Annotated in this window: 49 protein-coding genes (1 of these 49 only partly in view); 28 read left to right on the top strand and 21 right to left on the bottom strand. The window is 70.8% G+C overall.

Features of this window, described 5'->3' with window-relative positions; all coding sequences use genetic code 11:
* A protein-coding gene (gene allB, locus ACFWXQ_RS44715) for an allantoinase AllB (protein ID WP_383952913.1) crosses the window boundary here: on the bottom strand, positions 1-202 show its 5' end (the start). 1,148 nt of this gene lie to the left of the window's left edge; 202 of the gene's 1,350 nt are visible here — the first part of the coding sequence; it begins with the start codon at positions 200-202; its stop codon lies off the left edge, out of view.
* Positions 203-497: 295 nt separating this feature from the next.
* Here allB and ACFWXQ_RS44710 point away from each other — a divergent pair, with 295 nt between their 5' ends.
* Positions 498-1,298 carry an IclR family transcriptional regulator gene (locus ACFWXQ_RS44710; protein WP_383952915.1) on the top strand — a complete coding sequence of 267 codons (801 nt, stop codon included), beginning with the start codon at positions 498-500 and terminating at the stop codon, positions 1,296-1,298.
* Between the two features lie 108 nt (positions 1,299-1,406).
* On the opposite strand, the gene ACFWXQ_RS44705 is transcribed toward ACFWXQ_RS44710, so the two are convergent.
* Positions 1,407-1,694: a DUF5955 family protein gene (locus ACFWXQ_RS44705; RefSeq protein WP_260695619.1), complete on the bottom strand. Its 288-nt coding sequence runs from the start codon at positions 1,692-1,694 to the stop codon at positions 1,407-1,409.
* 250 nt (positions 1,695-1,944) lie between these two features.
* Between ACFWXQ_RS44705 and ACFWXQ_RS44700 the strand changes: the two genes are divergently transcribed.
* Together ACFWXQ_RS44700 and aceB are read left to right on the top strand one after the other, a co-directional pair.
* Positions 1,945-2,544: an NTP transferase domain-containing protein gene (locus ACFWXQ_RS44700; protein ID WP_383952917.1), complete on the top strand. Its 600-nt coding sequence runs from the start codon at positions 1,945-1,947 to the stop codon at positions 2,542-2,544.
* Positions 2,545-2,746: 202 nt separating this feature from the next.
* Positions 2,747-4,381: a malate synthase A gene (aceB, locus tag ACFWXQ_RS44695; protein WP_386270339.1), complete on the top strand. Its 1,635-nt coding sequence runs from the start codon at positions 2,747-2,749 to the stop codon at positions 4,379-4,381.
* Between the two features lie 21 nt (positions 4,382-4,402).
* Here aceB and ACFWXQ_RS44690 read toward each other — a convergent pair whose 3' ends face one another.
* Both ACFWXQ_RS44690 and ACFWXQ_RS44685 read right to left on the bottom strand, forming a co-directional pair.
* Positions 4,403-4,684: a SelT/SelW/SelH family protein gene (locus ACFWXQ_RS44690; protein ID WP_234048151.1), complete on the bottom strand. Its 282-nt coding sequence runs from the start codon at positions 4,682-4,684 to the stop codon at positions 4,403-4,405.
* A 17-nt stretch (positions 4,685-4,701) separates the two neighbouring features.
* Positions 4,702-5,616 (bottom strand): HipA family kinase, encoded by a 915-nt coding sequence (locus ACFWXQ_RS44685; RefSeq protein ID WP_383952921.1) that lies wholly within the window; start codon positions 5,614-5,616, stop codon positions 4,702-4,704.
* A gap of 247 nt (positions 5,617-5,863) precedes the next feature.
* On the opposite strand from ACFWXQ_RS44685, the gene ACFWXQ_RS44680 reads away from it, so the two are divergent.
* On the top strand, positions 5,864-6,697 hold the full coding sequence (locus ACFWXQ_RS44680; protein ID WP_383952923.1) for a calcium-binding protein: 834 nt from the start codon (positions 5,864-5,866) through the stop codon (positions 6,695-6,697).
* A 143-nt stretch (positions 6,698-6,840) separates the two neighbouring features.
* Here the strand turns inward: ACFWXQ_RS44680 and ACFWXQ_RS44675 are convergent, their stop codons facing one another.
* A complete protein-coding gene (locus ACFWXQ_RS44675; RefSeq protein ID WP_383952925.1) occupies positions 6,841-9,924 on the bottom strand; it encodes an AAA family ATPase in 3,084 nt (1,027 codons plus the stop codon).
* 286 nt (positions 9,925-10,210) lie between these two features.
* Between ACFWXQ_RS44675 and ACFWXQ_RS44670 the strand changes: the two genes are divergently transcribed.
* Positions 10,211-10,882, top strand: coding sequence for a hypothetical protein (locus ACFWXQ_RS44670; protein ID WP_383952927.1), 672 nt, complete (start codon positions 10,211-10,213; stop codon positions 10,880-10,882).
* Positions 10,883-10,952: 70 nt separating this feature from the next.
* Entirely contained in the window at positions 10,953-11,714 is a 762-nt protein-coding gene (locus ACFWXQ_RS44665) for a dienelactone hydrolase family protein (RefSeq protein WP_383952929.1), read from the top strand.
* 1 nt (position 11,715) lies between these two features.
* Here the strand turns inward: ACFWXQ_RS44665 and ACFWXQ_RS44660 are convergent, their stop codons facing one another.
* On the bottom strand, positions 11,716-13,233 hold the full coding sequence (locus ACFWXQ_RS44660; RefSeq protein ID WP_386270338.1) for an IucA/IucC family protein: 1,518 nt from the start codon (positions 13,231-13,233) through the stop codon (positions 11,716-11,718).
* Positions 13,234-13,343: 110 nt separating this feature from the next.
* On the opposite strand from ACFWXQ_RS44660, the gene ACFWXQ_RS44655 reads away from it, so the two are divergent.
* The 3 genes from ACFWXQ_RS44655 to ACFWXQ_RS44645 are packed head-to-tail and all read left to right on the top strand — an operon-like array spanning position 13,344 to position 17,094.
* The gene (locus tag ACFWXQ_RS44655; protein ID WP_383954499.1) at positions 13,344-14,864 is read left to right on the top strand and encodes an IucA/IucC family protein; all 1,521 of its coding nucleotides are present in this window, start codon (positions 13,344-13,346) and stop codon (positions 14,862-14,864) included.
* 59 nt (positions 14,865-14,923) lie between these two features.
* Positions 14,924-16,201: a VWA domain-containing protein gene (locus ACFWXQ_RS44650; protein ID WP_362087722.1), complete on the top strand. Its 1,278-nt coding sequence runs from the start codon at positions 14,924-14,926 to the stop codon at positions 16,199-16,201.
* Positions 16,201-17,094, top strand: a complete 894-nt coding sequence (locus ACFWXQ_RS44645; protein ID WP_383954501.1) for a hypothetical protein — start codon at positions 16,201-16,203, stop codon at positions 17,092-17,094. The genes ACFWXQ_RS44650 and ACFWXQ_RS44645 overlap by 1 nt, the downstream gene beginning before the upstream one ends.
* 84 nt (positions 17,095-17,178) lie before the next feature.
* On the opposite strand, the gene ACFWXQ_RS44640 is transcribed toward ACFWXQ_RS44645, so the two are convergent.
* Complete coding sequence (locus tag ACFWXQ_RS44640; protein WP_383954503.1) at positions 17,179-17,811, bottom strand: winged helix-turn-helix transcriptional regulator; 633 nt, start codon at positions 17,809-17,811, stop codon at positions 17,179-17,181.
* A gap of 87 nt (positions 17,812-17,898) precedes the next feature.
* Between ACFWXQ_RS44640 and ACFWXQ_RS44635 the strand changes: the two genes are divergently transcribed.
* The 3 genes from ACFWXQ_RS44635 to ACFWXQ_RS44625 all read left to right on the top strand — a co-directional run bounded on the left by ACFWXQ_RS44635 (position 17,899) and on the right by ACFWXQ_RS44625 (position 20,468).
* Positions 17,899-19,107, top strand: a complete 1,209-nt coding sequence (locus ACFWXQ_RS44635) for a pyridoxal phosphate-dependent aminotransferase (protein ID WP_200395075.1) — start codon at positions 17,899-17,901, stop codon at positions 19,105-19,107.
* A 156-nt stretch (positions 19,108-19,263) separates the two neighbouring features.
* Positions 19,264-19,914 carry a hypothetical protein gene (locus ACFWXQ_RS44630; RefSeq protein WP_383954505.1) on the top strand — a complete coding sequence of 217 codons (651 nt, stop codon included), beginning with the start codon at positions 19,264-19,266 and terminating at the stop codon, positions 19,912-19,914.
* Between the two features lie 131 nt (positions 19,915-20,045).
* The gene (locus ACFWXQ_RS44625; RefSeq protein WP_383954507.1) at positions 20,046-20,468 is read left to right on the top strand and encodes an acyl-CoA thioesterase; all 423 of its coding nucleotides are present in this window, start codon (positions 20,046-20,048) and stop codon (positions 20,466-20,468) included.
* A gap of 90 nt (positions 20,469-20,558) precedes the next feature.
* On the opposite strand, the gene ACFWXQ_RS44620 is transcribed toward ACFWXQ_RS44625, so the two are convergent.
* Positions 20,559-20,963, bottom strand: a complete 405-nt coding sequence (locus ACFWXQ_RS44620) for a winged helix-turn-helix transcriptional regulator (RefSeq protein ID WP_383954509.1) — start codon at positions 20,961-20,963, stop codon at positions 20,559-20,561.
* Positions 20,964-21,183: 220 nt separating this feature from the next.
* On the opposite strand from ACFWXQ_RS44620, the gene ACFWXQ_RS44615 reads away from it, so the two are divergent.
* Positions 21,184-22,572, top strand: coding sequence for an MFS transporter (locus tag ACFWXQ_RS44615; protein ID WP_386270337.1), 1,389 nt, complete (start codon positions 21,184-21,186; stop codon positions 22,570-22,572).
* Between the two features lie 73 nt (positions 22,573-22,645).
* Here ACFWXQ_RS44615 and ACFWXQ_RS44610 read toward each other — a convergent pair whose 3' ends face one another.
* Positions 22,646-23,542 carry an SDR family oxidoreductase gene (locus ACFWXQ_RS44610; RefSeq protein WP_383957401.1) on the bottom strand — a complete coding sequence of 299 codons (897 nt, stop codon included), beginning with the start codon at positions 23,540-23,542 and terminating at the stop codon, positions 22,646-22,648.
* A 96-nt stretch (positions 23,543-23,638) separates the two neighbouring features.
* On the opposite strand from ACFWXQ_RS44610, the gene ACFWXQ_RS44605 reads away from it, so the two are divergent.
* The 3 genes from ACFWXQ_RS44605 (at position 23,639) to ACFWXQ_RS44595 (ending at position 27,960) form a co-directional block, all read left to right on the top strand.
* Positions 23,639-24,451, top strand: a complete 813-nt coding sequence (locus tag ACFWXQ_RS44605) for a helix-turn-helix domain-containing protein (RefSeq protein ID WP_383957403.1) — start codon at positions 23,639-23,641, stop codon at positions 24,449-24,451.
* A 324-nt stretch (positions 24,452-24,775) separates the two neighbouring features.
* Positions 24,776-26,995 (top strand): alpha-N-acetylglucosaminidase, encoded by a 2,220-nt coding sequence (locus ACFWXQ_RS44600; RefSeq protein ID WP_383956555.1) that lies wholly within the window; start codon positions 24,776-24,778, stop codon positions 26,993-26,995.
* Positions 26,996-27,144: 149 nt separating this feature from the next.
* Positions 27,145-27,960 carry a chitosanase gene (locus ACFWXQ_RS44595; protein WP_383956552.1) on the top strand — a complete coding sequence of 272 codons (816 nt, stop codon included), beginning with the start codon at positions 27,145-27,147 and terminating at the stop codon, positions 27,958-27,960.
* A gap of 72 nt (positions 27,961-28,032) precedes the next feature.
* Here ACFWXQ_RS44595 and ACFWXQ_RS44590 read toward each other — a convergent pair whose 3' ends face one another.
* The 7 genes from ACFWXQ_RS44590 to ACFWXQ_RS44560 form a co-directional block, all read right to left on the bottom strand.
* The gene (locus tag ACFWXQ_RS44590; protein ID WP_383956557.1) at positions 28,033-29,355 is read right to left on the bottom strand and encodes a nucleobase:cation symporter-2 family protein; all 1,323 of its coding nucleotides are present in this window, start codon (positions 29,353-29,355) and stop codon (positions 28,033-28,035) included.
* Between the two features lie 349 nt (positions 29,356-29,704).
* Positions 29,705-31,084 (bottom strand): 8-oxoguanine deaminase, encoded by a 1,380-nt coding sequence (locus ACFWXQ_RS44585; RefSeq protein WP_383956537.1) that lies wholly within the window; start codon positions 31,082-31,084, stop codon positions 29,705-29,707.
* 37 nt (positions 31,085-31,121) lie between these two features.
* The gene (gene pucL, locus ACFWXQ_RS44580; RefSeq protein ID WP_383956534.1) at positions 31,122-32,045 is read right to left on the bottom strand and encodes a factor-independent urate hydroxylase; all 924 of its coding nucleotides are present in this window, start codon (positions 32,043-32,045) and stop codon (positions 31,122-31,124) included.
* A 2-nt stretch (positions 32,046-32,047) separates the two neighbouring features.
* Positions 32,048-32,455: a hydroxyisourate hydrolase gene (uraH, locus tag ACFWXQ_RS44575; RefSeq protein ID WP_383956531.1), complete on the bottom strand. Its 408-nt coding sequence runs from the start codon at positions 32,453-32,455 to the stop codon at positions 32,048-32,050.
* Entirely contained in the window at positions 32,452-32,970 is a 519-nt protein-coding gene (uraD, locus tag ACFWXQ_RS44570; protein ID WP_383956528.1) for a 2-oxo-4-hydroxy-4-carboxy-5-ureidoimidazoline decarboxylase, read from the bottom strand. Before uraD ends, uraH begins: the two co-directional genes overlap by 4 nt.
* Positions 32,971-33,703: 733 nt before the next feature.
* Complete coding sequence (locus ACFWXQ_RS44565) at positions 33,704-34,072, bottom strand: helix-turn-helix domain-containing protein (protein ID WP_143641961.1); 369 nt, start codon at positions 34,070-34,072, stop codon at positions 33,704-33,706.
* Positions 34,069-34,320: a hypothetical protein gene (locus ACFWXQ_RS44560; RefSeq protein WP_383956525.1), complete on the bottom strand. Its 252-nt coding sequence runs from the start codon at positions 34,318-34,320 to the stop codon at positions 34,069-34,071. The genes ACFWXQ_RS44565 and ACFWXQ_RS44560 overlap by 4 nt, the downstream gene beginning before the upstream one ends.
* A 291-nt stretch (positions 34,321-34,611) precedes the next feature.
* Between ACFWXQ_RS44560 and ACFWXQ_RS44555 the strand changes: the two genes are divergently transcribed.
* The 4 genes from ACFWXQ_RS44555 to ACFWXQ_RS44540 all read left to right on the top strand — a co-directional run bounded on the left by ACFWXQ_RS44555 (position 34,612) and on the right by ACFWXQ_RS44540 (position 38,604).
* A complete protein-coding gene (locus tag ACFWXQ_RS44555) occupies positions 34,612-35,469 on the top strand; it encodes a TIM barrel protein (protein WP_386270336.1) in 858 nt (285 codons plus the stop codon).
* Positions 35,470-35,513: 44 nt separating this feature from the next.
* Positions 35,514-36,407, top strand: coding sequence for a 2-hydroxy-3-oxopropionate reductase (locus tag ACFWXQ_RS44550; protein WP_383957445.1), 894 nt, complete (start codon positions 35,514-35,516; stop codon positions 36,405-36,407).
* Between the two features lie 156 nt (positions 36,408-36,563).
* Positions 36,564-38,021 (top strand): catalase, encoded by a 1,458-nt coding sequence (locus tag ACFWXQ_RS44545; RefSeq protein ID WP_386270335.1) that lies wholly within the window; start codon positions 36,564-36,566, stop codon positions 38,019-38,021.
* Between the two features lie 355 nt (positions 38,022-38,376).
* Positions 38,377-38,604 carry a hypothetical protein gene (locus ACFWXQ_RS44540; RefSeq protein WP_383953686.1) on the top strand — a complete coding sequence of 76 codons (228 nt, stop codon included), beginning with the start codon at positions 38,377-38,379 and terminating at the stop codon, positions 38,602-38,604.
* 475 nt (positions 38,605-39,079) lie between these two features.
* On the opposite strand, the gene gcl is transcribed toward ACFWXQ_RS44540, so the two are convergent.
* On the bottom strand, positions 39,080-40,864 hold the full coding sequence (gcl, locus tag ACFWXQ_RS44535; protein ID WP_383953675.1) for a glyoxylate carboligase: 1,785 nt from the start codon (positions 40,862-40,864) through the stop codon (positions 39,080-39,082).
* Between the two features lie 310 nt (positions 40,865-41,174).
* Here gcl and ACFWXQ_RS44530 point away from each other — a divergent pair, with 310 nt between their 5' ends.
* A complete protein-coding gene (locus ACFWXQ_RS44530; protein ID WP_383953677.1) occupies positions 41,175-42,137 on the top strand; it encodes a hypothetical protein in 963 nt (320 codons plus the stop codon).
* Positions 42,138-42,171: 34 nt separating this feature from the next.
* Positions 42,172-42,711 (top strand): GNAT family N-acetyltransferase, encoded by a 540-nt coding sequence (locus tag ACFWXQ_RS44525; protein WP_383953679.1) that lies wholly within the window; start codon positions 42,172-42,174, stop codon positions 42,709-42,711.
* A 73-nt stretch (positions 42,712-42,784) separates the two neighbouring features.
* Here ACFWXQ_RS44525 and ACFWXQ_RS44520 read toward each other — a convergent pair whose 3' ends face one another.
* Positions 42,785-44,398, bottom strand: coding sequence for an AMP-binding protein (locus ACFWXQ_RS44520; RefSeq protein ID WP_383953688.1), 1,614 nt, complete (start codon positions 44,396-44,398; stop codon positions 42,785-42,787).
* A gap of 41 nt (positions 44,399-44,439) precedes the next feature.
* Complete coding sequence (locus ACFWXQ_RS44515) at positions 44,440-46,125, bottom strand: AMP-binding protein (protein WP_383953681.1); 1,686 nt, start codon at positions 46,123-46,125, stop codon at positions 44,440-44,442.
* 158 nt (positions 46,126-46,283) lie between these two features.
* On the opposite strand from ACFWXQ_RS44515, the gene ACFWXQ_RS44510 reads away from it, so the two are divergent.
* From ACFWXQ_RS44510 to ACFWXQ_RS44495, 4 genes are all read left to right on the top strand, one after another.
* Entirely contained in the window at positions 46,284-47,087 is an 804-nt protein-coding gene (locus tag ACFWXQ_RS44510) for a response regulator transcription factor (RefSeq protein WP_383953690.1), read from the top strand.
* A gap of 208 nt (positions 47,088-47,295) precedes the next feature.
* Positions 47,296-50,154 (top strand): AAA family ATPase, encoded by a 2,859-nt coding sequence (locus ACFWXQ_RS44505; protein WP_383953683.1) that lies wholly within the window; start codon positions 47,296-47,298, stop codon positions 50,152-50,154.
* Between the two features lie 463 nt (positions 50,155-50,617).
* Positions 50,618-51,409: a serine protease gene (locus tag ACFWXQ_RS44500; protein WP_359942325.1), complete on the top strand. Its 792-nt coding sequence runs from the start codon at positions 50,618-50,620 to the stop codon at positions 51,407-51,409.
* Between the two features lie 209 nt (positions 51,410-51,618).
* Positions 51,619-52,266 carry a LysE family translocator gene (locus ACFWXQ_RS44495; RefSeq protein WP_383949307.1) on the top strand — a complete coding sequence of 216 codons (648 nt, stop codon included), beginning with the start codon at positions 51,619-51,621 and terminating at the stop codon, positions 52,264-52,266.
* Between the two features lie 76 nt (positions 52,267-52,342).
* On the opposite strand, the gene ACFWXQ_RS44490 is transcribed toward ACFWXQ_RS44495, so the two are convergent.
* Positions 52,343-53,461 (bottom strand): winged helix DNA-binding domain-containing protein, encoded by a 1,119-nt coding sequence (locus ACFWXQ_RS44490; protein WP_383949305.1) that lies wholly within the window; start codon positions 53,459-53,461, stop codon positions 52,343-52,345.
* A 176-nt stretch (positions 53,462-53,637) separates the two neighbouring features.
* On the opposite strand from ACFWXQ_RS44490, the gene ACFWXQ_RS44485 reads away from it, so the two are divergent.
* Positions 53,638-54,807, top strand: a complete 1,170-nt coding sequence (locus tag ACFWXQ_RS44485) for a magnesium and cobalt transport protein CorA (protein WP_383949302.1) — start codon at positions 53,638-53,640, stop codon at positions 54,805-54,807.
* 317 nt (positions 54,808-55,124) lie between these two features.
* A complete protein-coding gene (locus ACFWXQ_RS44480) occupies positions 55,125-55,298 on the top strand; it encodes a hypothetical protein (protein WP_383949299.1) in 174 nt (57 codons plus the stop codon).
* A gap of 1,420 nt (positions 55,299-56,718) precedes the next feature.
* Here ACFWXQ_RS44480 and ACFWXQ_RS44475 read toward each other — a convergent pair.
* Positions 56,719-56,811: fasciclin domain-containing protein (locus ACFWXQ_RS44475; protein WP_386268782.1), on the bottom strand; the 93-nt coding region annotated here is incomplete at its 5' end.

Here is a 56,811-nt window from a genome sequence, read left to right as displayed (position 1 = left end):
GCACGTGGGTGTCGACGAGGCCGGGCAGCAGGACGTCGTCACCGAAGTCCTCCAGCCGGGCCCCGGCCGGCACCTCGGCGTCGTGCGCGAGCACGGCCGTGATCTTTCCCCCCGAGACGGCGACCGAGGCGGCCCGCGTCCCTTCGGGGGTGATCACGCGCGTCGAGCGCAGGATCAATTCGTCCCATCCGTCGTCGGACACCCGGACCCCTCTCCATGCCGCACGTCTCTACACGCCGCACATGTCTCTGTGCCGCCCGCCGCCTTCCGCCGTTTACTTCCACGTAACGGAATTCAACGTTCTGTTGAAGGAGTCTTCACTCCCGGCCCCACGTCGTCAAGAGTCGGCTTCCCGACCGACCGTCATGGCGAATTCCCTGGACGTTTCCACAAAGCGGAATTAGACTTCCACCACGCAGAACGTAACCACACCGAGCCGTGCAGTCAACCAACTGCCGGGTAGGCTGCCTCCCTGCCCGCCTGAAAGGACCGCGCCCGTGCCGACGTCCAGCGCCAGCACCACCGACGCCAAGCCAGCCGCCGCCTCCGGTGGCGTCCAGTCTCTTGAGCGCGCCTTCGACCTGCTGGAGCGGATGGCGGACGCGGGCGGCGAGGTCGGGCTGAGCGAGTTGTCCGTGAGCAGCGGGCTGCCGCTGCCCACCATCCACCGTCTCATGCGCACGCTCGTGGCCTGCGGATATGTACGCCAGCAGGCCAATCGGCGCTATGCGCTCGGCCCGCGTCTGATCCGGCTCGGCGAGTCCGCGTCCCGGCTGCTCGGCACCTGGGCCCGCCCCTATCTGGCGCGCCTGGTCGAGGAGACGGGCGAGACGGCGAACATGGCACTGCTCGACGGCGACGAGATCGTGTACGTCGCTCAGGTGCCGTCCAAGCACTCGATGCGGATGTTCACCGAGGTGGGCCGCCGGGTGCTGCCGCACTCCACGGGTGTCGGCAAGGCCCTGCTCGCGCACGTCCCGGCGGACGAGGTGCGCGCCCTCCTGTCCCGTACGGGCATGCCCGCGGCGACGGAGAAGACGATCACGACCCCGGACGAGTTCCTCAGCGCGCTCGAAGAGGTACGGACCGCCGGGTACGCGGTGGACGACAACGAGCAGGAGATCGGGGTCCGCTGCCTCGCCGTCTCCGTGCCCAACTCGCCCACCGCGGCGGCGATTTCGATCTCCGGTCCGGCCGGCCGTGTCACGGAGACGGCGACGGAGCGGATCGTGCCGGTGCTCCAGCAGGTGGCGGTGGAGCTGTCGGAGGCCCTGGCCAGTTCGGGATCGGCGACCTGAGCGTCGGTTCGGGGCCGGCCACCTGAGCGCCAGTTCCGGACCGGCTATCTGATGGCCGGTTCGAGATCGGCCACCTGAATGGGCAGAGGAGTCTCCGTACCGGCGCGCTCAGCGCCGCGGCGGCTCCCCGAAGAGTTCCACCGCGCTGCGTACGCCCGCGAGGCCGGCGGACAGTGCGCTCACCGAGCCGATGGAACCGGCGATCAGGAGCAGTGAGCGGCGCAGGCGGGGCACCTCCGGCATCCCGGTGACGGCCATCGCGGCGAGGGCCGCGAGTTCGTCCTCCGCGATACCGCGGTCCGGGAACTCGGCCGGATGCGCGGCGAGTTCGCGGCGCAGCCTGGACACCGCGGTCCGCAACTCCGCCACTCTCGGATCCTCGTCGCTGCCGGTCACTGGCCTCTATCCCAAGCTCCGCAACACAGCTCTCCCCCCTCGCACGTCTTTGTGCGCGATACGTCGTCCCTGTTCCGCGCTCACGCCGAAATACACCCCGCGGCGTTGGTCAGGCGCCCAGGGACGCGGGACAGTAAACGCCACCCGATGCGGTGGGCGCCACCACGAGGACCGAAATTCAGTCCCCGGACACCGCGGGGCCCGCAAGGGTTCCGGGGCACGTCCGCCCCGGGTCCGGTATGCAGGGGGAATGACGGAGAACAACGAGCAGGTCGCCGGGCTGCTGCTGGCCGCCGGCGGAGGGCGCCGCCTCGGCGGGCGCCCCAAGGCGCTCCTGACCCACCGGGGACACCCTCTCGTCGAACACGCGGTCGGAACACTGCGGGCGGGCGGCTGCACCCGGATCCATGTGGTGCTCGGCGCCGGTGCGGACGCCGTGCGCGAGCGGGCCCTGCTGCCCGGATGCGTACTCGTGGACAACCCCGAATGGGCGCAGGGCATGGGCTCCTCGCTGCGGGCCGGCCTGGACTCGCTGGCCGGTACGGGCGCCCGGGCCGTGCTGGTGTCACTGGTGGACCAGCCGGGGATCGGGCCGGAAGCCGTGGCCCGCGTACACGCCGCGTACACGTCCGACGAGACGCTCGCGGCGGCCGCGTACGGCGGGAAAAGAGGGCATCCGGTGCTGTTCGGCGCCCGGCACTGGGCGGGGATCGCCGCGACCGCGACCGGGGACCGGGGGGCGCGTGACTATCTGAAGGCACACGAGGACGAGATCGTGCTCGTCGAATGCGGGGACGTGGCGCAGCCCTACGACATCGACACGGAGGGCGACCTGGTCCACCTTGAGTGAACGGGGTGGCACCGAGCGCCACGTTCCCTCGAAGCGGAGAATCTCGACGTCAACAAATTATTGAACTTCCACCATGAGGAAACTACTATCCACTGTTCAGAAGCGTCCGGCTCTCCTCCGGGTCCCGTCGGTCGCTTCAGGTTCCGCAGGCACCCGGTGCCGCGGCGTACTCACGTCAGCTCGCTGAAGGAAGTGACAGTTCATGTCCGCACCAGCGCCGTCCCCGCTGGCCATCGTCGACGCCGAGCCCCTGCCCCGGCAGGAGGAGGTCCTCACCGACGCCGCCCTCGCCTTCGTGGCCGAGCTGCACCGGCGGTTCACGCCCCGGCGTGACGAGCTCCTCGCCCGCCGTGCCGAGCGCCGCGCCGAGATCGCCCGCACCTCCACCCTCGACTTCCTCCCGGAGACCGCCGCGATCCGCGCGGACGACTCCTGGCGGGTGGCCCCGTCGCCCGAGGCACTGAACGACCGCCGCGTCGAGATCACCGGCCCCACCGACCGCAAGATGACCATCAACGCCCTCAACTCAGGCGCCAGGGTGTGGCTCGCGGACTTCGAGGACGCCTCAGCGCCCACTTGGGAGAACGTGGTCACCGGCCAGGTGAACATGGCCGACGCGTACACCCGCAGCATCGACTTCACCGACGAGCGCACCGGCAAGTCGTACGCCCTGAAGGCCCCCGAGGAGCTGGCGACCGTCGTCATGCGCCCGCGCGGCTGGCATCTGAACGAGCGCCACCTCGTCGACGCCGAGGGCACCCCGGTCCCGGGCGCGCTCGTCGACTTCGGCCTGTACTTCTTCCACAACGCCCAGCGGCTGCTCGACCTCGGCAAGGGCCCGTACTTCTACCTCCCGAAGACGGAGTCGCACCTGGAGGCCCGCCTCTGGAACGACGTGTTCGTCTTCGCGCAGGACTACGTCGGCATCCCGCAGGGCACCGTCCGAGCGACCGTCCTGATCGAGACGATCACGGCCGCGTACGAGATGGAGGAGATCCTCTACGAACTCCGCGACCACGCCTCGGGGTTGAACGCGGGCCGCTGGGACTACCTCTTCTCCATCGTCAAGAACTTCCGTGACGGCGGCCAGAAGTTCGTCCTGCCGGACCGCAACGCGGTGACGATGACAGCCCCGTTCATGCGCGCGTACACCGAACTGCTCGTCCGCACCTGCCACAAGCGTGGCGCGCACGCGATCGGTGGCATGGCGGCGTTCATCCCCTCGCGGCGCGACGAGGAGGTCAACAAGGTCGCCTTCGAGAAGGTCAAGGCCGACAAGGACCGTGAGGCGGGCGACGGTTTCGACGGGTCGTGGGTGGCCCACCCGGACCTCGTGCCGATCGCGATGGCGTCCTTCGACGCGGTGCTCGGCGACCGGCCGAACCAGAAGGACCGGCTGCGCGAGGACGTCGACGTGAAGGCGGCCGACCTCATCGCCGTCGACTCCCTCGAAGCCAGGCCCACGTACGACGGGCTCGTCAACGCCGTGCAGGTCGGCATCCGTTACATCGAGGCCTGGCTGCGCGGTCTCGGTGCCGTCGCGATCTTCAACCTGATGGAGGACGCGGCGACGGCCGAGATCTCCCGCTCGCAGATCTGGCAGTGGATCAACGCGGGCGTCGAGTTCGAGCACGACGGGAACATGGTGAAGGCCAGTCCCGAGCTGGCCCGCGAGATCGCGGCCCGGGAACTGGCCGACATCCGCGCCGAGATCGGCGAGGAGGCCTTCGCGGCCGGCCGCTGGCAGCAGGCCCACGACCTGCTGCTGACAGTCGCGCTCGACGAGGACTACGCGGACTTCCTGACCCTGCCCGCCTACGAGCAGCTGACCGGCTGAACCGGCCGAACTGCACGCGTCTCACTTCTCCGAGTGGCCCAGGGACTTGTCCGGGGCCACTCGGTCGCGTACGAGGCGCTTGACGGCCGTCGGCTCGGGGAAGCCCTGCTCGCGGCGGTCCCAGATCACCTCGTCGTCGACCCGTACGACGAAGACGCCGCCGGTGCCGGGCTTGAGCGCGAGTTCCGTCAGCTCCTGCTCGAAGGTGGTGAGGAGTTCCTGGGCGAGCCAGGCGGCGCGGGGCAGCCAGCGGCACTGGGTGCAGTACTCGATCTGAACGCGGTGCGTGTTCTCAGTGGTCACGTCACCGTTCTCGGCGGTCATCCGAGGTGTACCGACCCGTCGTGTTCCACCGCCGGTTTGCCGTGCAGGTCGGGGACCTGCTGGAGCCACTTCGGCCGCCCCCGCCGGGTCTTCGCCGCGCGGTCCGCGTCCTCGGCGGCGAGCTGTTCGCGGGTGGGGAAGTCCGTGGGGAGCCAGGCCGCGGAGGCCCTGGCACGGGCCAGGAGGTAGCCGACGTACGCCTCGCGGGCCTCGTCCGGGGTCGCGAAACCGGGCTCGTCGGCGAGCCAGGCGTCGGGCACCTCCGCCGTGATCGCGCGCAGCAGCTCCTCGGTGACCTTGGGCGCGAGCTCGGCGTCCGCCGCGCGCGTGTCGGGGGTGTGGCCGCCGAGTGCGTGCCGCCGGAAGTCGTACGCCTTCTCCGGCTCGGAGGCGTCCCAGCGGTGGTGGAAGACCAGGGCCGCGCCGTGGTCGATCAGCCACAGCCGCGGGGGCGCGACGCCTAGCGTGGGCCAGATCATCAGGTTCGAACTGTGCGTCGTACGGTCCACGTTGACCGTGAGGGCGTCCAGCCAGATGATCCTGCCCGCCTCCAGAGGGTCGACGGGGAACGTCTCCGCGACCTCCGGAGTGAAGTCCTCGGCGCCGGAGAGGTAGTCCATGCCGAGATTCAGGCCCGCGCTGGCCCGGAGCAGGTCCTGGACCTCCTGGTGCGGCTCGTGCGCGCCGATCGCCGGGTCGAAGTGCACCAGCACCAGCTCGGGGAACCTCAGCCCGAGGGCGCGCGCCAGCTCCCCGACGATCACCTCGGCGACCAGCGCCTTGCGCCCCTGTGCCGAGCCCGTGAACTTCACGACGTAGGTGCCCATGTCGTCCGCCTCGACGACCCCGGGGACGGAGCCGCCTGCCCGGAGCGGTTCGATGTAGCGGGTCGCGCTGACTTTCCTCAGCATCTTCTCGGGCCACCTGCTTCTTCGACCTTGCAATCCACGGACGCCCTGGGAGCTGTCAAACAGCGGAAAGTGCCCGGCGTGAAGTGAGCATAGTAATCGAGGGCCAGTAAGTGGGGGGCGTTCCCCCATGTGCCTCCCGGGTCCCGCGGGCACTGTGAGCAGGTCGATTCACACAACCGAGAGGGATCCCATGGGGAGAAAAGCGTTACTCCGGGTCTTGGTGGTCGCGGCGATGGCAGGTTCCGCGGTGACCTTGACCGGAGGGCCTGCGAGCGCGGCCACCGGTGTGTTCAAGAGCGGAACCAACATCGTCGTGAACGCGGCGCAGGGCCGCGCCAACAACATCACGGTCAGTCTGTCCGGGAACTACGTCATCATCCAGGACACCGCCGACACCCTGACCGCCGGTCTCAACTGCACCCTTCTGGTCAACGGCACGGTGGCCTGCCCGGTGGCCGTGAGCAGCGACACGGTCGTGGTCAACGCCGGGGACGGCAACGACACCATCACCAAGACCGCCAACGTCCGCAGCGAACTGAAGGGCGAGTCGGGCCACGACGTCATCAACGGCGGCCCCAGCCCCGGCAGCAACAGCCTCAACGGCGGCACGGGCAACGACACCCTGAACGGCAGCGCCACCTTCGACCTCCTCATCGGCGGCACGGGTGCCGACCGGATCAGCGGCGGGGGCGGCACCAACGACGTCGTCAGCTATCTGGAGAGCGGCTCCGGCGTGGTCGTCGACATCGACAACGCCGCCGACGACGGCATCGGCGGGGAGGGCGACAACGTTCTCACCGACGTCGAGATCGTCTACGGCAGCCAGTTCGGCGACACGCTCACCGGGGGCACGGCGGGCGACATCCTGTCCGGCTTCGGGGGCAACGACCTCCTGGTGGGCGGCACGGGCAACGACATCCTGGTCGGCGGCGCCGGAAACGACACCCACAGCGGCGGTGCCGGCAACGACACCCTCGACGGCGTGGACAACGTGTTCGGCAACGACTCCCTCAACGGGGGCGCCAACACCGACACCTGCACCGCCGACACGAGCGACACGAAGAGCGCCTGCGAGGCCTGACCACCCGCAGCCGCCGATTCCGCAGCGCTGATTCCACAGTCACCGAATCCGTGGCCGCTGCCGCCTCGTCACTCTGGAGCGCCTGCCGCGAGCATCGGTTCCACCGCTCGTGCCAGGCGCTCCAGAGCCGCTCCGCGGCGCAGTCACTGCCCGTCCGCGTACCGGCGTGCCAGGGTGATCAGGGCGGCCCGGCCGTTCCGATCGGTACGGTTCCGGAGACTCGCGAGGTGCTTCTCGACGGTCCGTGGCGAGAGGAAGAGCTGCTCGGCGATCTCCTGGTTGCCGAGCCCCCGGCCGAGCAGGCGCAGCACCTCGTACTCCCGCGCGGTCACCCCCGCCCTCCGCAGCTCCTGCGGAATCGTGTCGTGGCCCTCGCGGCGGCGGGCCACGGGAGAGCCCGCCTCCCGCAGCGTGGCACGGCAGGCGGCCGACACCCGTGTCGTGCCCCGGTCGTGGAAGAACTGCTCGGCGGAGCGCAGCCACTCGACGGGACGTCCCCAGCCGTCGGCGAGCGCCGCGGAAGCGCCCAGGCGCAGACACAGATGGCGGGCCAGGGGGATGGTGTCGGTCCCGGCCAGTGCTTCCTCGGCCGCCTTGGCGGCCTCCGCGGCCCGGCCCTCGCGGCCCAGCAGCACGGCCCGGGACCAGCCCGCGAACGGCCGGTCCCAGTGGACCTGGGTGAGCCGGTCCGCGACGGCCCCGTCCAGCTCCGCCCAGCCGGCCGCGCCCCGTACGGTCCGCAGGAGCAGGTAGGGGCCCAGGAAGCCGGTGACCCCGCGCGTGCTGGGCAGTGCCCGCATGGCCCGGTCCGCCTCGGTGAACTCGGCCAGCGCGCGGTCGGGTTCCTCCCTCAGCAGGGAGCAGATGCCCTGGGCCCAGCCCCACACGGAGGTGTCGGCGTAGCCCCAGAGTGCGCCGGCGCTCCGTCCGGCCAGTGCGCTCTCCACGACGTGCAGCGCGGCCTGGAGCTTCTGCCGATCCCCACGTGAGGCGGCGATGATGGCGTCCATTCCGACGCTGATCAGCTGCACCTCGCGCAGCCGCAGCCGGTGGGCCGTCGACCGGAGCCGCCGGGCGGACTCCAGGGCACTGTCGTACTCGTCGCGCAGCAGATAGGCCTGTGCCAGATGCATGTCGGCCCAGGCCGTCATGAGGACCGCACCGGTCTCCTCGGCCGCCTTCCGTGCGGCCAGCAGCCGATCGGTTCCGGTGGTCCGGATCCGGTCGAGCACGCCGAGTTCCAGCAGGCCGCGTATCCGCCAGACCGGCAGCGCGTGGGCCTCGGCCGTGGCCACCAGGCGCTCGAAGACCTTTTCCGCCTCGGCCAGGTCCTGGGGCCGCAGGCAGTATCCGAGCATGTTCAGCGCCTTGCAGCTCACCTCCGGCAGGCCGACCTCCTCGGCGGTCGCCACGGCCCCTTCGGCCAGGGCTCTGGCGCTCTCCAGCCGGTCCGGGCGCTGCGAGTTGAGCACCAGGTGCGCGGCGACCGAGTCCAGGGCGGCGCGGGACGCCGGGTCGGGCTCGGCCCCGAGCAGCTCCCGTGCCCGCCGCACGGCGGCCAGGCCCTCCTCCCACTGCTGCGCGGTGGCGGCGGCTCTGGCCCGGGCCAGGAAACCCGCGGCGCGGCGGACGGGCGGCGCGCCCCACACGCTCAGGACACCGTCCAGCCGCTCGCCGAGCTCCGGCACCCGCTGTACGTCGCCCGTGAGGACGAGTGTCCCCAGTAACTCCTCCAGCAGCCCGGCCACCGCCTCGGGCGGTGCGTCCGCGGCGCCGGAGGTCAACTCCAGGCCCCGGTCGAGGAGTTCGACCGCGGTCAGCAGAGCGCCCCGCAGGACCGCCTGCCGGCCGGCCCGGGTGAGCAGCACGGCCGCCCGTGCCCGCTGCCCGCCGGCGACGCACAGCTCCGCGGCCAGGCGGTACAGGTCGTCCCCCGAGTCACCGCCGATCAGACCGTGCGGCTCTCCCGCCCGCCGGGGTTCCCCGACCCGCCGGGCTGGGAGGCCCGCGTCCCGCGGTTCCGGCCCTGTCGCGCCGACGGACTCGGTGACGTCAACGCGCTCGACCGTGTCGGCGGACTCGGTGGCGTTGGCGGACTCGATCGCGTCGGCCGCGGCGAGACAGAGCGCCGCCCGCTCGACGGGCAGCAGCCGGTGGGTGATGGCGTCGGCGGTCAGGGCGTGACGGAACGTGTGCCAGCCGGGCTCCTCCGCGGTGGCGCCGTCGGTGACCAGCTGGGCGCGTGCCGCATGGCGCAGCTGGCGCAGTGCCGTCGCCCTGTCGAGCCCGGCGACGCGGGCGGCGATGTCCACGGGGAAGCGCCTGCCCAGGACGGCCGCCGCTTCCAGGAGCGCCACACCGGGCGGTTCCAGGTGGTCCACTCGCTGAAGGACTGCGGCGGCGACCGTCGCGGGCACCTGGGCGTTCAGCGAGCCGGTCACCGTCCAGCCGTCGCCCTGCCGCTGAACGAGGTTGCCGCTGTCGACCATGGCGGTCAGCAGCTCCTCCACGACGAAGGGGACACCCTCGGAGACGGCGTGCAGACGGTCCAGCACCACCGCCGGTACGTGGCCCGCGTCGTCGTGGCCCAGACAGCGGGCGGCCAGCTCCGCGGTGTGGGCGGGGCCGAGGCGGGCGAGGCGCAGGGTGCGGGCCGTACGGCGGGACACGGCGGCCTCGGCGAGGTCGAGGGCCGGTCCGGGCCCACCGCGCAGGGTGGCCAGCAGGACGGCCCGCTGGCCGGGAAGGTTGTCCGTCAGGTAGTCGACGATGGTGAGCGTGTCGGCGTCCGCGTCGTGCAGGTCCTCCAGCACCAGGACACAGCCGCCGGTGCGTCCGAGGGTCCCCAGGAGCCGCAGTACCGCCTCGGCGTAGCCCACCAGCGGCGAACCGTCCTGCGGCGCCAGCCCGCACAACCGTGACAGCAGCGGCTCGTACGGGCCCAGGTCCCCGTCGGCGGGCGCCCCTTCGCCGCGCAGTCCGGAGAACACGGCCTCCGCCAGCGGGCGCAGCGGCACCGCGCGCCCGGCGGACGCGGCCCGCCCGCGCAGCACCCGTAACCCAGTGCGTACGGCGGCGTCCGCGGCCTCCTCGACGAGGCGTGACTTGCCGATGCCCGGCTCGCCCAGCACGAACACCGAGGAGCCCCGCCCCTCGCCCGCCGATCGGACGGCCGCGGTCAGAAGATCCCGCTCCGGTTCTCTGCCGACCAGTACCGATGACGACAACGACGACACTCAGGCCCCCCTGCGCCCACTTCCGGGATGCCCCCCACCGGCACCCGTCGAAAGCTCCTTCGAGTCCGCACAGCGTAGTACCCACGAGTCACAGGGACCGCACAACTACATGGGGGCACTTCCCCGATGTCCGCGGCGGCGGGCGGGCGGCACGCTCTTCTCCAGCAGGTCAGGGGGGAGCAGGGCATGGCCCGGGGGACATGCCCTGCTTGCTGTTCGTTCTTCTATGGGGGTCGTCAACATGTCTTCAACACCATCAACACCGTCAATGCCATCAATGCTGTCGAAGCCGCGTGTCCGCGTATGGATCACCGCAGGGCTTCTGAGCGTGGCCCTGTGCGGGTGCTCGTCGCTCACCGGAGGCACGGGCGGACGCACAGGCGGAGGCGCGGGAGGCGACACCGGCGGGGCGCCGTCGGTGAGTTCGGCGGCGGACGGCTCGGACGCACCGGAGGTACCGGCGACCGCGCTGGACCTGGAGCGGGTGTGCACGGACGGGCTCGGCTACTCGGGGATGCCCGCCTACGACCGTACGAAGAAGACCGTGCACCCGGCGATGCTCATGAACAAGCCCGGCGACGACTGGTCGCAGTTCGAGCCGCCCGCCGGTGACTTCCCCAAGGGCTGGATCCTCGGCTACTCGGACAAGCCGGCCGAGGCCGAGCTGGTCGTCTGTGTCGAGCGCACCAAGGAGAGCCCGACCGGCAAGAAGTGCGACATGGAGAGCGACGGCAAGCCGTTCACCGTCAGTACGTACAACACCTCGTACCGCCTGAAGGTCGTCGAGGCGCGCACGGGCAAGGAGTTGTACAAGTACACGGGTGAGGCCGAGTCCGACGAGTGCCCGATGTACATCTTCACCTCGGAGGGCGAGGACAAGGACAAGTACTACAACGAGGTGCGGCCGAAGGACTACCGCAAGCGCGTGCAGCCCTTCATCGCGCCCTAGTCTTCACCTCGGCCGTCCCGCCGTCGTCCGCACCTCGGCCGTCCCCGTCGCCTCTCCCCCGGAGGACACCATGCCCGGCACGACCACCACCACCGCCGTCGATCTCACCGAGTTCAGCGCTGCCCGCGGTGGCTCGCGTCGGCTCACGGGCCATCTCACCCGGCCCGCGGGGACGGGTCCCTGGCCCGGTGTGGTCGTGGTCCATGAGGCGCTGGGCGTCAACGATGTGATGCACCGTCAGACAGAACGGCTGGCGAAAGCCGGGTATCTCGTCGTCATGCCGGACCTGTTCACCGACGGAGGGACCGTCCGCTGCCTGGTGCCGACCTTCCGGGCCGCCCTGTCCGGACACGGCCGCGCCTTCCGCGACATCGAGGCGGCCCGCACCCGCCTCGCCCAGGATCCCGACTGCACCGGGCGGATCGGCATCATCGGCTTCTGCATGGGCGGTTCCTTCGCCCTTCTCGCCGGGAGCGACGGCGAGTTCGACGCCGCCTCCGTCAACTACGGCCGTCCGCCAAAGGATCTCGACGGGGCGCTCGACGGTTCCTGCCCCGTCGTCGCGAGTTACGGGGCCCGTGACCGTACGCTGCCGGGCGTGGCCCGCAAGCTGGAGGCGTCCCTCGACCGGCTCGGCATCGTCCACGACGTCAAGGAATACCCGGAGGCCGGGCACTCCTTCCTCAACGACGCCGAGATCGGGCCACGCGCGCTGCGTCCGCTGATGCGTGTCGCCGGAATCAAGCCCCACCCGGAGTCCGCCGTCGACGCCTGGCAGCGCATCGACGGATTCTTCGCCACGCACCTCAAGGCGGAGGGCCGAAAGGGCTGACTCATCCGAAGGGGTTCGGGACGGGCAGATAGCGGGCGTCGGCGCCGTCCGCGCCGGTCCAGCGCAGCAGCAGATTCGTCTTGCCGGGCAGGGTCGGAGCCCGGAGCAGCTCGGCCGCCTCGGGCAACTCCTCGCCGCACCGCGTCAGTTCCCGTCGTACGGCGTCCCAGAGCTCCATGCCCGGGTACCGCTCCCCCAGCGCCTCCGCCATCTCCAGGAGGTTGTTGACGACCAGGCAGTACACCAGCCGCTCCCAGCCGGCCGCGCGTGTCACCTCGGGCAGCAGTTTCACGCCCTCCGCGTCGCGGAACAGCGCCTGCACCGGCGTCCCGTCCACGTCCACGGCGACCACCGTGTTCTGCAGATGCGCTTCCAGTACGACCCCGTGCCGGGCGAACAACTCCAGTGCGGGCGGCACGACTTGACGCAGATACGCCGACCACCAGGCAGCGGGGTCGGCGAGGCCTTCGAGGGGGTTTCCTTCGAAGCTCTCCGTCAGCGCGGCCGCCAGGACCGGGGTCGCGCCGGGGGTCACATGCGGGCGCAGCCCGTCGCGTACGAGGACGGCGAGCTCCTCGAAGGCGAAGTCCGCGGTGCGGTAGCCGCGGTCGCTCAGCCAGGCCGCGGGGGCGCCCAGGGCCGTGAAGGCCGAGGTCACCGCCGCGTCCGTGCGGCGCAGCCGGAGGAGGTCGTGGCGCCAGAGGCGGCGGATGTCGTTGGTGATGCGGACGTCGAGGCTGAACTTCAGGAAGAGATCGGTGTCGGGGACGTACAGCGTGCGGATGGCCGCGGTCGGCCAGGCAGTCCACGAGGAGGGGCCCAGCCGTACGAGACGGCCGTCCTCGAAGGCCTCGCGGATCTCCGGGCGGGCGCCGACGAGGTCGAGCTGCCAGGGGTGGACGGGCAGCAGGCGATAGCCGGGCGGGGCCTCGCCCAGCGCGTCGAGCGCACCCGTGTCACCGTCCTCCACGCACACGTCCTCCCGCAGCCCCAGGAGCACCAGGGGGAAGCGGGTGTACGCCTCGGGGGCGTACGGAATCCAGCCGGTGACCGGGCCGCCGCCGCGCGCCTTGGGGGCGGGATGGTAGGGATGTCCGGTGATCAGGGACTGTTCGGAACGCCGGTACAGGTCGTCGGGCGGGGTCATCCCCTCCCGGGCGGTCAGGATCGCCGCCACCGCGTCCCGGCTGTCGATCATCTCGACGGGCAGTTCGGGGTTGGACAGGCCGGTGTGCCCGCGGAGGACCTCGGCGGTGAGTTTGACCAGCTCCGCGTGGCTCAGGCGCTGCCAGGCACCGGCGGCGTACACCTCCGGCTCGGCGGGGCGGCGTCCGGCGCGCACCCGCAGGAGCCGTCCCCCGGCCGGCAGCCGGTACACGCGCCGGTCCCCGGACTCCGCAGGCCCCGGCGCGGGCTCGCCGAGTTCCCGCAGCAGACAATTGAGCAGCGGCGCCGCCGCGTACGCATCGGCTGCTTCGCCGATGCCGTCCCCGGTGTTCCCGGGGTGCATGGGTGGCATGGGGTGCATGAGGTCCACGCGATCCGTTCGTTGCGTACGGTGCCCTGGCGCTCAGTATGTCCGGCGTTGTACCCGGCCGCGACGCCGTCCCCACACCCTAGGAGCCCTCTGTGCACCCTCCCCGCACCCCGGCCGAGACCGAGGCCGTTCTCGCCGCCGAGCTGCGCACGGTACGCCCCACCCTGCTGTCCCTCTACGCGGTCGAACTCCCCGGTGCCCGCGCGTCCGTGCTGACCCGGCTGTGGCGCGGGCTCGTCCATGAGCCGCTGCCGTGGGTCGCGCGCCGGGAGGCGGCGGGGCACGACGGGCTGGTGCTCCGGCTGGCCGACGGGCGTCGTCTGCACGGCCCGGCCTCGGACGCGTACGCGACGGCCGCCACCGTCAGGGAGGTCGAACTGGACGGCACGGCGTACCGCCACCCGGCCGCGCTCATGACGGCCCTCGGGCTGCCGCACGGGCACGCCTTCGCCGTCGAACTCGGCCACAGTGTCGCCTCGTTGGCCCTCTCCCGCGCCAACCAGCCCGCGACGAGCTCCCCTTTGACCTCCTGGGGATGGGAGCAGCGGGTCGTGGATGGGCATCCGTTCCACCCCAACTGCCGTTCGCGGCCCGGCTTCTCGGTGGCCGAGCAGCTGGCGTACGCGCCGGAGCACCGGGCGGAGGTCGAGCTGGGGTTGGTGGCCGTGCCGGAGGACGCCTGCCTGGTGGGCGGGGAGTGGCCGTACCGGGAGGCGGGGCGATTGCTGATCCCCGTACACCCGTGGCAGGCACGGCATGTGCTGAAGGACGAGAAGGCGGTCGGGGAAGGCGTCGCCGGGGAGGGCCTGGCCGCGCATCCCCTGATGTCCCTGCGCACGCTGGCCCTCCCGGACGGACCGCACGTCAAGACCGCGCTCAGCGCCCGGCTGACCTCCTCCGTGCGGGACATCTCGGTGTACTCGATCGAGTCGGCGGCGGCCGTCTCGGCGTTCATGGAGGCCATGGCCCGGCGGCTGGACGGGATGCTGCACATCACCCGGACCCTCGGCGCGGTCACCGCCAACACCCCTGATCTGGCAGCGGTGTTGCGCGAGTCACCGGACGTGTACGCGGGTGCGGGCGAGCGGGTCGTCCCGGTCGCCGCTCTCGCCTCGACCGTACTGCCCCAGTCCCCGGCCTGGCTGGCCGAGTTCAGCCGGCTCGCGCTCACCGTCGGGCTGCGTCTGCTCGACCTGGGCGTGGCCCTGGAGGCGCACGGCCAGAACCTGCTGGTGGTGCTCTCGCCCGCGGGCGCCCCGCTGCGGCTCGTCTACCGCGACCTGGCCGACATCCGGATCAGCCCGGCGCGGCTGGCCCGCCACGGCATTCCGGCCCCGGACCTGACAGGCCGTATCGTCACGGACGACGAGTCGGTCCTGCGCAGCAAGCTCGTCGGTTCGCTGGTCGCGGGCGCGCTGGCGGCGACGGCCGGTTCGACGTCGGCGCTGCGGGAGGCGCTGTCCGCGGCGGTACGGGATCTGCCGCGCACCCCGGATCTCGCCGCACTGCTCGAAGAGCCGCTGCCGGCCAAGGCGTTGACGACGATGCGGCTTTCGCCCGAGCGGCCGGGGGACATCTGGGCGCGGCTGCCGAACCCGCTTGTCGACCCGTAGATCATCCCGCCCCGCCCCTCGTTTTGATGCCTGACGCCATTGATCAATAGGATCCGGCGATGATCACAAGACAACGGCTGGCGGTGGGCGCCTGCGCCCTGCTCGCCGCCCTGACGGCCGGGATCGCCCTCCCGGCCGGAGCCGTCGCCGGCGAACCCACGGGTGACGCAGCACCCAAGGTCGACCTCGTCCTCGACGTCAGCGGTTCGATGCGCGCGCGGGACATCGACGGACAGACGCGGATGGCCGCGGCGAAGCAGGCCTTCAACGAGGTCCTCGACGCGACCCCCGAGGAGGTCCAGCTCGGCATACGGACACTCGGCGCCAACTACCCCGGCGACGACCGCAAGACGGGCTGCAAGGACACCGAACAGCTCTACCCCGTGGGGCCGTTGGACCGCACGGAGGCGAAGACCGCCGTCGCGACCCTCGCACCCACCGGCTGGACCCCGATCGGCCCGGCGCTCCTCAAGGCGGCCGACGACCTGGAGGGCGGCGAGGGATCCCGCCGTATCGTCCTCATCAGCGACGGCGAGGACACCTGCGCCCCGCTGGACCCGTGCGAGGTGGCGCGGGAGATCGCCGCCAAGGGGATCGGCCTCACCATCGACACGCTCGGTCTGGTGCCGAACACCAAACTGCGGCAGCAGCTGAGCTGTATCGCGGAGGCGACCGGCGGAACGTACACCTCGATCGAGCACACCGACGAACTCACCGACAAGGTCAACCAGTTGGTGGACCGGGCCGCCGACCCGGTGGTCACGCCGGTAGCCGTGGACGGCGCCGACGCGTGCGCGCAGGCGCCCACGCTCAAGTCAGGGCTCTACACCGACCGCGAGGAGTTCGGGCAGCACCGCTGGTACCGCGTGGACGTCCCGGCGGGCTTCGAGCTGCGCGCGTCGGTGAGCGTGGCGGCCGACCGTCAGGTCGACCGCGACTACGGGGTGTCACTGCGGGCGGTGACCGCGAGCGGGCGCGAGATCGTGCGCGGCGAGTCGACCGGCTCCGGCCGGACCGACGTCATGTCCGCCGGTCTGCGCTATCCCAAGGCGGAGAGCGAGGACGACGACTCCGACGACAAGCCCGCGGCCGAGGCCGTGTGCCTGCAGGTCGCCAACTCCTTCTCGGCGGCCTCCGGCGTCAAGACCACGCCCGGACTGCCGCTCGAACTGACCGTGGACGTCGTCGACGGTCCCGACACATCGAGCGACGTGGCCTCCTTCGGCCTCGGTCGCGGCTGGTGGCTGCTCGGCGCCCTGGTGCTCACCGGCTTCCTCGCGGGTGTGCTGTGGGGCTGGGTTTCGCGCTGGCGGGTCGCGGTCTGGAGGACCAACTGATGCGTATTTCTCGTGTGTTGAGCCCCCGTGTGTTGAGCCCCCGTGTGTCCAGTACTCGTGTGTCGGGTGCCGGCCGGGCGGGCCGTGTCGTTCGTGCGGTGGGGGCGGGTCTGCTGGTGCTGGGGGCCGTCGCGTCCCCCGCGGTCGCCGACTCCTCCCCCTCCGCGAGCCCGTCCGACGACAGCGCCGCGCCCACCTCGGCCGGTACGTCGTTCCGTACGGCGACCGAGGTCGACCAGGGGCAGCGGGCCACCGCCGGCGCGTCCATGGGCGACTACCTGTACTGGTCGTTCCCCGCCGACGCCGGGCAGCGGCCCACCGTGAAGGCGACGGTGAAGCTGCCCGACGCGCACGCCTCGGCGACCTGGCAGGTCGACGTGTACGACGGGCTGCGACGCCGCCAGGCGTGCCAGTACGGGGCGCAGACTCGTACAGCCGCCCAGGACGCGGCCTCGGTGGAGCTGTCCTGCACGCTGCGTACCGTCCGTGCCTGGTCCGAGCCGTGGGCCGACGACCCGTTGCCGGGCACGTACTACGTCCGGCTGACCACCGTCGGCCTCAAGGCGGCCGACCTCGGGCTGCCGGTGAGCGCCGAGGTGCGGGTCGACTCGAAGGATGTCGGCGGGGCCGCCGCGGTGGATGGCTCGTTGGCCGAGCCGCTCGTTCCCGGGGTCGCCGTGGCGGCTGAGGGCGGCGACAGCGACGAGGACTCCGAGGGTTCGGTCGCTGTGTTGTCCAGCATTGAGCCCGATGACGGCTGGGCCTCCGGCTGGTGGTCCGATCGTTGGGTGTGGACTGCGGTGGGGGGTGTGCTGGCGGCGCTTGCGGGGGTTGGTGGGTACACGTTGACCCGGGGAGTGGGGCGGCCTACTCGGGTTCCGCCGAGCGCCTGACCGCTGCGCTGCTTGTCAGTTCTGCGTCTGCGGACCGGCTGTGGCTGATCGCGCAGTTCCCCGCGCCCCTCAGGGGGCGCGGGGTCACGCCTCCCGGAGTGTCTTGGCCAAGGGGCTTTCGCCTGTCACCGTGATGCGGCCGTCGCGTACCGCGTCGAGGAGGGGCAGGTCGCCTCTTGCGAGTGCCGTGCAGGCCTCGGCGTCGAGGGTGAGGCCTGCGTCGGGCTCCTCGGGGGCCGGGCCCTCCCCGTAGACCGGGCCGTCCGGTGCGCCGAGGCGGACGTAGAACTCCCCTTCGTCCAGGCGGACTTGGACTACACCGTCGCCGAGTCCCTCCAGGGAGCGCAGCAGCGGCAGGGCGAACCAGTGGGCGCGTACCGCGTCGGTGGGGCGGCGTTCCGCCAGGAGGGGTGCGCCCCATTCGCCGAGTGCCTGGAGGAGGGGCAGCAACTCGCGCCCACGGGCGGTGAGTTCGTACACGTTCGCCGCTCCGGGCGGCGGCAGCCGTCGCCGGGTCGCCAGGCCGTCCCGCTCCATGTCCTTGAGCCGGGAGGCGAGGACGTCCGTGCTCACGCCGGGCAGATCCGCGTGCAGGTCGGTGTAGCGGCGCGGACCGGCCAGCAGCTCGCGGACGATCAGGAGGGTCCAGCGGTCACCGAGGGCATCGAGGGCCCGGGCAGCGGAACAGTACTGGTCGTAGCTTCGGCGAGGTGACATGCGACGCAGTCTAGACAACTTGTTGGACTTTCCAAGCTCGAACTTGGTAAAACCAAGCAACACACGAAACCGGAGGGGCGAGCGCGCATGGAGTTCCGGCAGTCGAACAAGCTCAGCGAGGTCTGTTACGAGATCCGGGGCCCGGTGATCGAGCACGCCGACGCGCTGGAGAAGGCAGGCCACAGCGTGCTGCGCCTGAACACGGGCAACCCCGCGCTGTTCGGCTTCGAGGCGCCGGAGGAGATCCTCCAGGACATGATCCGGATGCTGCCCCAGGCACACGGGTACACCGACTCGCGCGGCATCCTCTCCGCCCGCCGGGCCGTGGCGGGGCGCTACCAGACGCTCGGCCTGGAGGTCGGCGTCGACGACGTCTTCCTCGGCAACGGCATCTCCGAGCTGATCTCGATGGCCGTACAGGCACTGGTCGAGGACGGCGACGAAATCCTCATCCCCGCCCCGGACTTCCCCCTCTGGACGGCCGTCACGACCCTCGCGGGCGGCAAGGCGGTCCACTACCTCTGCGACGAACAGGCCGACTGGTACCCGGACCTGGACGACATGGCGTCGAAGATCACGGACCGCACCAAGGCCGTCGTCATCATCAACCCGAACAATCCCACCGGCGCGGTCTACCCGAAGGAGATCATCGAGGGCATCCTCGACCTCGCCCGCCGGCACGGCCTGATGGTCTTCGCCGACGAGATCTACGACCAGATCCTGTACGACGACGCCGTGCACCACTCGGTCGCCGCGCTCGCCCCCGACCTGGTGGTGCTGACCTTCTGCGGCCTGTCGAAGACGTACCGGGTGGCCGGCTTCCGCTCGGGCTGGCTGGTGGTCACCGGCCCCAAGCAGCACGCCAAGAACTATCTGGAGGGCCTGACCATGCTGGCCTCCATGCGGCTGTGCGCCAACGCGCCCGCGCAGTACGCCATCCAGGCCGCGCTCGGCGGCCGCCAGTCCATCCACGAACTGACCGCTCCGGGCGGGCGGCTGCACGAACAGCGCACCGTGGCCTGGGAGAAGCTCAACGAGATCCCCGGCGTGTCCTGCGTGAAGCCGAAGGGCTCGCTGTACGCGTTCCCGCGTCTGGACCCCAAGGTCCACAAGATCCACGACGACGAGAAGTTCGTCCTGGACCTGCTGCTCCGGGAGAAGATCCAGGTCGTCCAGGGCACCGGCTTCAACTGGCCCACCCCCGACCACTTCCGCATCCTCACCCTCCCGCACGCCGACGACCTGGACGCGGCGATCAGCCGGATCGGCCGGTTCCTGAGCGGCTACCGGCAGTAGGAGGTCCCGGCGGACGGGGCCCGGGGGCGGGCGGGGGCTCTTCACGGGCTTGCGACGGGGCGATGTCAGACCCGGGTCGTAGTCTTCGAATGGGCCCGCTGATCGACCTCGATCCTCGACCGGGCCCGCTCGCCTACGGACCGGGAGGAGCACGCCATGACACGACCGCCGACCGCCGCACAGCGGCGCGTCATCGACGCGGCCGATCCCGTGACCGGGCGGCTCAGAGGTACGGAGAGCCAGCTCGCGGCGCTGGTGAAGCGGGAGCTCGCGTTCCGGCATCCACGTCCACCGCACGATCACTTCCTGACGCCCGCCGGGCATCGGGTCCGCGAGGAGACCGCCACCGCGGCGGCGAGCGCTCCGGAAGCCGCCGAGCCCGCCCGGGAGCCCGCCCGCGAGTCCTCCGGGGTGTTCGCCGCCCGGGTCGGCGGCGAGGACGGCATCGACACCGGTCCGTCGCGCATACGTGAGGTGCACAGCGCCTGGCAGGGCCTGCTCGAACTGCGCCGCATGACCAATCCGCACGGGGTCGTGGACCGGCCGTGCGCCTGGGAGCGTACGCATCTGGTGCAGGCCGCCGCGCTCGCGCTGGAGGCGGCGGGGCACCGGCCGGCGGGCGCGGACACCGAGGGGTACCGGGTTCGGGCGACGCCCCAGCCGGAGGCCGTCGCCGTGCGCGGGCCTGACGCCGGGGCCCTGCGGGAGTGCGCGGCGACGCTGGAGCAGGCAGGCTGGCAGGTGGGCGAGCACGCGGAGCCGCGTACGGGCGCGCGCTATCTGCTGGCCTCGCCGCGACGGACGTGACGGCCCCCGAATGCCCTACGACATTAAACGGTTGACGGCGTTGAGCAACCGCTCAGTACGCTTGCGCCCATTCTGTTTGCCGTCGACCCGTAGAAGCCGTTGCAGCCTTTGCATCCGTTGAAGGAGAAGTCATGGCCGAACCGTTTTCCGTTCCGGTGACCGTGCGTGGGTACGAGACCGATGCCCAGGGGCACGTGAACCAGGCCGTGTACGTGAACTACGCGGAGCACGCCCGCTGGTCGTTACTGCAGGCCGCCGGAATCACCCAGGCCGGACTGGCGGCCAAGGGCGTGGGCCCGGTGTCCCTGGAGATGACCGTCCGCTACCGGCGGGAGCTGCGGGCGGGCGACGAGGTCGAGGTGACCTGCGAATTCATCTGGGGCGAGGGCAAGACGTTCCGCATCGAGCAGACGATCCGCAAGCCCGACGGCACCGTCGCCGCCGAACTCACGGCGGTCGGCGGCCTGATGGACCTCAAGGAACGAAAACTGGTCACGGACCCGAGGGACTACTTCCGCGCACTGGCGTCGGATCCCGGCAGGTTCGGCCTCTGAGCAACCGAGCCCTTCAGGGGCGCGGGGAACTGCGCGACCAGCCACGACGCACCCGCAGCCGACACACCACACCAGGCAAAGGCACCCGGCTCACAGCGGAGCGCCAATCTCCGGCCGATGCAAGGCGTCATACGCCGCACGCGACTCGGCGATCGTCACGCGATGCCGCTCCGCCCAGTCGGTCAGCCCGAGCAGGCTGGCATGCAACTCACGAGCCACCGGCGTGAGTTCGTACTCCACCTTCGGCGGAACCGTCGGGTGGACGGTGCGCGTGAGGAGCCCGTCGCGCTCCAGATTGCGCAGGGTCAGCGTGAGCATGCGGCGACTGATGCCCTCGACGCTGCGCTCAAGCTCGGTGAAGCGGATCGGGCCGTGAGCGGCGGCCACGATGATCATCACGCTCCATTTGCCCGCGACCCTGTCAAGAACCTCCCGGACAGGGCAGCCCTCCGCGTGCACGACCTGCGAGGTAACACCGGTGTTCCCCTGGGACATTGAAGTGCCTCCTTACGCCGGTCTCCATAGTCACCAACGATGTCCCCCGTTACAAGTCGTGCACCTATGGAACAGCCTGCAGCGATACGGAGGGGCCAAGGCCATGTCGTCCCGGAACGGGTCACCCACAGAGCGACCCACACCGCACCCGGAGCAGAGTCCGGCACAGCGAACGTACTCCCGTTGGGCGTCCCTCGTCGTGCTGTGTGCGGGCACGTTGATGACCATCCTTGACGGCAATATCGTGACCGTCGCGATGCCCGCGATCCAGAGTGACCTCGGTTTCTCGGCCCCGGGACTCGCCTGGGTCGTGAACGCGTACCTGATCCCGTTCGGCGGGCTGTTGCTGCTCGTGGGGCGGCTGGGTGATCTGGTCGGCCGGAAGCGGATGTTCGTGGCGGGGCTCGTCGTGTTCACCGTGGCGTCCGTGCTGTGCGGGGTCGCCACGAGCCAGGGCATGCTGATCGCGGCGCGGGCGCTGCAGGGCGTCGGCGGGGCGATGACCTCGGCCGTGGTGCTGGGCATGCTGGTCGCGCTCTTCCCCGAGCCGCGCGAACAGGCCAAGGCGATCGCCGTGTTCAGCGCGGTCGGCGCGGCGGGCGGCGCGCTCGGCACGTTCCTCGGCGGGGCGCTGACCCAGGCGCTCAACTGGCACTGGATCTTCCTGATCAACCTGCCGATCGGGATCGTGGCCTGGATCGCGGCCCTCCGCATCCTCGCCCCCGACCGTGGCGCCGGGCTCGGCAGGGGCGCCGACTACCCGGGGGCCGCGCTGGTCACCGGCGCGCTGATGCTCACGGTGTACGCGATCGTGGGCGCAGGCGGACGCGGGCTGGGCGCCACCCTCGTCCTGGGGGCCGTCTCCGTCGCGCTCTTCGTCGCCTTCACCCTGCGTCAGGCACGGGCCGCGCGTCCGCTGCTGCGGCTGCGGCTGTTCCGCTCACGCCTGCTCGCCGGCGCGAACGGGGTGCAGATCCTGATGGTCGCGGCGATGTTCGGCTTCCAGTACATCGGGGCGCTGTATCTCCAACGCGTGCTGGGCTTCAGCGAGTTGATGACCGGTACGGCGTTCCTGCCCGCGCCTGTCCTGATCGGGGTGCTGATGCTGGGCCTGTCCGCGCGGACGATCGGCCGCTTCGGCCCGTACCGCGTGCTGCTCGCCGGGCTCGTGCTCATCACGGCCGGAATGGCACTCCTCGCCCGGGTGCCGACCGACGGCTCGTACGTCGTCGACGTGCTGCCCGCGATGCTGTTGCTCTCCACCGGATTCGCGGCGGCGATGCCCGCGGTGACCGGGCTCGCGATGTCCGGCGCCCTGGAGGAGGACGCCGGCCTGGCGTCCGGCCTCTTCAGCACCACGCAGGTGGTGGGCGGTTCCCTGGGCCTGGCCGCCCTCACGACCCTCGCGGCGAGCCGCACGGACGGCCTCGTGGACGGCGGAACCGCCCTCGCCACGGCGACCGCGGACGGATACCGGCTGGCGTTCGCGGTCGGTACGGGGATCGCGCTGGCGGGGCTGGCGCTCGCGGCGGGCGTGCTGCGGCCGGGGCGCGAGTCGGCCTCGGAACCGGTGAGGACCGAGGCCCAGGAGCGTGTGCGGCTGGGGTAGCGAGGTAGGGGCTGATGCCCGGGGCGCGGTTGGGGGAACGCTCCCCCAACCGCGCCCCGCCCCGCCCCCCGTCTCAGCTCTCGCCGAATGCCGCCCTGTGGTCCACCGCCCACTCCCGGTATGTGCGCGGCGCCCGGCCCAGCACCTGACGCACCTCCTCCGTGACGACGGCGTTGCGACCAGCGCGTACGTACGCGCTGCCGGCCAGCACGCCCTCCGCGTACTCCGCGTCCATGCCCCACTCGGCCAGCCGGGCACGGGACTCGTCCGGTGTGAGGTTCTCGGTCGTGACCGGGCGGCCGAGGACCTCCGCGAGAACGGCGGCCTGGTCGGGGACGCCGAGCGTCTCGGGGCCGGTGAGCGTGTAGATGTGGCCCGCGTGCCGTGCGGAGAGCAGGGCCTCCACGGCGACCTCGGCGACATCACGCGGGTCTATGACGCCCTGCATGCCGTCACCGGTCATGTTCGGTACGGGTTCGCCCGCCCGGATGGCCTCGGCCCAGCCCAGGGTGTTCGAGGCGAAGGCCGAGGGGCGCAGGACCGTCCACTCCAACCCGCTCTCCCGTACGGCCTGTTCGCCCGGGAGATGCCAGGTGCCGACCCTGCCGACGGCGGGGTCGCCGGTGCCGATCGCCGACAGTTTCACGACGCGGCGCACGCCCGCCGCGCGGGCCTGCTCGACCATGGCCCGGTCGCGGTCCGCGTCGTCCGGGCCCAGGACACCGACGAGGAACACGGCCGAGGCGCCGGACATGGCAGCGTCCACGGAGGCGGGGTCGAGGTAGTCCCCTCGTACCACCTCGACATCCACCTCCGCCCCGGCCCCTCCCCCCGGCTCTGACCCGTCGGGCACCCGGGCCTGGGCCTTGGACGGGTCGCGGGTCAGTGCGCGGACCTTCTCCCCGTGCTGTGCGAGCTGTCGTACGACTTCGCTGCCGATGGTGCCCGTGGCACCGGTGATGAGGATCATGGGCACCAGCGTGTCGAGCGGGTGGCCGGAAGCTCTAGGAAATTCCGGCACGGTTCGGCAGGCCGTGCGGCTGTCCGGCGCGTCTACGGTGGACGGGTGACCAACGACGTTGCCGAGCGCACGCTTCCCGCCCCCGACGCGTTGCGGCCGTGGATCGACGGTATCGAGACAGGGGTGGCCGTCGACAGCGACAGTGCGTCGCGTGAGCCGTTCACCCGTGTCCCGGACACCGCTACGAAGCTGGTCGTGCGGGTCGACGAGAACGGTCACCGGGACACGCTCGTCGTCGGGCCGCGTACCCGGGCCACATATCACACGAGCAAGCGGCTCGCGTCGTGTGTGCAGGTGCGGCTCGGGCCGGGTACGACGCGGCCGTTGCTCGGTGTGGCGGCGGTCGAGCTCGTGGGGCGGGTGGTGCGGCTCGGGGACCTTCCCGGTGCGTCCGCGCGTCAACTCGCGGGCGAGTTGCGGTGGTTGGAGGGCGAGGATGCGGTGGGCCGGTTGATGGAGGTGCTGCCGGGGAGGCTTGCGGCCGGGGTCGGGGCGGATCGGTCGCGGCTGGAGGTTTTGCGGGCCGCCGTCGAGGCGCTGTCCACGGATGTGGAGCGTGTTCCTTCGCAGGTGCGGGAGTTGGCTCGGCGGTTGGCTGTGAGTGAGCGGCAGTTGCGGAATCTGTTTGCGGAGGGGGTTGGGGTTTCTCCCAAGCACTTTGCGCGGATCGGGCGGGTTCGGTATGTGCTGGCGCATGCTGGGGGGACGGGGTGGGCCGAGCTTGCCGCGTCCACCGGGTACTACGACCAGTCGCATATGACGGCCGACTTCCGCACGCTGATGGGCGTGCCGCCCCGCTCCTTCTTCACCGGCCGCCTCCCGGTGGCCCAGCCCTGCCAGTCCCTGAGCCGGGTGTGATCCGGGGGCTTTTTTCGCCCCCGCCGCCCCTACCCATTCCCGTCCTTGACTCAGGGGCTTCGCCCCCGAACCCCCAAAAGACTGCGCAGTTCCCCGCGCCCCTGGGTATTTCAGCCTCTCCGGCGTTTGAGGAGCGGGGGTTCGGGGGCTGGCCCCCGAGTAGTGACGGGAATGGGTAGGGGCGGCGGGGGCGAAAGAAACCCCTCGGCCAGTTCACCGCCGGTTCTCCCCCATGTGGCCCAGCCGCCGTGCCCGGGTCCCCCCACCGGGGGTATCCCTCCCACGGCGCCCCACCCCGCCCCACCCTACGAACCCGGAGCCCCCATGCCGCTGGCCCGTCGCGCGTTCCTGACCGCCGCCGCCGGCGCAGCCGGTACCGTCGCTTGCTCTCACGCACCCGCACACTCGGACGGCACCCCGGCCAAGGAGGCACGCATGACCGAGGCGGCAGCAGCGGCGGCGACCAGGGCGGCCCGGCGACTCCTCCCCCACCACTGGCGGCAGCTCCGGTTCGAGACGACGGGCACCACCAGGACAGATACCTTCGACGTCTCCGGCGAAACCGGCCGCATCACCATCACCGGCGACACCGCAGCCACCCAACTCACCGGCCTCCGCTGGTACTTGAAGCACATCGCCCACGCCAACATCAGCTGGGCGGGCGAGCAGATCGACCTCCCGCCCCACCTGCCCGGCCTCGCCGACCCGGTCACCCGGACGGCCAACGTCCCGCACCGCTTCGCCCTCAACGACACGAACGACGGCTACACGGGCGCGTACAACGACTGGACCTACTGGGAGCGCGAGCTGGACGTGCTGGCGCTGCACGGCTACAACGAGGTGCTGGTGTACGCGGGCGCGGACGCGCTGTACCACCGGGTCTTCCGCGGGTTCGGGTACACGGACGAGGAGCTGCGGCAGTGGATCGCGGGGCCCGCCCACCAGCCGTGGTGGCTGATGCAGAATCTCGCCGCCTTCCCGGATCCCGTGTCGCGGCAGCTCCTCGACGCCCGCGCCGCGCTCGGGCGCCGAATCACCGACCGGGTACGGGAGTTGGGGATGACGCCAGTGTTCCCCGGCTACTTCGGCACGGTCCCGCCGGGCTTCGCCGAACGGAACAAAGGGGCGCGCACCGTCCCGCAGGGCACTTGGATGGGACTCGGGCGCCCCGACTGGCTGGACCCTCGCACCGAGCACTTCGCACGCGTCGCGGCGGCCTTCTACCGTACCCAGGACGAGATGTTCGGCGGCCGCTCGACGCTCTACAAGATGGACCTGCTGCACGAGGGCGGCGACCCTGGTGACGTTCCGGTCGCCGACGCGGCGAAGGGCGTCGAGAAGGCGCTGCTCACCGCACACCCGGGCGCTGTCTGGATCATCCTCGGCTGGCAGCACAACCCGCCGAGGGCGATCGTGGACGCCGTCGACAAGTCCCACATGCTCGTCATCGACGGCCTCTCCGACCGCTTCCCGAAGGTGAAGGACCGAGAGGCCGACTGGGGCGACACGCCATACGCCTTCGGTTCGATCTGGAACTTCGGCGGCCACACGACCCTGGGCGCCAACACCCCCGACTGGGCAGCGCTGTTCAACAAGTGGCGCACCAAGCAGGGCAGCACCCTGCGCGGCGTCGCCCTGCTCCCCGAGGCCGCCGACAACAACCCCGCCGCCTTCGACCTCTTCTCCGAACTCGCCTGGGAGGAGGGCGAGTTGGACCTGAAGGCATGGTTCAGGGACTGGACTCTCTCCCGCTACGGCGCCCGCGATCCGCACGCCGAGGCCGCCTGGGACATCCTGCGCCGCACCGCGTACGGCACGACACGCGCCGACTCGTGGAGCGAGGGCGCCGACGGATTGTTCGGCGCCCGCCCCTCGCTCACGGCGAAGTCGGCCGCCAAGTGGTCGCCCAAGCAACTCCGGTACGACGCCGACGAGTTCGAGCCCGCGCTCGGCGAACTGCTCCGGGTGCGCTCGAGCCTCCGGAACTCCTCCGCGTACCGCCGCGACCTCCTCGACGTGGCCCGCCAGGCCGTCTCCAACCGCAGCCGTGTCCTCCTCCCCCGCATCAGGAAGGCGTACGAGGCCGGGGACGCGCCCGACTTCGACCGGACGACCGGTGACTGGCTCGCCCTGATGGACGTACTGGAGACCCTGCTGGCCACCGACTCCGGGCATCTGCTGGGGCGTTGGGTCGCCGACGCGCGGGCCTGGGGCGCGGACGCGGCGGAGCGGGACAGGCTGGCGTACGACAATCTGTCGCTGCTGACGGTGTGGGGCACCCGGCAGGGCGCGGACGCCGGACTGCGCGACTACGCCAACCGTGAGTGGGCGGGACTGGTGGGCGGGCTCTACCGGCTGCGGTGGTCGACGTACTTCACCGAACTGCGTGCCGCGATGGCCGAGAATCGCACGCCGGAAGCCGTCGACTGGTTCACCCTGGAGGAGCGCTGGACGCGCCGGCCGGGGCACCTCGCGACCCGGCCCACCGGTGACACGTACGAAGCCGCGGTCCGCGTACGAGAACTGCTGGTCACGACCCGCTAGCCGGTCCTGAGCCGCCGCCCGGCCCGGCACTGCGACCTCTACTCCTCCACAACACGCGCCTCCTTGACGGGTATACGTCACTCCGAATCTCTGGTAGGAAACTTTCCTAACAGTACGGACGAACGACTCCCACCCCCACTGGAGGTCCCGTGCACACCCCCCACATACGCTCCTCGCGACGAACTCTTCTCGCGCTGATCGGAGCATCCCTGGTGGCAGGTCCCCTCATCGCCACCAGGTCCGCGAGCGCCGCGCCGGCCGGACTCGACGACCCGGCGAAGAAGGAGATCGCCATGCAGCTGGTCTCCAGCGCGGAGAACTCCTCGCTGGACTGGAAGGCGCAGTACCAGTACATCGAGGACATCGGCGACGGCCGCGGCTACACGGCCGGGATCATCGGCTTCTGCTCCGGTACGGGCGACATGCTCGACCTCGTCGAGCTGTACGCACAGCGCAGGCCGGGCAACGTACTGGCCGGATATCTGCCGGCCCTGCGTCGCGTCGACGGCAGCGACTCCCACGAGGGCCTCGACCCCGGATACCCGGACGCCTGGCGCCGGGCCGCCCGGGACGAGGCGTTCCGGCAGGCCCAGAACGACGAGCGCGACCGCGTCTACTTCAACCCGGCGGTCGGGCGGGGCAAGGCCGACGGCATCGGCACGCTCGGCCAGTTCGCGTACTACGACGCCATCGTGATGCACGGCGACGGCGGCGACAGTACGAGTTTCAGCAGCATCCGCAGGCGGGCGCTCGACCGGGCGAGGCCCCCGGCGCAGGGCGGCGACGAGGTGACGTACCTCAACGCATTCCTCGACGCCCGGGTGTGGGCGATGAAGCAGGAGGAGGCCCACGAGGACACCAGCCGGGTGGACACCGCCCAGCGCGTCTTCCTCAGGAACGGGAACCTGAACCTTGATCCGCCCCTGGACTGGCAGGTCTACGGGGACAGTTACCACATCGGCTGAGCATCTGACTCAGCACCTGGCTGAACACCCAAGGGCGCGGCACGCGTTACGTGCCGCGCCCTGCCCGGCGGGTCAGTGGGCCGAGGCCGGCTGGGGATCCATCGGTGCCGTCACCTCGTCGTCGGCCGCGCGTCCCCCGCCGAGGTGGTTGAAGACGAGGTTAAGGGCGACCGCCGCCACGCACCCCGTCGAGATCCCCGAGTCCAGGATGATCCTCGCGGTCTCCGGGAACGCGTGGTAGAACTCCGGCGCCGTGATCGGGATGATGCCGACGGCCAGCGAGACCGCCACGATCAGGACGTTGTTGTCCTTCTCCAGACCCGCCTTGACGAGGGTCTGGATGCCGCTCGCGGCGACCGAGCCGAACAGCACCACGCCCGCGCCGCCGAGCACGGGGCGGGGTACGACGGCGATGAGCGAGGCGGCCATCGGGCACAGGCCCATCAGGACGAGGAAGCCGCCGCCCGTGGCGACGACGTACCGGCTGCGGATCCTCGTCATGGCGACCAGGCCGATGTTCTGGGCGAAGGCGCTGCACATGAAGCCGTTGAAGAGCGGGCTGAGGGCGGAGCCGAGGGTGTCGGCGCGCAGGCCCGCCGCGATGGTCCTCTCGTCGGCCGGGCGCTCGACGATCTCCCCCAACGCCAGCATGTCCGCGGTCGATTCGGTCATCGAGACCACCATCACCACGCACATCGAGAGGATCGCGGCTAGCTGGAACTGCGGGGCGCCGAAGTGGAACGGCGTGGGGAAGCCGACGACGGCCGCGTCGGCCACCGGGCCGAAGTCGGTGGCGCCGAAGGGGACGGCGACGAGCGTGCCGACGACCAGGCCGAGCAGCACGGCGATCTGTTTGACGAAGCCGCGGGTGAAGCGGCGCAGGAGCAGGACGATGACGAGGGTCGCGCCCGCCAGGCCCAGGTTGGTGGTGGAACCGTAGTCATCCGCCGTGGGGTTGGGGCCCTGGGCCCAGCCGAAGGCGACCGGCATCAGGGATATGCCGATGAGCGTGATGACCGTGCCGGTGACGACGGGCGGGAAGAAGCGGACCGCCTTGCTGAAGAACGGGGCGGCGAAGAAGCCGAGTACGCCGGCGACGATGACCGCGCCGAAGATGACCGGCAGCGCGTCGCTCTTGTCGTCGGTGGAGTTGACGACCGCGATCATCGGGGCGACTCCGGCGAAGGTGACGCCGTTGACGAAGGGCAGCCGGGCGCCGATCTTCCAGACGCCGAGGGTCTGGAGGAAGGTGGCCAGGCCCGCGGTGAACAGGCAGGCGCCGGTGAGGAAGGTCAGTTCGGTCGCGGTCAGACCCACGGCCGCGCCGACGATCAGGGGCGGGGCGACGACTCCCGCGTACATGGCGGCCACATGCTGCAGACCGCTGGTCGCCATCCTCAGGGCGGGGAGTTTCTCGTCAACTGGATGCTTTTGCGGGCCAGTTGGGGTTGCGTCCGTGCTGCTGGGCGTGGGCTGGGCGGCCACGGCGGCTCCTCCGGTCGGGTACACGTCGGCGTTGACGCGGGTGTCAGGGAGGTGGGGCGCGGTCGTGCGGGGACCGGGACGATGTCCGTCACGGGGAGGGCGTGGCGGGAGACCGCTCCGGGGTGCGCGCACGTCCATGCGCGCACCCCGGAGACGGTCGCCGTGGGCCCCGCCGGGGTCCACGGCCACCGGCCGAGGGCCGTCCCCCTCAGCCGGAGATCTTCAGGTGTCGGAAAGTGCCAGGAAGTGCCGGGAGGCGTCAGGCCTGCGCGGCGATCCGTGCGAGGCGCTGGGCCTCGTCCCGCGTGGAGCGGGCGATGGCGTCCTCGTCGACGTGCAGCAGCCGTCCGTTCTCGACGATCTGCTCGCCGTTGACGAAGGAGGCGGTGACCGGCGCCGCGGCGCCGAAGACGAGGGCGGTGACCGGGTCGGCGATCGACGCGTGGGCCAGCGTGTCCAGGTTCCACAGCACCAGGTCCGCGAGCTTTCCGGCCTCAAGCGAGCCGATCTCCCCTGCCCTGCCCAGGACTTGGGCGCCCCCGAACGTGCCGAGCCGCAGTGCCTGGCGGGCGTTCAGCGCGGCCTCGCGATGGGCGCCGAGCCGGTTGATCAGCAGGGCGTTGCGCAGTTCGGTGTGCAGTTCGCCGGACTCGTTCGACGCGGTGCCGTCGACGCCGAGTCCGACCGGGACGCCGGCCGCCAGCATGTCGGGGACGCGCGCGATCCCGGCGGCCAGACGGGCGTTGGAGGACGGGCAGTGGGCCACACCGGTCTTCGTACGGGCGAAGGCGGCGATGTCGGAGTCGTTCATGTGGACGCAGTGCGCCATCCACACGTCCTCGCCGAGCCAGCCGGTCGACTCGAAGTAATCGGTCGGGCCCATCCCGAACAGCTCCTTGCAGAACTGCTCCTCCTCGACCGTCTCCGAGCCGTGGGTGTGCAGGCGTACGCCCTTGCGGCGGGCCAACTCGGCGCCCTGCTTGAGGAGTTCGGTCGACACGGAGAAGGGCGAGCAGGGGGCCACGGCGATCTGTGTCATCGCGCCGAAGGACGCGTCGTGGTGCTCGTCGACGGTCGCCTCGGTGGCGGCGAGGGCCCCTTCGAGGGTCTCGACCGCGAAGTCCGGGGGCAGCCCGCCGTCCTTCTCGCTGCGGTCCATGGAACCGCGGGCGAGGGTGAAGCGGACGCCCATCTCGCGCGCGGCCCGGATGATCGAGCCGGACAGGTCGCCGGACCCCTGCGGGAAGACGTAGTGGTGGTCCATGGCGGTGGTGACTCCGCCGCGGGCCATCATGCCGAGCGAGCCCTGGGCGGCCGCGTACGTCATGCGCTCGTCGATGCGCGCCCAGGTCGGGTACAGGGCGACGAGCCAGTTGAAGAGGTTGTGGTCCGTGGCGAGGCCGCGGGTGATCCACTGGTAGAAGTGGTGGTGCGTGTTGACCAGGCCCGGGGTCACGAGATGGCCGGTCGCGTCGATACGGCGTACGACGTTCTCCAGGCCCTCGGGGGCCCTGCCCGTGCCGAGCGACTCGATGCGGTTGCCCGCCAGGACCAGGTGACCGGACGCGTACTCGGTGTCGTCGGCGTCCACGGTCGCGATCGCACAGTTCTCGATGACGATGCGCGGGTCTGCTGCCATGGTTCGTCCTTCTTGGCTGAGGAATCGCTGGATCGGTTCAGAGGTTGGTGAGGTCCACCGGGATCTTCGGCTCGCAGCCGTCCCGCAGGATGGTCGCCTCGATCAGGCCGTAGGGCCGGTCGGCGGCGAAGTAGACCTCGTTGTCGTTCTTCAGCCCGAACGGCTCCAGGTCCACAAGGAAATGGTGCTTGTTCGGCAGCGAGAAGCGGACCTCGTCGATCTCACCGCGGTTCTCGATGATCCGCGAACCCATCTGGTACAGGGTCTGCTGGAGCGACAGCGAGTACGTCTCGGCGAAGGCCTGGAGCATGTGCTTCTTCACCTGCTCGTAGGACTTCTCCCAGTTGGGCGCCTTCTGCTCGTCGTCGGTCCAGTTGAAGCGCCAGCGGGCGGAGACCTGGGTGGCCAGGATGCGGTCGTACGCCTCGGGGAGCGTCGTGTACTTGTCCTTGACGTAGCCCCAGAACTCGGAGTTGGTCGAGTTCATCACGACGAGGTCCTTGAGCCCGGAGACGACCTCCCAGGACTCACCGTCGTAGGTGATCTGCGTGACCCGGGTCTCCTGGCCCTGGCGGACGAAAGAGTGCTTGACCTCGTCGGCGCCGATGAACCTGGAGTTGGCGTCCGAGGTCGCGATCCGCTCCCAGGCGTACTCCTCGATGCGGATCCGGGCCGTTTTGATCGGCTCCTGGCTGGTCACGAAGTGCCGGGCGAGGTGGATGCCGAACTGCTCGGCGGACTCGATGCCGTGTTCCTTGGCGAAGGCGTACACCGTGTTCTTGGTGGTGTCCGTCGGCAGGACGTTGGCGTTCGAGCCGGAGAGGTGGACCTCGTCCATGTCGCCGGAGAGGGCGACGGAGACGTTCAGGTCCTTGATGTGGTGGGTGGCGCCGTCCCGCGTGATCTTTACGACTCGGTTCTCGGCCTTGCCGTACTGGTTCTGTCCCAGGATGGTCGGCATAGCTAGCTCCCTCGGTAAACGGAGTAGCCGAACGGGTTGAGCAGCAGCGGTACGTGGAAGTGCTCGCCCGGCACGACGGCGAACGTGATCGCCACCTCCGGGAAGAACGCTCCTACGCTGCCGCTGTCCCGGTTCGCGGGGGCGTCCTGCTGCGCATCGGCTTGCTTCTTCTCGAACTTCAAGAAATACGCCTCGACCGCGAAGTCGAGCCGTACGTGTGTGGTGCCCGCCGGCAGCGCCGGCAGGTCCTTGCACCGGCCGTCCGCGTCGGTCGCGGAGCCGCCGAGTGCCTGCCAGTCCGCGTCGCGGCCGGTGCGGGCCGCGAGGCTGACGGCGACACCCTCGGCGGGGCGGCCGGCGCTGGTGTCCAGGATGTGCGTGGACACGGAAGCGGTGGTCTCGGTGCTCATGCGGGTGCGTCCTCTTCGACGAGTCGGGCGAGACGGATGCGGTTGATCTTTCCCAGTTCGGTGCGCACGATCTCGCGCTCCTGCTCGGGCGCGTTGCCGATCCGTTCCCTGACCGCGTCGCGCATCTGCTCGCCGGTGCGGCCGGTCGCGCAGATCAGGAAGACGTGGCCGAACTTCTCCTGGTAGGCCAGGTTCAGTTCGAGCATCTCCGCCTTCAGCGTCTCGGAGGCGCCGGCCATGCCGCGCTGTTCGCGCGAGGAGGTCGGGTCTCCGGGCTTGGGGCGTCCGATCGGCGGATGGCCCGCCATCGCCTCGTCGAGGTCCGTGTCGGTCAGACCGGCCGTGGCGGCGTCGCTCTCCGCGAAGAGGTCGTCGGTGGTGGTGTACGGGCGGCGGGCGAGCAGCCGGTTCACCCAGGCCGCCGAGGCGCAGACCTCGTGGAGGGCGGCGTAGGCGGCGTGCTCCTCCAGGGCGTTGAAACGGGCGAGGCCGCCGGATGTCGTACTCGAAGTCACGGGAAGCCTCCGTGGCCTTGTGCTGGACGGGCTGCGGATTAGCTAACGCCCTCGGAAACATCACGTCAACACTTTGTTGAAAAATCCGGGTAACAAATCCGGGAAGCGGAAACTGCCACCCGCATGGCGGACGACGGCGACTCGCGGGCGCCCGCGAGCCGGCCACCCGGAGCCGCGTCGCGCCTGGTCAGAGGCCTGACGGTGACCTGTCGTCGGCGGCGGGTGGCGGCCCATCGCCGGTCGACGGCGGATCGGGCGCAGGCTGGCGATGGGTCGGGCGCAGGCCTAGGGCGGGGCAGTCACACACCGGCGGGTCGGGCACAGGTCGGCGACGGGTTAGGCACAAGTTGACAGCGGGGCAGGCGCAACCCAGCGACGGGCCGGGCGCAGGCCAGCGGCGGGCCACGTCCGGGGCGCCGACGGCGAGGTGCTCGCGGGCGGCGCCTCGCGCATCTGCTCGGGCGGGCCGGCCGCACGCCAGCGGGTCAGGCGCAGGCCGGCGACGGATCGGGCACCGGTCGACGGGGCAGGCGCAGCCCTGCGGCAGGCCGGGCGTAGGCCAGCGGCGGGCCGGGCGCACGCCAGCGGGTCGGGCGCAGGTCGGCGACAGATCGGGTACCAGTCGGCGGGGCAGGCGCAGTCCAGCGACGGGTCGGGCACAGGCTGGCGGGTCAGGCGCAGACCGGCGACTGGTCAGGCACCGGTCGGCCGGGGCCAGGCACCCGCCCCCCGCTCAGGCGTCCTTCTCGCGGTTCAAGTAGTTGTAGACCGTGAACCGGCTGACGCCGAGCGCGCCCGCGACGGTCTCCACGCCGTGCCGCACGGAGAAGGCGCCGCGCGCCTCCAGTATCCGTACGACCTCCTGCTTGGCCTTGCGGTCCAGCTCGGCCAGGGGCTTGCCGCGCTTGCGTTCCAGGGCGGCCAGGATGTGGTCCAGCGAGTCGGCGAGCTGGGGCAGCCGTACGGCGACGACGTCGGCGCCCTCCCAGGAGAGCACGACATCGTCGGGCCCCGCCTGGCCGGGCGGCAGCATCTCGCCGCCCATGGCGTCGACCAGTGGCTTCACCGCCGTGACGAAGGGGTCGTCCCCGATGCCGGTCACTCGCCGCCCTCCCCGATCACGTTGACCTGGAGCGAGACCCGGGTGGCGCCGGCGTCCAGGGCCTGGCGCAGCAGCGCGTCGACCGCGGTGAGCACCGAGTCCGCTCCACCCTCCGCGGTGTTGCCGAACGGGCCGACGTCCACGGCGTCCAGCTCAGCCGCCTCGATGACCTCGCGGGCGACCAGCGCGTGCCGCGGCGCCTCGTCGAGATCGAAGGGCTCGGTCGTGAACTCCACTCTCAATCGCACTGTGCCCCCATGGCATCGGCTCCGACCTGCTCGTTCCCCCCGGCCCACGTGATGCGGGGGCTGTCGGACGCGCAAGCGACCCTAGCCGACCCGCACACCACCCGTGAGGAACACCCGATCGAACGGCGGCATCCCCTCTCGGGCGAATCCGCCCGGGGCCGCCCGCGCCCCGGCGGCTTTTCGGGGCAACCCCTCTTGACAAGGTTCCCCGACGCGGGCAGCATTTCCATCAAGCAGAAACTAACTTCCGCAATACGGAACTACTCGACACGGAAGGGAGCGCCGACCCACATGCCCGGTTTCTCGATGGATGCAGCCGCTGAGCAGCGCTTCAACGTCAACCTGTCGATCCTCTTCACGGAGCTCCCGCTTCTGGAGCGCCCCGCGGCCGCCGCCGCGGCGGGCTTCACCGCGGTCGAGCTGTGGTGGCCCTGGGTCGACTCCCCCACCCCCGAGCGCGCCGAGCTCGACGCCCTGAAGAAGGCGATCGAGGACGCGGGCGTACAGCTCACGGGGCTGAACTTCTACGCCGGACAGCTGCCGGGCCCGGACCGGGGCGCACTGTCGATCCCCGGCGAGGAGTCCGAGCGCTTCCGCGCGAACATCGACGTGGCCGCGGACTTCGCGCAGTCGCTTGGCTGCAAGGCGCTCAACGCGCTGTACGGCAACCGCGTCGAGGGCGTGGACCCTGCCGTCCAGGACGAACTCGCCCTGGAGAACCTGGTGTTGGCCGCCCGCGCGGCCCACCGCATCGGCGCGGTCCTGCTGATCGAGACCCTCAACAAGCCGGAGTCGCCGCTCTATCCGCTGGTGACCGCCCCGGCCGGGATCGCCGTCGTCGACAAGGTCAACGAGGCGACCGGGCTCGGCAACGCCAAGTTCCTGATGGACCTGTACCACCTGTCCATGAATGGCGAGGACCTGCCGTCGGTGATCGACCGGTACGCGGCCAGGACCGGCCACGTCCAGATCGCCGACAACCCGGGCCGCGGCGCCCCGGGCACCGGCTCGCTCCCCCTGGAGGAGCTGCTCGGCCGGCTCCGCAAGCAGGGGTACGAGGGCTGGGTCGGCCTGGAGTACAAGCCGGGCGACCGCACCGGCGCCGAGGCCTTCGAGTGGCTGCCCGCCGAGGCCCGCGCGGCGCGCTGAGCGCCAACTCATCGACGTACGAAAGTTTTCAGAGAGGCACCCTCATGAGCAGCACACTCCCCAAGGTCGCCTGGGTCGGCCTCGGCATCATGGGCTCCCCCATGTCCGAGAACCTGATCAAGGCCGGTTACGACGTCACCGGGTTCACCCTGGAGCAGGACAAGCTGGACCGGCTGACCGCCGCCGGCGGCACCGCGGCCGGCTCGATCGCCGAGGCCGTGCGGGACGCCGACGTGGTGATCACGATGGTCCCCGCCTCCCCGCAGGTCGAGGCCATCGCGTACGGGCCCGACGGCATCCTGGAGAACGCGCGGTCCGGCGCGCTCCTGATCGACATGTCCTCCATCACCCCGCAGACCTCCGTGGACCTGGCGAAGGCCGCGAAGGACAAGGGCATACGGGTCCTGGACGCACCGGTGTCCGGCGGTGAGGCCGGGGCGGTGGAGGCCGTGCTGTCCATCATGGTCGGCGGCGACCAGAGCGACTTCGACCTGGCCGAGCCGATCTTCGAGGCCCTCGGCAAGACGATCGTGCTGTGCGGTCCGCACGGCTCCGGCCAGACCGTGAAGGCCGCGAACCAGCTGATCGTCGCCGTGAACATCCAGGCGTGCGCCGAGGCCGTGGTCTTCCTGGAGAAGTCCGGCGTCGACCTGAAGGCGGCCCTCGACGTCCTGAACGGCGGCCTCGCGGGCTCGACCGTGCTGACGCGCAAGAAGGACAACTTCCTGAACCGCGACTTCAAGCCGGGCTTCCGTATCGACCTGCACCACAAGGACATGGGCATCGTCACGGACGCCGCCCGCAACGTCGGCGCCGCGCTGCCCGTCGGTGCCGTGGTCGCCCAGCTCGTCGCCTCGCTGCGGACCCAGGGCGACGGCGGCCTGGACCACTCCGCCCTGCTGCGCGCGGTCGAGCGTCTCTCCGGCGCGCAGATCTGACGGTCTCCGGGCCCCACAAAGACCTCCGGGCGGCGCCGCCGCTGACACCTGTCCTGTCGCGCCCAAGCGGTGGCGCCGCCCGGAACCCAAACCTAGGCTCCACAAAGCGGAAAACAACTTCCGAAAAATTCCGCTGCCCTCGTACGGAAGGTCACGATGTCGAAGCGCGTGCTCACGACAGAGTCCGGCGCCCCGGTCGCCGACAACCAGAACTCCGCCTCCGCCGGCGCCGGCGGCCCGCTCCTCCTCCAGGACCAGCACCTGCTTGAGAAGCTCGCCCGGTTCAACCGCGAGCGCATTCCGGAGCGAGTGGTGCACGCCCGCGGGTCCGGCGCGTACGGCCACTTCGAGGTGACCGACGACGTCACCGGCTTCACACACGCGGACTTCCTGAGCACGGTCGGCAGGCGCACCGAGGTTTTCCTGCGCTTCTCGACGGTCGCGGACAGCCTGGGCGGCGCGGACGCGGTACGCGACCCGCGCGGCTTCGCGGTCAAGTTCTATACGGAACAGGGGAATTACGACCTCGTCGGGAACAACACCCCGGTGTTCTTCATCAAGGACCCGATCAAGTTCCCCGACTTCATCCACTCCCAGAAGCGCGACCCGTTCACGGGCAGGCAGGAGCCGGACAACGTCTGGGACTTCTGGGCACACGCCCCCGAGGCCACGCACCAGATCACCTGGCTGATGGGCGACCGCGGCATCCCGGCCTCGTACCGCCATATGAACGGCTACGGCTCGCACACCTACCAGTGGACGAACGCCGAAGGCGAGGCCTTCTTCGTCAAGTACCACTTCAAGACGAACCAGGGCGTCCGCTCCCTGTCCTCCGAGCAGGCCGCCGAGACCGCGGGCAAGGACCCGGGCTCGCACCAGACGGACCTGCTCCAGGCCATCGAGCGCGGGGTACGCCCGTCATGGACGCTGTACGTCCAGGTCATGCCGGCGGCCGAGGCGGACGGCTACCGCTTCAACCCCTTCGACCTGACGAAGGTCTGGCCGCACGAGGACTATCCGCTCCAGCGGGTGGGCCGCCTGGTCCTGGACCGCAACCCGGACAACGTGTTCGCGGAGGTCGAGCAGGCCGCGTTCTCCCCGAACAACTTCGTTCCCGGCATCGGCCCTTCGCCCGACAAGATGCTCCAGGGCCGCCTGTTCGCGTACGCGGACGCGCACCGCTACCGGCTGGGCGTCAACCACACCCTCCTGGCGGTCAACGCCCCCAGGGCGACGGTGGCGAACAACTACGGCCGGGACGGCCTGATGGCCGCCAACTCCCAGGGCCGCGCGGCGAGGAACTACGAGCCGAACTCGTACGGCGGCCCGACGGAGACCGGCCGCCCCCTCTCGGCACCGCTCGCGGTGAACGGCCACACCGGCACGTACGAGACCCCGCTCCACACCAAGGACGACCACTTCTTCCAGGCGGGCGAGCTGTACCGCCTGATGTCGGAGGAGGAGAGGTCCCGGCTGGTCGCCAACATCGCCGGCGGACTCTCCCAGGTCTCCCGCGACGACGTGATCGAGAAGAACCTCGCCCATTTCCACGCCGCCGACCCCGAGTACGGCAGGCGCGTGGAGGAGGCGGTCCACGCCCTGCGCGAGGACTGACCCTCCCAACTCCCAAGCTGCGCCCCGGGTCTGACGGGAGGTCGGACCCCAGGCGCGTCGCCCGCGAAGCCCGTTGACCCGGATGAGGGGTTGTCGACGGGCGGAGCGGGCCGGCCGAGGACCGCGGCGGTACGTGAGCCAGTGCGGTGGTAAAGGTCCCGGAGCCCCCTTCTCGACATGAGGGAAGGAAGGCCCCGGCCCGTCACGACCGCCGCGGTCCTCGGACGACACCCTTGATCGCGACGGCGAAGAGCGCCGGGTACGGACGGTCCCGTACCCGGTGCTCTTCGTCGTCCGCGGAAACACCCATCGCCTTCGGGGTGCGGATTCCCCGGCCGCGCAGCAGCCTGGAGGCATGGACCTTCCCCGCATCGTCGTGCACCCTCCGGCGCTGGACGGCTCGCGCCGGGTCACCGCGGGCAGCGAGACCCTCGGCATCGCCTACCACCTCGACGACGTCGTCGAGATCCTGCGCCTCGCGGACCTGGACGAGATCGAGGTGGAGGAGAGCGACATCATCGACTGGCAGGGCGGCGGACCCGACGACTGGCCGGGCCTGTCGGAGCACCACGCGGCCGAGTGACGCCCGTACGTACGCCTGTGTGCGTACACGGGCTACGGAACCCTCAAATCAACCTCTGAATATGCCTCCGGGGGCTTCAACTCACTGTGCTTCAGGGCACATTCTCAGCACATGGGGCCCGCCGGCACGGGGGCGGCGGGCCCCGTACACGGAACAGTGGGCTTGGCCTGAGACGGAGGTGAGACGCATGAGCAGAATGACGACGGCGCTTCGGCGAGATCCGTTCGCGTCGGCGCTGCTCCGGGGCGTCTCATGGTCCGGCCGGTCCAACATGGTGCTGCGGACGTCGGGGGCGTCCGGAGACGGGGGGAAGCACGGGGGCGGTGGGTTCCGTTCGGGTGGCGGCGGGGGCTGCTCGAACTGAACACGCCGAGAGGCCCCCGTCCTGGATCCTCAGGACGGGGGCCTCACTTTTCCCCCTTGAGCCCGACGTGATGACGCCGGACGACTGGTCAGCCGGACCTTCGGAGTCCTGTCAGACCTTCAGGGTCTTGATGGACGTGGGCGCGTGGCCCGGCTCGGTCGCGATCTCCTCGAACTCCACGACGTTGCTGATGTCGTTGGTCGTGGACATCGAGATGTTGGTGACGCGCTCCAGGATCGCCTCGACGACGACCGGGACCCGGAACTCGACCGCGAGCTTCTTCGCCTGTTCGAGGGCGGCACCCAGCTCGCTCGGGTCGGTGACACGGATCGCCTTGCAGCCGAGGCCCTCGACGACCTTGACGTGGTCGACGCCGTAGACGCCCAGCTCCGGCGAGTTGAGGTTCTCGAACTCCAGGTTGACCTGGAAGTCGATGTCGAACGCCCGCTGCGCCTGACGGATCAGGCCCAGATAGGAGTTGTTCACCAGCACATGGACGTACGGGATCCGGTGCTGGGCCCCGACGGCCAGCTCCTCGATCATGAACTGGAAGTCGTAGTCGCCGGAGAGCGCGACCACCTGCGCCTCCGGGTCGGCCTTGGCGACACCCAGCGCGGCCGGGACCGTCCAGCCGAGGGGGCCCGCCTGACCGCAGTTGATCCAGTGCCGCGGCCGGTAGACGTGCAGCATCTGGGCGCCGGCGATCTGCGAGAGGCCGATGGTGGTGACGTACCGGGTCTCGGGGCCGAAGGCCTTGTTCATCTCCTCGTAGACGCGCTGCGGCTTGATGGGGATGTCGTCGAAGTGCGTACGGCGCTGGAGGGTCGCCTTCTTCTCCTGGGCGGCCTGGGCCCACGCGGAGCGGTCGGGCAGCCTGCCCGCGGCCTTCAACTCCCGTGCCACCTCGACGAACAGCTCAAGGGCGGCCTTCGCGTCGGAGGCGATCCCGTAGTCCGGGGCGAAGATCTTGCCGATCTGGGTGGGCTCGATGTCGACGTGCACGAACTTCCGGCCCGCCGTGTAGACGTCCAGCTTGCCGGTGTGGCGGTTGGCCCAGCGGTTGCCGATGCCGAGGACGAAGTCGGACTCCAGGAAGGTCGCGTTGCCGTAGCGGTGCGAGGTCTGCAGGCCGACCATGCCGGCGTTCAGCTCATGGTCGTCGGGCAGGATGCCCCAGCCCATCAGGGTGGGGACGACCGGTGTGCCGGTCAACTCGGCGAACTCCACGAGGAGTTCGGAGGCGTCGGCGTTGATGACGCCGCCGCCCGCGACGATCAGCGGGCGCTCCGACTCGTTCAGGAGCGTGATCGCCTTCTCGACCTGGGCGCGGGTCGCAGACGGCTTGTAGACCGGCAGCGGCTCGTACGTGTCCGGGTCGAACTCGATCTCCGTCAGCTGGACGTCGATGGGGAGGTCGATGAGGACCGGGCCCGGGCGGGCCGAGCGCATCAGGTGGAATGCCTGCTGGAAGACGCCCGGGACCTGCGCGGCCTCCAGCACGGTGACCGCCATCTTGGCGACCGGCTTGGCGATCGAGGCGATGTCGACGGCCTGGAAGTCCTCCTTGTGGATCACGGCGGTCGGCGCCTGGCCCGTGATGCACAGGATCGGGATGGAGTCGCCGGTCGCGGAGTACAGACCGGTGATCATGTCGGTGCCCGCGGGCCCTGACGTACCGATGCAGACGCCGATGTTGCCGGGTGCGGTGCGGGTGTAGCCCTCCGCCATGTGGGAGGCGCCCTCGACGTGGCGGGCGAGGGTGTGGCTGATGCCGCCGGAGGCCTTGAGCGCCGCGTAGAAGGGGTTGATCGCCGCGCCCGGGACACCGAACGCGCTGGTGACGCCCTCACGCTTGAGGATCTCAACTGCCGCGCGGGCAGCGGTCATACGAGCCATTGCGTACTCCTGCTTCGGCCGTCGGATTCGGGCTCCCGTCGCGCCCCGCGGAGAGCTTCAAATTCCGTATTACGGAAACTAACTTCTACTATCTGGAAGCAATGTAAGTGGGCGGCCAGGAGGCGTCAAGGGCCGGAGAGCGGTCGGAGGGCGGCCGGCGGACAGTCGGCCGACGGTCTCCCGACGGGGGAATCAGTGGGCGTCGGATCGTTTCGCTGCCGGAGGAAGGGGTTCCGGAGGACGATGGAGGCGCTGTCCCCCGTATGGCGTTCATACGGCGTTGTGGTGTCGCGGTGTTCTGGAGAGGGTCATGTCCGAGAGCGTGCCGGTGAGGTGTCCGGCCTGTCGGCGCGAGCATGTCTATGCGGCGCCGTCGTACCCGTGCGTGTGCGGAGCGCCTGTCGCGCCCGTCCTCGACCGCAGGGCGCTCCCGGAGCCCGTCACGCACCACACCTGGGACGAGGGCTGGGTGACGATCCGCTGCGAGTCCTGCGGGCGGGCGGACCACTGGCCCCGGCCGGAGCTGGGGTGCCCCTGCGGGGTGCTCTTACGGGTACCGGTGACGGAGCCGGGAGCCGACGACGAGGCGGGAGCAGCGGGCGCCGACGGATCACACTCCTCGGACGCCGACACATCGCACTCCCCGGGCCCGGACACCGGCGAGAACCCCGAGGGCGGTTCCCATGAGGATTCGCACGGTGGCTCGCACGGGGACTCGCATGGGGGTTCTTACGAGGCCTCGCACGAAGGCTCGCACGAGGGGTCACGCGAGGGCTCGTCCGAAGGCTCACGCGAGCACTCCGGCCGCCCGCCCCAGAAGCCCCGGGCCGGCCGGGCGGGCCGTCTCCCCGCCGCCGCCATCCCCCTCCCCCGTACGGCCCCGGTCCCACGCCCCGCTTTCCAGCCGGTGGTCATCCGCACGGCTCGGGACGCGGTGACCGCCGCCGCGCTCTATCTGCGCTGGCTCGGCTACCGGGACATCCGGCGGGCCGACCAGCGGCCGCCCTCAGGGATAGGTCTGGCGGCCCGCGGGATCCTGGCCCAGGTCGACCCGACCGTGCGACCGGCCTCCCTGCGGGACGTGGAGTGCCTGTGGCTGACGGCCATGACGGAGTCGGCGGGCTGCGTGTACTTCTCACTGGCCGGCTACGAGGAGGACGCCCGCGTCTGCGCCGACTCCCTCGGCATCCCCCTGTTCGTACTGGACCTCACCGGCACCCCACAGCCGGTGAACAGCCTCGCCGACGACCTGATAGCCACGGGAACCGAGTAGCCCAACTCCTTTGAGCAGCCACATACTTGACGTCATGCGCATCAGACCGGCGACCCCCGCCGACCTCCCGCTGCTCCAGGACATCGAGCGGGCCGCGGGCGAGCCCTTCCGCACCCTGGGCATGACGGAGATCGCCGACGACGAGCCGCCCGCGCTGGAACTGCTGGAGCGCTTCAGGGAGGCGGGCCACGCCTGGGTCGCCGAAGCCGAATCCGAAGCCGAATCCGAGGGTGACGGCGATGCGGGCCACCCCGTCGCGTACCTGATCGGCGAGCCCGTGGACGGCGCCTTCCACATCGAGCAGGTCTCCGTCCACCCGGACGCCGCGCACCGGGGCGTGGGCCGGACCCTGATCGCGTACGCCGCCGACCGCGCACGCGACCAGGGCCTGACCGGTCTCACGCTGACCACCTTCACGGAGGTCCCCTGGAACGCGCCCTACTACGAACGCATCGGCTTCCGCACCCTGACCGACCCCGAACTCACCCCGGGCCTACGCAAGATCCGAGCAACCGAGGCCGAACACGGCCTGGACCGCTGGCCCCGGGTGTGCATGTACAGGGCTGCTGTATAAGCAGCCTCGGCAAGGACCGCGCCCGTAAGGGGCGCGGGGAACTGCGCGATCAGCCCCCACCGGCCGGCACCCATCACACACCCCCCACACCCCCCTCCCGCAACTCAACCTTCCGCACCTTCCCGGACACAGTCATAGGGAAGGCCTCCATGACCCGCACCCGACTCGGCACCTTGTAGTGCGCCAACCGCCCCTCACAGAACGCCCGCACCTCCTCCACCGTCGGCGGATCATCCGCATCGCGCGGGATGACACAGGCGAGAACCTCCTCCCCGTACCGTTCGTGCGGCACACCCACCACCTGCACGTCGGCGATCTTCGGATGCGCGTACAGGAACTCCTCGATCTCACGCGGGTAGATGTTCTCGCCACCCCGGATGATCATGTCCTTGATCCGGCCGACGATCTGCACGTACCCGTCGTCGAGCATCACCGCCAGGTCCCCGGTGTGCATCCACCGCCCGGCGTCGACGGCCTCGGCGGTCCTCTCGGGCTCGTCCCAGTAGCCGAGCATCACGCTGTAGCCGCGGGTGCACAGCTCGCCCGCCGAGCCGCGCGGCAGGGTCGTACCGGTCGCCGGGTCGACGACCTTGACCTCGATGTGCGGCAGGACGCGTCCGACCGTGCCGGTGCGGTGCTCCAGGTCGTCGTCGCGGCGGGTCTGGAGGGACACGGGCGAGGTCTCGGTCATGCCGTAACAGATGGCGACCTCCGCCATGTGCATCTCGGAGACCACCCGCTTCATCACCTCGACCGGACAGGGCGAGCCCGCCATGATCCCGGTCCGCAGGGAGGACAGGTCGTACGTCGCGAAGTCCGCCAGGCCCAACTCCGCGATGAACATGGTCGGTACGCCGTAGAGGGACGTGCAGCGCTCGTCCTGGACCGCGCGCAGGGTCGCCGTCGGGTCGAAGGACGGGGCCGGGATCACGATGCACGCGCCGTGCGAGGTCGCGGCGAGGTTGCCCATGACCATGCCGAAGCAGTGGTAGAAGGGCACGGGGACACAGATCCGGTCCTGCTCGGTGTAGGCGATCAACTCCCCCACGAAATAGCCGTTGTTGAGGATGTTGTGGTGGGAGAGGGTCGCCCCCTTGGGAAATCCCGTGGTGCCCGAGGTGTACTGGATGTTGATCGGGTCGTCGCAGGACAGTTCGGCCCGGCGCGTCCGGAACTCCTCGTCCAGGCCGGAAGTGCCCCGGGCGATCAGCGCGTCCCAGCTCGGGTCGCCGATGTGGACGGTCTCCCTCAACTGCGGGCATGCGCCCCGCACTTGCTCGACCATGGCCCGGTAGTCGCTCGACTTGTGGCTGAGCGAGGCGAACAGGACCGAGATGCCCGCCTGCTTGAGGACGTACTCGACCTCGTGGGTTCGGTAGGCCGGGTTGATGTTCACCATGACCGCGCCGATGCGGGCGGTGGCGTACTGGACGAGCACCCACTCCGGGCAGTTGACCGCCCAGATGCCCACCCGGTCGCCCTTGGCGACCCCGCCGGCGAGCAGCGCGCGGGCCAACCGGTCGACGTCCGCGGCGAATTGGGCGTATGTCCAGCGGCGCCCGGACGGTACGTCGACGAGCGCCTCGCGGTCCGGCCAGGCCGCTACGGCCCGGTCGAGGTTGGCGCCGATGGTGTCGCCGAGCAGTGACGTCCCGCTCGTCCCGTGCGTGTACGACAGTTCACCCATGTCGTCCGCCTCGCCCGGCTCACTCGCCTCGGTCACGTCGCTCACCGGAAGTCCTCCTCTCGGTACTCGGCGTCCGAGCCCGCGGCCGTCGCCTCGCGCAGCTCGATCCGGCGGATCTTGCCGGACACCGTCTTGGGCAGGTCGGCGAACTCCAGGCGACGGATGCGCTTGTACGGGGCGAGGGCCGTGCGGGAGTGCTCGAAGAGGACCTTCGCGGTGTCGGGCCCCGGCTCCCAGCCCTCCGCCAGCACGACGTACGCCTTCGGGACCGCGAGCCGCAGTTCGTCCGGCGCGGGCACGACGGCCGCCTCGGCGACGGCCTCGTGCTCCAGGAGCGCGCTCTCCAGCTCGAAGGGGCTGATCTTGTAGTCGCTGGCCTTGAAGACGTCGTCGCTGCGGCCCACGTACGTGATGTAGCCCTCGGCGTCGCGCGAACCGATGTCGCCGGTGCGGTAGTAGCCGTCCGCCATCGCCTCGGCCGTGCGGTCGGGGTCGCCGTGGTAGCCGGTCATCAGGCCCACGGGGCGCCCGGACAGGTCGAGCGCGATCTCGCCCTCCGTGGCGCCGGGCGCGCCCGTGACCGGGTCGAGCAGTTCGACCTCGAAGCCGGGGCTCGGCCGCCCCATGGAGCCCGTCTTCAGCGGCTGGCCAGGGCTGTTGGACACCTGCACGGCCGTCTCGGTCTGCCCGAAGCCGTCGCGGATCGTGACGCCCCAGGCGCGCCGCACCTGCTCGATGACCTCGGGATTCAGCGGCTCACCCGCGGCGACGGCCTCGCGCGGGGGCGTACGCAGCTGGGTCAGGTCGGCCTGGATGAGCATGCGCCAGACGGTGGGCGGGGCGCAGAACGTGGTGACGCCCGCGCGGTTCATCTCGGCCATCAGGCGGACCGCGTCGAAGCGCGTGTAGTTGTGCAGGAAGACGGTCGCCTCGGCGTTCCAGGGGGCGAAGAGGTTCGACCAGGCGTGCTTGGCCCAGCCGGGTGAGGAGATGTTCAGGTGCACGTCACCGGGCTTGAGGCCGATCCAGTACATGGTCGCCAGGTGGCCGATCGGATACGACGCGTGGGTGTGCTCGACGAGCTTGGGGCGGGCGGTGGTGCCCGAGGTGAAGTAGAGCATCAGCGGGTCGTCGGCGCGGGTCGGGCCGTCGGGCAGGAAGAGGCCGGACTCGCGGTCGTACACGTCCTCGTACGAGTGCCAGCCCGGGTGCTCGCCGCCGACCACGACGCGTGTGTAGTCGCCGGGCACCTCGTCGAACTTGCCGGTGTCCTCGGCTCGCACGATCACGTGCCGGACCCGGCCCCGTTCGACGCGGTCGCGCAGGTCGGCGGGGCCGAGCAGCGGGGTGGCCGGGATGACCACGGCGCGCAGTTTCATCGCGGCGAGCGCCGTCACCCACAGCTCGGCCTGGTTGCCGAGCATGACGAGGATGCGGTCCCCGGCACGTACGCCCAGCTCGCGCAGCCACCCCGCGACCTCGTCCGAGCGCACGGACAGCTCGCCGAAGGACAGCTTGGTCTCGCGGCCGTCCTCCTCGACGATGTGCAGCGCGGTCCTGGCGTTGCCGTGGGCGAGGGGGTCGAACCAGTCGAGGGCCCAGTTGAAGTGCTCGGGGCGGGGCCAGACGAAACCCTCGTAGGCCGTGGCGTAGTCCTCGCGGTGCTCCAGCAGGAAGTCCCGCGCGCTGCGGAAGCTCTCCGTCGGCGTCGTCGGCGGCGTAGTCATCTGTCCTCCTCGGACCCGGACCATTGCCGGGCGGCTCACTCACATCGTGTAATCCGTGATGCGGGTCTCACCACCCCCGAACGGGGGGTGCGCTGTGGTGAAGGGACGAGCACGTGGCAACTGGCGCGACCGAGGCGGTGGAGCTGCGCGGCGCGCTGATGCAGCTGCGGCGGACGACGGGGCTGCCCGTGGCCTTCGGCGGTCTGGTCGAGCCCGGCCGCCATCAGGTCCGGATCAGCGAGCTCAACGGTACGGCGACGGCGGCGCTCAGCGCGCTCGCGGTGTCGTCGGGCAACGGCCTCGGCGGCAAGGCGGTCGCCCTCGCCCGGCCGTGCGCCGTCATGGACTACTCGTCCTCCCGGCAGATCAGCCACGAGTACGACGCCGCGGTCGCCGCGGAGGGGCTGCGGGCCATCCTCGCCGTGCCGGTCGTCGTACGCCGCCGGGTGCGCGGTGTCCTGTACGGCGCCCTGCGCACGGCCCAGCCGCTCGGCGACCGGACGCTGACAGCGGCCGTGGAGGCGGCGCGTGACGTGGAGCAGTCCCTGGTCGTACGGGACGAGGCGCAGGGCCTGCTGGCGGTGGCGCGCGAGCCGGAGGTGACGCCGGACGTCACCGAGGGCGCGGCGTGGGAGCGGGTCCGGGAGGCGCACGGGGCGCTGCGCGCGCTGGCCCCCCGTGTCATGGACCCGACGCTGCGGGCGGAGCTGCTGGCGGTCTGCGCCACGCTGACCGCCTCGCCCGGTCCGGTGCCGGCGGCCCGGCGCGTCCGGCTCACCCCGCGTGAGCTGGACGTTCTCGCCTGTGTGTCGGCCGGCGCGACCAACGCGGCCGCCGGGGACCGGCTCGGGCTGCGTCCGGAGACGGTGAAGGCCTATCTGCGCTCGGCGATGCGCAAGCTGGGCGCGCGCACGCGGCTGGAGGCGGTGGTGGCGGCTCGGCGGGCCGGGCTGCTGCCCTGAGATCCACTGTTGACTGCCGCCGCCGAGCTCACCGCCGGCGCCACTGTCGCTCCGAAGGTCCATACCTCGCTCCGCGCTCTATACATGCGCGGGCACGCTGAAATCCCGTATACCGGATCTCTGTTATTTCCCTCACGGCGCAACCCTCCGAAATTCAAGGGCTCTTTGCTTAATATTGAGCCGGACACGACTGAGGGGAGCGGTGCGCGTGCGACGGGATTTCGAGGAGCCTGTCAGACCCCGTTCCGAGCAGGTCGTCGGGCGCGACGAGGTGCTCAGACGAGGCCGTGAGCAGCTCTCCCGAGGGGGCAGCCTTCTCTTGCACGGTCCGCCCGGAATAGGAAAGTCGACCGTCCTGCGGGCAATGGCTGCGGAATATACCGAATCAGCCCGAACTGTGTTGCGCTGTTCGGCGACCGAGTCGGAATCCCATCTCCCGTTCCTCGCCCTGGTCGATCTGCTCGGCCTGGTCGCCGACGAGGTCGCGGACGCGCTGCCCGCCCCGCAGCAGGCCGCGCTCGAAGCGGCTCTCACCGGCCGCGCCGAATCGTCCCTGCACCAGGACGGTCTCGCGCTGCGGCTCGCGGTGCTGTCGGTGCTGCGCGCGCTGGCGGCCAAGGGTCCCGTCCTCCTCGTCGCCGACGACCTGCAGTGGCTGGACGCGCCCAGCGCCGAGCTGCTCGGTTTCGCGGCCCGCCGCCTCGGTGGGATGCCGGTGCGGATGCTCGGCGCGGTGCGTACCGGCACCGAACCGAAGGAGCAAGAACACGACCCGTATCTACGCGCGTATCCGCCGGAGGCACTTGCCCTGCGGCTGACCCCGCTGTCCCGGCCGCAGGTGTCCGAGCTGCTGGTCGCCCGCGGTTACACCGGTCTGCGCCGCTCGACGCTGCGGGACATCCACCACACCAGCGGCGGCAATCCGCTGTTCGCGCTGGAGCTCGCCCGTGCCCTGGCCGAGAGCCCGACGCCGCCCCGCCCCGGCGAGCCGCTGCCCGTGCCGACCTCGCTGCGCGCCCTCGTCCTCAGCCGCCTGGAACTGCTGTCCACCGAGGCCCGGCAGACACTGCTGGTCGCGAGCGCGGGAGCCCGCCCCACGCAGACCCTGCTGGGCTCCGCGGGCCGTACGAACGCGGAGGCGGAGATCGCGCTCGCGGCCTCGCTCGGTCTGGTGGCGGCCCCGGGTCCCGACGGCCAGGGTCCGGACGGGCAGGAGGGCGCGGTCCGTTTCGCGCACCCGCTCGTCTCGGCCGCGCTGTACGCACAGGCGACGCCCCAGGAGCGGCGGGCCGCCCACGCCGCGCTGTCCACGGTGGCCTCCGACCCGATCGAGCGGGCCCGGCATCTCGCGCTGGCCACCACCGGCACCGACGAGCGGGTCGCCGCGCGGCTCTCCGAGGCGGCGGCGCTGGCCCGGGACCGCGGCGCGCCCTCGGTCGCGGCCCAGCTCGGGCTGCTCGCCGCCCGGCACACCCCGCCGGACGGCGGGCCCGGCGCGGACGAACGGCGGTTGAGGTCCGCCGAGGACGCGCTTACCTCGGGCGAGATCGACCTCGCCCGCGAGGTGGCCCGGGACGTCCTGGACCGGGCGACCGACCCGGCGGTCCGGGTACGGGCCTGGATGGTGGTGATCGACTCGGCGGGGCAGGCGATGGCCGACGTGGAGGCCGTGTTCCCGCAGGCCCTCGCGGACGCGGGCGAGGACCCGCGGCTGCTCGCCCTGGTCCGCTACCAACTGGCTTGGCGGGCGCTGCTCGTGGAGGGCGAGATGGCCAGGGGCCGCGAGGAGGCGGCGCACGCGGCCCGGCTCGCCGCCACCGCGGGCGACCGGAGTACCGAGCTGATGGCCCTGTCCTTCCAGGCCCAGATGGAGACCCTGATGGGTCACCCCGCGGCCCCGGAGACCCTTGAGAAGGCTCTCGCGGAACCACAGGACCTGCGCGTGGCGTGCGACCACAACGGCGCCGGCGCCACCCGGTTCCGCTGGCAGATCATGAGCGACCAGCTCACCGACGCCCGTACGACGATCACCCGGCTCCTCGGTGAGGTGCGGCGGCGCGGGATGGTCGAGAGCGAGGTGCACTTCCTGCGCGGGCTCGCCGAGACGGAGCTGCGCTCCGGGCACTGCGCCCGCGCCCTGGACCTCGCCCACGAGAGCCTGCGGCTGGCCCGGGACACCGGTATCGGCGAGGCCGCGGGCAACATGTTCACCTCGCTCGCCGAGGCCGCGGGCGGGGACGTGCACCGGGCGCTCGTGCTGGCCGGCGACGCGGTGCGCCGCGCCGAGGACGACGGCGACCTGATCTACCTCTCGCGTGCGCTGGGCGCGCTGGGCCATGCCCAGCTCGTGGCAGGCGACGCCGCCGGCACAGTCCAATCGCTGCGCAGGGCAAGGGAGTTGGAGCAGGGGCTCGGCATCTTCGACCCCGCGCGGGGGCGCTGGCACGGCGACCTCGCCGAGGCGCTGGTCCTGGTCGGCGAACCGGCGGAGGCGCAGGACGTCATCACCGCGACGCGTGAGCACGCGGTACGGCTCCGGCGGGCGAGTGTCCTCGCCGTACTGGACCGCGCCGAGGCCCTGGTGAAGGCGGCGGCCGGTCAATACGAGGCGGCCGCCCAGCAGTTGACCTCGGCACAGGACCGACTGGCGCAACTCGGCTACGGGCTGGAGGAGGCCCGGGCCGCCCTAGCACTGGCCAGGCTGCGCGCGGAACAGTCGGGCCGGGTGTCCTACGACGAGGCGGCACGCCTGTTCCGACGCTGCAAGGCGCTGCCATGGCTACGACAGTTGGAGACGACCTCCGCGACGGCCTCCACGACCGCTCCCGCCACCCCCTCCACGATGGCCCCCGAGTCCCTCCTGCCCCACCTCGACCGACTGGCCTCCACGGAACGCCAGGTCGCGGGCCTCGTCCTGGAGGGCGCCACAAATCGCGAAATCGCCGCCCGCCTGTTCATCAGCGTAAAAACGGTCGAGGCAACACTCACCCGGGTCTACCGAAAGCTGGGCATCCGCTCGCGAGTCGACATAGTGCGGTTGGCTGCGGGGCAGCGGCGGGGGGAGTGAACTCGGGCTTCGTGTACGGGGGTTGAGGCGGCCCGCCGCCGGTCGTCGGTCGTCGGGGGTTGAGGCGGCCCGCCCCCGGTCGTCGGGGGTTGAGGCCGGTGGCTTGAGCCGGGCGCGGATGGCTGTTGGGGTGGGGTGGCGGTCGCGCGGATGACGCCGGGATGTTGACGGTCGCGCGGGAGGCCGCCGGGAAGCGGGCGGCTTTGGGCAAGCCGGTACCCACTCGCGGCAGGCGGCCTCGGCTTCCGTCGTGCCTCCTCGGCGCGTCACGGGCCGTCAATCGCCTCCGGTCCGCGGGCCGGAGGGGCAGGCCAGGGCGCGACCGAGGGTTATCCCTCGTCAACTCCCGGAGGGAGTTCCCTCATTGGGGAGAGGGCGGGTCCGCTTCTAGCGTGGGACCCGCCCCGCAGGCTGTCGCTCCACCCCCACAGTGCACCCCCCACCGGCACTCCTGAGGAGAACCATGTTCGGGCTCACCCTTGCCAAGAAGGCCGCCGCCGTCACCGCGGCGGTCGCCGCCGCCGCGACGACCTGTCTGCTCGGCGCGACCACAGCGAGCGCCGCTCCCCAGCCCATCGTCGGCGGCTCGACCACCACGGCGGCCGCGTACCCGTACGTCATGCAGATCACCGACTCCTCGCAGAGCCAGTTCTGCGGCGGCACCCTGGTGTCGGCGACCAAGGTCGTCACCGCCGCCCACTGCATGGTCGGCGAGACCACGAGCAGCGTCAGAGTCGTCGGCGGCCGCACCTACCGCAACGGCACCAACGGCACGGTCAGCCGGGTCAGCAAGATATGGATCAACCCGAGCTACGTGGACGCCGAGCAGGGTGACGACGTCGCCGTCCTGACCCTGTCGACCTCCATGCCGTACACGCCCATCAGCTACGTCTCCTCCTCCGAGACCAGCGTGTACGCGGCCGGCACCACCGCCCGCATCCTCGGCTGGGGCACCACCAGCTCGGGCGGCTCCTCCTCCAACCAGCTGCGCACCGCCACGGTCCCGACCGTCTCGAACGCCACCTGCTCCTCGGCGTACGGCTCGTCCTACATCTCCTCCGACATGGTCTGCGCCGGCTACACCTCCGGCGGCGTGGACACCTGCCAGGGCGACAGCGGCGGCCCGCTGATCATCGGCGGCAAGCTCGCCGGCATCACGTCGTGGGGCTACGGCTGCGCGGACGCCGAGTACCCCGGCGTCTACACCCGCCTGACCACCTTCTCCAGCCTGGTGACGACACAGGTCAACTCCTAGCACTCACGTAGTGCCGTCCCGATGACTTCCTGAGCATGACTCAGGTTGAGCCAGGGGGCGTTGCGGGCCTCCACGAGCGGCCCGCAACGCCCCCTATCCATGTCCATGTCCATGTCCATGTGCCAGGACCGGTCCGGGTGCGTTGTCGGTGGCGCCTGTTTCAATGGATTCCGGTGCGGGTGATGGGTGGCGGGTGAGAGGGGACGGGCATGGTGTCGACGGATCGGTTCCTGGCCTTCGCGGCGATGTCGCTGCTGGTGGTCATGATCCCGGGGCCGAGCGTGCTGTTCGTGATCGGCAGGGCCCTCGCCCACGGCCGGCGCACGGCGGTGGCGACTGCGCTGGGGAACGTCTTCGGTTCGTATCTGCTGGTCGTGGCGGTCGCCGTGGGCGTCGGCTCGATAGTGGAGCGGTCGGTCACGGTCTACCTGGCGGTGAAGCTGGCGGGAGCCGCCTATCTGGTCTTCCTCGGTGTCCAGGCCTTCCGGCACCGCAAGGAGATGCGGGCCTCGGACATCACGGCACGGGCCGACACTCCTGCCCGCGGCGATCTGCGGACGGTCCTGGACGGCGTACTCGTCGGCGTCACCAACCCGAAGGGCATCGTCTTCTTCGCAGCGGTACTCCCCCAGTTCGTCGACCACTCGGCCGGTCAAGTCCCCCTGCAGATGCTGGTGTTGGGCCTGATCCCGATAACCATCGGCCTGGTCACGGACACCCTGTGGGGCCTGACCGCGGCCACGGCCCGCAGCTGGTTCGCCCGCTCGGACCGCCGGCTGTCGATGATCGGCGGCGCGGGCGGCCTCACGATGGTCGGCCTCGGAGTGACGGTGGCGACGACGGGCCGAGCGGACTGACCACCGAGCGCTCCCGACCCCGAGGCCGACCCCGCACCGGTCCCGACCCCGCGTCGGTCGCGTCCCGTCTCCGCGGTCAGCCCCGTACGACGGTCCCGAACCGGATGTCGTACGAGGACGCCGTGCTCAGCACCGACAGCATCCGTGTCGCTTCCTCGGCCACTTCGTCCCGCTGCCTCCTGGTGAGCGTGCCGAAGGGCTCGATGGTGATCACGGCCTGGTCGGGGGACTCCTCAAGGCGCCACACCCCCTCCAGGAAACCGTCGACGAGAAGCGTGCAGAAGGCCTGGTTGCCCTGCCAGGAACGGCCCTTGTAGTCGGCGGACACCACCCGGGAACGGTCGGCGTGCGAGAGAAGCAGATTGTCGAACTCGGGCAGCAGCCGCGGCGGGGCCGGTGTGTCCGCGTCCGGGCGGGGCGCCTCCGGCAGGTCGAAGAGTTCGACGCCGTGCTCGTCGCGGAAGGTGACCAGTCGCGGCCGCAGCCGTTCGAAGACCTCGCGCAGCCGGGTCAGCCCGGCCCAGGTCTGCATGTCCTTGACGGAGGCGGGGCCGAAGGCGGCGAGATAGCGCAGGACGGTGGCGTCGGGGGCGGGCGCGGGCTCCGAGTGCCTGCCGAGCCAGTGCTCGGCGGTGGTGAGCGCGACCTGTCCGCTGCGGCCCCACAGGCCGCGCGGGGTGACCTGGACGAGGGGCAGCCGGCAGCGGGCCGCGATGGCGAGGGCCAATGGGTCGGCGTCCGGCCATTCGACGAGCAGCGCCTCGCGCAGCTGCTTCAGGGTGCGCGGCTCGGTCTCGACGAGTTCCCGGCTGATCGCGGTGAGCCGGTCGAGGTCCACACCGGCGAGCCCGTGGCGGAAGCCGTGCAGCTCCCGCTCGCGTGCGGCCTGCACGAGCGGCCGCAGGGTGAGGCAGTCGTCGGCGGTGTGGGTGTGGATGGTGGAGCGCATGGTCACTATGCGGACGACTTCGCGCGACTCCATGGCGGCCGAGAGTTCCTCGGGCGCGAATCCCTCCAGGCGGGCGGCGAGGGCGTAGTACGGGGGCTTCACGTTCTGCGCCTGGAGGCCGACGAGGTGTTCGACGGCTTCTGTCGCGGCCATGGTGGCCCGGCGCAGGAGCAGCTGCCGGTCGAGGGTCGCGCGGTTCAGCTCACGGGCGCTGAGCACGGGGGCGGTCGAGGTCGTCTTCGTCATGCTCCGCACGCTAGCGGGACTTGCGGACAAGTTCGGTCCGCAACCCTTGCCGATCCCCTACCCCGCACACCCGCTCACGCCATTTGACCCGTATATCCTGCTCGGTGATCGCCAAGACAGGCGTTCGACACGTTCGACAGATGCGACCCATCGGCATCATCAGGGAGGCTGCCGCGATGTCAGACCGCCGAGCCCGCCGCCCCGTGCCGCCTTCGAGGGGCGGCCGGAAGCCGGTGTGGCGGCGCGCCGTGCCCGAGGCGACGCCACCGCCCGCGGATCCCCCGGCGCCACGTCCGGCCCCGGCCGAGCCGGTTCCCGCGGAGGTCGGCAGCGTCGTACAGGCGGCGCTCTACCGCGACGGGACGCGTGTCGCGAACCCGGCCACTCTCGCGGACACGTTCCGTGAGCTGCGCGAGCAGCCGGACGGCATGGCGTGGATCGGTCTGGCCCGTCCGACGGAGGAGGAAATCCTTTCCCTGGCGGCCGAGTTCGACCTCCACCCGCTCGCGGTCGAGGACGCGATGGAGGCCCATCAGCGGCCGAAGCTGGAGCGTTACGGCGAGACGCTCTTCGTCGTGCTGCGCGCCGCCCGGTACCTCGACGCGTCGGAGGAGGTCGACTTCGGCGAGCTGCACGTGTTCATCGGCCCCGACTTCCTGATCACGGTCCGGCACGGCGCCGCCCCCGACCTCTCGGCCGTGCGCCGCCGCATGGAGGAGACGCCGGAGCTGCTGAAGCTCGGCCCCGAGGCGGTCCTGTACGCGATCCTCGACGCCGTCGTGGACGGTTACGCGCCGGTCGTCGCCGGTGTCCAGAACGACATCGACGAGATCGAGACCGAGGTCTTCGGCGGTGACCCCTGGGTGTCCCGCCGTATCTACGAACTCTCCCGCGAGATGGTCGAGTTCCAGCGCGCCACCCGCCCCCTGGTCGGCATGCTGCACGGCCTGATGGCCGGCTTCGCCAAGTACGGCACCGACGAGGAGCTCCAGCGCTACCTCCGCGACGTCGCCGACCACGTCACCCACACCAGCGAACGCGTGGACGGCTTCCGCCAGGCCCTCACGGACATCCTCACGGTGAACGCGACCCTGGTCACCCAGCAGCAGAACGCGGAGATGCGGGCCCTGGCCGAGGCGGGCTTCGAACAGAACGAGGAGATCAAGAAGATCTCCTCCTGGGCCGCCATCCTCTTCGCCCCCACGCTGGTCGGGACGATCTACGGCATGAACTTCGACGACATGCCGGAACTGGGCTGGAGCTTCGGATACCCCTTCGCGATCGGCCTGATGGGCGTGGTGTGCGTGAGCCTGTACTTCATCTTCAAGCGGCGCGACTGGCTCTGAGCAATCGACTCACGAGCACCCACATACCGGGCTCGGCGGCGCGAGCACGGCGGCCACGGGCACCACTCGGACCCCTGGGGAGAATCTGGGGAGAATGAAACGCGCCCCGCTTCGGCCGGCCTCCACCAACGCGATGACCCTGCCTGGATCATTCCTTCCGCGCCATTGCCCGCTCGGAGTGGGCGTAGAAGTCCAAGGTGATGGTCGGGCTGGAGTGCGTATCCACTGGAGAAGCGATCGAACCTGCTCCGCGGAAAGCAACCATTCTTCGTCCATGGCTTCGACATACACGGCTTTGAGCTCCCCAGGGAAAGCGGGTGAATGCGCCACGCGGAGACCAGCGCGGCTGGTTCAATGGTCTGAAGAATCGCCGGTTTGGCCAACCGGCGATCGTCGGCCGTGTTGCCCCGGCCTCCATGGGCGTCGCCGCGCTCTTCCAGACCACCAGTTGCCATGCTCGCGAATTAACTTCGCTGGACCTGTTCATGTGAAGAGACGAGATGCTGCTGAGTTCAGCGTGATTCACTCGATCGGTTCGGAAGTTCCGGCAAGCCAAAGCCTCGCTGGTGACGGATTCACAGGGAAAGTCCCGCGCACTCCCTGGGGAGAGTGGCACGATGCTGGTGCGATGGCAGGAGACGCCGCCGGGTGAAACGGCGCTGTGGGTGCGACACAGGCCCGAGTCGGTGCGGGCGGCTGTGGTGACCCTGCACAGCGGCCCGATTGCCAGTGATGCCCCCGCGCGGCCCTGGCAGTTGAGCGCTTTGCGGATGCGGCCCGTGATGCGAGTCGCGGCGTCGGCGGTATTCCTGGACGAGACTCTGCTGGGACAGGTGCGTTACCGACAGCGGGGATGGAACGACGGTGGTGCGGAAGTTGATGCCCTGCGGGCCCTCAGTGAGCTGAACCGGTTGGTCGGGGACATCCCCGTGGTCCTGCTGGGGCAGGGGATGGGAGGTCGCGCGGCGTTGCGCGCAGCCATCCATCCTCAGGTGCGCGGCGTGGTCGCGCTTGCGCCCTCACTGCCGGAGGGAGAGCCCGTCTCCCAGTTGGCAGACCGGAGCATCCTGCTCATGCACGAGGACGACACTGCGGCAGCACGGGCAGTCGCGATGCGTTATGCGGAGCGGGCTCGCGCAGCCGGTGCGCGGGCAGGCGTACTGGTCGTTCGGCACGGCGGCCCAGGGATGGTACGGCGGGCGAGTGTGTGGCACCGCACGGCAGCATTGGCCGTGGGACAGGTGCTTCGGCCGAGAACTGGACACTCATGCCTGGTCTGCCAGAGCTGGGACAGCAGCAGTCTCCTCGTCGTGTGACGGCTTGCAGAGAAGCCAACGAGCCGACGGCAGTTCATAGGAACGGGCCAGACCACGCCTGCCAGGCCGCGTCCAGGTCCTTGTGCCACTGGACACGGGCGTCGGCGGGTACGCGGGAACGGAGGTCGGTCGTGGACAGCACGTGGATCGTGTGAGGCCCATCCGGCCATGGCGGCGGCAGGAGGGCACTGTCCGCGGGGATTTGGATCTCGCGGACATCCAGAACGACGATGGACGCTCCGGTGCACCTCTCGGTCAATTCGTGGCGCAGGGCTCCACTGGTGCGCACGGTGAGTTGTCCCGCTGCGGCACACCACAGCCGGACGCCCGATGTGGCGAGAACTCGGATACGGAAGTGCGCGGACATCTCACCTCACCTCACCTCGGCGCCCGGTTGGCGCCTCTCGCCGTACGTGGTCCCAATCGTCGGCATGAGGGGCTGACGGCCCGTCATGTGTACCGGCCGTGAGCCACGGCTTCGCAGTCATGCAGAGGAGGGGGCCGGGGCAGATCACCCCGGCCCCCTGTATCTCCCCGTCACGGGAGGCTTGGCGTCGGGCGCCTCATGCTGTGGCGCCCGGCACACGGTGTGACGTCAGCTGGTGGGCATCAGGACGCTGTCGATGATGTAGACGTTGGCGTTGGCGGTCTTGACGTTGCCGCAGACCACCTTCGCGGAGTCGTTGAC

The organism is Streptomyces sp. NPDC058697 (assembly GCF_042715345.1).
Lineage (GTDB): Bacteria > Actinomycetota > Actinomycetes > Streptomycetales > Streptomycetaceae > Streptomyces > Streptomyces liliifuscus.
This window is presented reverse-complemented; position numbering and strand designations above follow the sequence as displayed.

What these genes read in the sequence shown, in the direction of transcription:
- ACFWXQ_RS44700 (WP_383952917.1), top strand. Translation starts at nt 1,945, where the DNA reads ATGACGGAGAACAACGAGCAGGTCGCCGGGCTGCTGCTGGCCGCCGGC.
- aceB (WP_386270339.1), top strand. Translation starts at nt 2,747, where the DNA reads ATGTCCGCACCAGCGCCGTCCCCGCTGGCCATCGTCGACGCCGAGCCC.
- ACFWXQ_RS44685 (WP_383952921.1), bottom strand. Translation starts at nt 5,616, where the DNA reads ATGCTGAGGAAAGTCAGCGCGACCCGCTACATCGAACCGCTCCGGGCA.
- ACFWXQ_RS44670 (WP_383952927.1), top strand. Translation starts at nt 10,211, where the DNA reads ATGCTGTCGAAGCCGCGTGTCCGCGTATGGATCACCGCAGGGCTTCTG.
- ACFWXQ_RS44665 (WP_383952929.1), top strand. Translation starts at nt 10,953, where the DNA reads ATGCCCGGCACGACCACCACCACCGCCGTCGATCTCACCGAGTTCAGC.
- ACFWXQ_RS44660 (WP_386270338.1), bottom strand. Translation starts at nt 13,233, where the DNA reads ATGCCACCCATGCACCCCGGGAACACCGGGGACGGCATCGGCGAAGCA.
- ACFWXQ_RS44650 (WP_362087722.1), top strand. Translation starts at nt 14,924, where the DNA reads ATGATCACAAGACAACGGCTGGCGGTGGGCGCCTGCGCCCTGCTCGCC.
- ACFWXQ_RS44645 (WP_383954501.1), top strand. Translation starts at nt 16,201, where the DNA reads ATGCGTATTTCTCGTGTGTTGAGCCCCCGTGTGTTGAGCCCCCGTGTG.
- ACFWXQ_RS44640 (WP_383954503.1), bottom strand. Translation starts at nt 17,811, where the DNA reads ATGTCACCTCGCCGAAGCTACGACCAGTACTGTTCCGCTGCCCGGGCC.
- ACFWXQ_RS44635 (WP_200395075.1), top strand. Translation starts at nt 17,899, where the DNA reads ATGGAGTTCCGGCAGTCGAACAAGCTCAGCGAGGTCTGTTACGAGATC.
- ACFWXQ_RS44630 (WP_383954505.1), top strand. Translation starts at nt 19,264, where the DNA reads ATGACACGACCGCCGACCGCCGCACAGCGGCGCGTCATCGACGCGGCC.
- ACFWXQ_RS44625 (WP_383954507.1), top strand. Translation starts at nt 20,046, where the DNA reads ATGGCCGAACCGTTTTCCGTTCCGGTGACCGTGCGTGGGTACGAGACC.
- ACFWXQ_RS44620 (WP_383954509.1), bottom strand. Translation starts at nt 20,963, where the DNA reads ATGTCCCAGGGGAACACCGGTGTTACCTCGCAGGTCGTGCACGCGGAG.
- ACFWXQ_RS44615 (WP_386270337.1), top strand. Translation starts at nt 21,184, where the DNA reads ATGACCATCCTTGACGGCAATATCGTGACCGTCGCGATGCCCGCGATC.
- ACFWXQ_RS44610 (WP_383957401.1), bottom strand. Translation starts at nt 23,542, where the DNA reads ATGATCCTCATCACCGGTGCCACGGGCACCATCGGCAGCGAAGTCGTA.
- ACFWXQ_RS44600 (WP_383956555.1), top strand. Translation starts at nt 24,776, where the DNA reads ATGCCGCTGGCCCGTCGCGCGTTCCTGACCGCCGCCGCCGGCGCAGCC.
- ACFWXQ_RS44590 (WP_383956557.1), bottom strand. Translation starts at nt 29,355, where the DNA reads ATGGCGACCAGCGGTCTGCAGCATGTGGCCGCCATGTACGCGGGAGTC.
- ACFWXQ_RS44585 (WP_383956537.1), bottom strand. Translation starts at nt 31,084, where the DNA reads ATGGCAGCAGACCCGCGCATCGTCATCGAGAACTGTGCGATCGCGACC.
- pucL (WP_383956534.1), bottom strand. Translation starts at nt 32,045, where the DNA reads ATGCCGACCATCCTGGGACAGAACCAGTACGGCAAGGCCGAGAACCGA.
- uraH (WP_383956531.1), bottom strand. Translation starts at nt 32,455, where the DNA reads ATGAGCACCGAGACCACCGCTTCCGTGTCCACGCACATCCTGGACACC.
- ACFWXQ_RS44555 (WP_386270336.1), top strand. Translation starts at nt 34,612, where the DNA reads ATGCCCGGTTTCTCGATGGATGCAGCCGCTGAGCAGCGCTTCAACGTC.
- ACFWXQ_RS44550 (WP_383957445.1), top strand. Translation starts at nt 35,514, where the DNA reads ATGAGCAGCACACTCCCCAAGGTCGCCTGGGTCGGCCTCGGCATCATG.
- ACFWXQ_RS44545 (WP_386270335.1), top strand. Translation starts at nt 36,564, where the DNA reads ATGTCGAAGCGCGTGCTCACGACAGAGTCCGGCGCCCCGGTCGCCGAC.
- ACFWXQ_RS44540 (WP_383953686.1), top strand. Translation starts at nt 38,377, where the DNA reads ATGGACCTTCCCCGCATCGTCGTGCACCCTCCGGCGCTGGACGGCTCG.
- gcl (WP_383953675.1), bottom strand. Translation starts at nt 40,864, where the DNA reads ATGGCTCGTATGACCGCTGCCCGCGCGGCAGTTGAGATCCTCAAGCGT.
- ACFWXQ_RS44530 (WP_383953677.1), top strand. Translation starts at nt 41,175, where the DNA reads ATGTCCGAGAGCGTGCCGGTGAGGTGTCCGGCCTGTCGGCGCGAGCAT.
- ACFWXQ_RS44525 (WP_383953679.1), top strand. Translation starts at nt 42,172, where the DNA reads ATGCGCATCAGACCGGCGACCCCCGCCGACCTCCCGCTGCTCCAGGAC.
- ACFWXQ_RS44520 (WP_383953688.1), bottom strand. Translation starts at nt 44,398, where the DNA reads ATGGGTGAACTGTCGTACACGCACGGGACGAGCGGGACGTCACTGCTC.
- ACFWXQ_RS44515 (WP_383953681.1), bottom strand. Translation starts at nt 46,125, where the DNA reads ATGACTACGCCGCCGACGACGCCGACGGAGAGCTTCCGCAGCGCGCGG.
- ACFWXQ_RS44510 (WP_383953690.1), top strand. Translation starts at nt 46,284, where the DNA reads ATGCAGCTGCGGCGGACGACGGGGCTGCCCGTGGCCTTCGGCGGTCTG.
- ACFWXQ_RS44500 (WP_359942325.1), top strand. Translation starts at nt 50,618, where the DNA reads ATGTTCGGGCTCACCCTTGCCAAGAAGGCCGCCGCCGTCACCGCGGCG.
- ACFWXQ_RS44495 (WP_383949307.1), top strand. Translation starts at nt 51,619, where the DNA reads ATGGTGTCGACGGATCGGTTCCTGGCCTTCGCGGCGATGTCGCTGCTG.
- ACFWXQ_RS44490 (WP_383949305.1), bottom strand. Translation starts at nt 53,461, where the DNA reads ATGACGAAGACGACCTCGACCGCCCCCGTGCTCAGCGCCCGTGAGCTG.
- ACFWXQ_RS44485 (WP_383949302.1), top strand. Translation starts at nt 53,638, where the DNA reads ATGTCAGACCGCCGAGCCCGCCGCCCCGTGCCGCCTTCGAGGGGCGGC.